The following is a 57,671-nucleotide window of genomic DNA, read 5'->3' on the forward strand; positions in this document are numbered from 1 at the left end:
TCAGGCAAATAGCCATTGCGCACAACCTGCATGTGCCCTTTCTCATTTCTCAGCTCTGCGTAATACTGGAGCAGGTCCTGCAATTCAGCCTCAACCGCATCAGCAATGAGTTGTCGGGCGCCGGTACGTAACAGTTCGGTCAGCGGGTCTTCGACAAACTCTCCTGGCTTTTTCAGTGTGATAACTTTACTGTTGATCATGACGTATCCTTTTTTGTTGGAATTCTGTTTTGGCGAACTGATTCCAACAGGATACGTCATTTCTTTTTAAATTCTCCCTCAAACACCACTTTTGAGCATAACTCTGGCATGACCGAAGGTGTCGTTAATGCTTTTAAAGTGATCGATGTCGAGCATCAGGATGACCATAGGATCACTGTAGCGCCCGCCGCGTATGATCTCTCTTGCGGCCATGTCGTAAAAACGTCTTCTGTTGCTTACTCCGGTAAGCATGTCTTCGCTGGCCTGCCTTACAAGTTCTCCCTCTAAAAGCTTCCTATCTGTAATGTTCTGAATTTGTGAGATAAAATACAATGGCGAATTGGCATTGTCTTTTACAAGCGATACACTGAGTAAGATATGGATGATGCTCCCGTCTTTATGGAAGTAGCGTTTTTCCAGTTGATATGTATCAATTTCACCAGATAACATTTTCTGTACATAGAGCAGGTCTTCATGCAAATCGTCTGGATGGGTTATGTCTTGAAAGGTTAAAGTGAGTAGTTCTTCCTCACTGTAACCAATAAGATTGCAGAGTGCTTTGTTGGCCATGAGCCATTGTCCGTTAGGTGCAACAAGGGCCATCCCGATAGCGGCATACTGAAAGGCATTGAAGAAAAGTCTCTGATCGTGTTGGAAAAGATTATGCTTATCCATGTTGTCTATCGATCCTCATGACTCATCTCATATATTTGGCCTGCCGGGCATTTGAATTGAGCCATTATCACAGTAGTTGCTTGATTGCCTGAGCCACCTCATGGACTGCCATCGCATAATAGGTGCTATGGTTATAGCGGGTAATGGTATAGAAGTTAGGATATCCAATCAGGTATTGATCATGTCCGGCATGGCGTAACAGGAGAAGATGCAATGGGCCGTTGGTGTCGTAAGGATGAGTGGAGTGCAGACCCGCCTGCTCGATTTCGGCTAGCGTATATTGCTTGCTAATGCCAGGTTCCAGTTTGACTTTACCTCTGGCTGTCAGGGGAGATACTACTGGTTGTCCAGGCTTCCAGCCATGCTGGGCGAAATAATTGGCAATGCTGCCTATGGCGTCTTCCGGGTCCCAGAGGTCCCGACGGCCATCGTTGTTGAAATCCACCGCAAACTGGAGAAAGCTGCTGGGCATGAATTGTCCAAGTCCCATTGCCCCGGCAAACGATCCTATCGGTTCTGCCGGGTCTAGACCTTCGTTTCTGGTCATGAGTAAATAATCTTCAAGTTCACTCCGGAAGTATTCACCTCTACGGGTATAATCAAAACTTAAGGTGGTTAAGGCATCGAGCACCCGGTGACTTCCAACGTTGCCGCCAAAGATGGTCTCCACGGCAAGGATGCCGAGGATATACTCCTCGGGAACACCATACTCCTGGGACGCACGCTGGAGAGCGCTGCGATAGTTGTAGGCAAATTCCACTCCGCCCGTGATGTGGTGCTTATCTAGAAATTTACCACGATATCGAGTCCAACCGCCTACTGAGGGACCGCGTTTCATGGCCTGATCTGATTTGGCAAGATAGTTGAGAGTCCAGTTCTTGCGCTGTGCCTCAGAAAAGAGCCCATTTAAGTAATCACGCTCAAAGCCGTGCTTGTCCACCATCTCCCCGATAAATTGTTCCAAACTGGCATAGCCGGCATAATCACCTGAAATCGATTGGGCGCTATAGGCCCCTAACGGTGAATGCTGAGAATCCCCTGTATGATGGGCGACCTTGTTCCCTGTACGCTCCGCATGTCCTCCGCAGGCTGATAAGCTCATGAAAAGAGCCAGAGTGCAACAGGCGAGAAGCCGAGGCAAGAGGAGGAGTCGCTGAAAAGCATATTGACAAATAAACCGAAATGGCCGAAGGAGACAAAATGGTCTGGTCATTGAGAATTGATAGTTATCACGTTGGATGAGGTTGAATGTTGTTAGGGTGGCATTTCATCGCGATTGAATCTCATACGAAAGAAAATAGCCAGCTAATAAGTGAAAACCATGATCCGATCTCATAGATTTCGTGATGTGGATACGACCAGATCGAATATCAAATACACTATCAATCTCGCTTACTATGGCAAAGATCATGATTCGAGAACCACTCGTACCTTTTGTAGGATCGAAAGAGAGTTGAACGGTTTTTGAATAAAATGTATCCCATCCTCGAGCATGCCATAATCCACGATAATATTATCTGTATATCCGGACATGTAGAGAACTCTGATAGAGGGATGTTTTTCTGATATCAGGGAATATAATTCTTTCCCGTTCATGTCCGGCATGACCACATCAGTTAAAAGCATATCCAGGTCAATACCGGTAGCGACCGTTTCGAGTGCTGTCTTTCCATCTTCAACTGCGATAACCTGATATCCATGATCCTTCAGGATATCGTACACCGTGGTTCGTACTGCTTCGTTGTCTTCTACCAGCAGTATGGTTTCCGTGCCATGCGTAGAGGATTGTATTTCCTGTTTTGGTTTGCTGAGTTCCACTGTCTGTGTTGCAACCGGCAGGTATATTTTAAAAGTTGTGCCCACGCCGGGTTCACTGTATACCCAGGTACTACCCTTGTGTTGTTTTACTATTCCGTAAACGGTTGCTAATCCAAGACCGGTTCCCAGATCGCCTTTGGTTGAAAAGAACGGCTCAAAAATTTTAGAGATAGTTTCTTCGTCCATACCTACACCTGTGTCGCTTACCACGAGCATGACATAGTGGCCTGGAATGACATCGGCATGGGTCGCAGTATACACCTCATCAAGCTTCGCCATCTTTGTTTCAATTGAGAGTTTTCCTCCATTTGGCATTGCATCTGACGCATTGACTATCAAGTTCATCAGTACCTGTTCAATTTGCCCTTTATCGGCCAAGGCAGGCTTTATGTTGGCTGATTTGAATATGCTGATTTTAATATTTTCCCGAACAGTGCGTCGTATGAGTTCTTCGAAATCATCAATAATCTTGTTTATATCCAGCGACTGGTATTCCAAAATCTGTTTACGGCTGAAAGCAAGAAGCTGTTTGACCAGATCTTTTGCACCTGTTGCAGCCTTGTTCATATGGGCAAGTTTATCCTTTGCCTCGTCAGGAATGTTTTCATCTAAAGTGAGCAGTTCTCCATATCCAAGGATTGGGGTAAGAAGATTGTTCAGATCATGGGCAATTCCTCCGGCGAGTTTACCGATGGCTTCAAGTTTCTGAACCTGTTTCAATTGGTTTTCCAGCTTTTCTTGTTCAATTCTGGCCTGTTCCCTTTCAGATATGTCCTGGACAAAGGAGACTCTGATTTTTTCGTTGTTGTAGGGTAAGGGACTCATGAATATCTGGACCGGGAATATCTCACCGTTTTTTCTTCGATGATGTGTTTCGATCGTGGTGGATTTTAAATGGCTTGACTCATCCCTCAGCTCAATAAATTGTTTTTTGCTTAATGATGGGTCGATATCAAACACTGACAGGTTGCAAAGTTCCTCTTTTGAGTAACCGAGACTGCGGCAGGCATATTCGTTAACGTCGATGATCTGGCTCTTGCCATCAACGAGGAATATACCAAGGGATGCCTGTTCGAAGATGTATTGGGATATCTGGAGCGATTCCTCAAGCTGTTTGCGTTTGGTGATATCCTGACAGACAACAAGAACCTGGACGGTTTCAGCCGGTCCTTTGACAGACCGCAAAAACTCTTCACTCCACATGAGACTGCCATTCTGTCGCTTTTTTCGGAACTGCTGATGGTACACCTTTCCAGGGGTTTGCAGACAGTTCTTGAAGCCCTCATTTGCCGCAGCCCTGTCATCTTCGTGAAAGAGACTAAGAAACGGCTGTTCTAAAAGTTGCTCTTTGGTATAACCGAGTTGGCTTGCACCAAAATCATTTACTGCGGTAATAATTCCTTCAGTATTGAGAGTGAAAAACATGGACGGATTTTCATTATAAAGGGCGCGGTAGCGTTCCTCGCTGGCCCTCAGGGTCGCCTCGACTTTTTTGGCTTCAGTAATGTCGATCAGGGTGCCGATAACTCCGGGTTTTCCATCAAAGTGAATGCGGCGTCCGTGCACTTCCACATCAATGATTGAACCGTTTCTGTGTTGGCCGCGAAATACGTAGCGGATGGAGTCTTCTTCCCCCTCGACGCGACGACGGATATTTTCGAGTACCAGAGCGCGGTCTTCCAAATAAATCAAGTCGGTCATCTTGAGGTCATGAATCACCTCTTCGACGCTGTAACCAAACATGTGTGCAAATGCCCTGTTGGTATAGTGGAATCGACCGTCCTGAATAAGATAAATCCCGGTCAGGGAGGATTCGGCCAGCAATCTGAAACGTTCCTCGCTTTCACGGAATTGTTTCTCTATTTGACTTTGCTCACCTACAACACGCACCACTCCGAGGAAACAGTCTTCGGCCAGCTTCCTGATCTGGAGTTCAGCTGACAGTGAGCCGCCTCTGTTACAGCGCAGGTTGCACAGGCCGGGTTGATCGTGGTTTTTCTGGAAAGAATCAGACTGCAGGGGAAAATCAGCCAAGTCCTCATTTGAGACGATATCCCTTATGGAGAGACCCAGCATTTCATCTCTGATGTATCCGAGAATATCACACAGTCGCTGATTGACTTCTAATAATGTGTTTTGTGCATTCGCAACGAAAAGTCCTTCCTGAGAATGTTCAAAAAGACTTTTGCATAGTTCTCTGGAGGCAAAAAAAGAATTAGTATCGTTTTGTGCTGAATTTTTTCTCATGAAATTCTCTAAATAATTCCTTCCCGTTGTCGCTGCGGTACATCATTTTTCAATTTCCAATAGGCAAATCGTATCCGGGATGCCATTGGCAATCAGCTAATTTGAAGCCTATCTACTGTTTATCACACTCACCAATACTTTATCAAATGGACCGGATGAGTATTCAACTCTTGTCCCAACGCATGTGTACGTCTGTCTTCCCTACATTCTCGTCTGAAATACTAAGAAGGGCCAATTTTTTTGCAACGAAAATTGGTTAGATGTTGGTGATCTGCATCATTCATGTATAAGATATTATAAGAGTTGCAGAAAAGTCTCGGTTGCTTGAGATAATGTAGTTTCCCTTGTCTGTCATACGGTGTAATGCCAAAGGAGAACTGCTATATGGATAAAATGCAGAAACTGAACCTCGTCTATGGGGTCATAGCCATCATTGGTATCATGATCCTGCAGGATGTTCTGGTACAGCAACAGACGGTCCAGCCTGTTCCGTACAGTGAGCTGGAAATGTTGCTTGAGCAGGGCAAAGTGTCTGAATTGACAATTCGGGAACAGTATATTGTCGGGGAACTGCGGAAACCCGATGAGAACGGTAAAAAGGTGGTGATCGCCAACCGGGTCGATCCGCGGCTTGCCGAGCAACTGTCAAAATATAAAGTCCCGTTCACCCAGGCTCGGGAAAGCAAGTTTCTTATTACTCTTTTTTCCTGGATTGTTCCTGCCCTTGTCTTTTTTGGTCTCTGGCTTTTTGTCATTCGTAAAGTGATTGAAAAGCAGGGCGGTGGAGCCGGAGGATTTATGAATATCGGCAAATCCAAAGCCAAGGTCTATGTCGAGCGGGAGACCGGAGTAAGCTTTGCGGATGTGGCGGGGGTTGATGAGAGTAAGACTGAGCTTGTTGAAATTGTCGAATTTCTGAAGTCGCCTGACAAATATGGTGTATTGGGTGCCCGAATGCCTAAAGGAATCCTGCTCGTCGGCCCTCCGGGCACAGGTAAGACGTTGTTGGCTCGGGCGGTAGCAGGTGAAGCAGGCGTACCATTTTTCTCGATCAGCGGTTCGGAGTTTGTCGAGATGTTTGTTGGAGTCGGTGCTGCCAGGGTTCGGGATCTGTTCGAACAGGCGACGAAGTCGGCACCGGCCATCATCTTTATTGACGAACTCGATGCGCTTGGCCGCGCCCGTAGCCCGATGAGCGGCATGGGGGGTAACGATGAACGTGAACAGACGCTCAATCAGCTGCTGGTGGAACTCGATGGCTTTGATCAGACAAGCGGTCTTATCCTTCTGGCTGCCACCAACCGGCCGGAGATACTTGATCCGGCGCTGCTGCGTGCCGGGCGTTTTGACCGACAGGTGCTGGTTGACCGACCGGACAAGCTTGGACGCGCGCAGATCCTGAAGGTACATAGTAAAAAAGTTGAGATGGCAGATAATGTGGAGCTGAACAAAATCGCAGAGCTGACCACCGGCTTTTCGGGTGCGGATCTGGCAAACCTGGTGAATGAAGCTGCCCTGTTAGCGACTCGCCGCGGAGCAGAAAAGGTTGAAACCGATGATTTTACCAGGGCCATCGAGCGGATTGTGGCCGGATTGGAGAAGAAAAACCGGTTGCTGAATCCTCGCGAACGTGAAATCGTGGCTTATCATGAAATAGGCCATGTTCTCACGGCGCTGGCTTTGCCGGGGTCTGATCCTGTCCATAAAGTTTCAATCATTCCGAGAGGTGTGGGAGCCCTGGGCTATACTATGCAGCGGCCTACAGAGGATCGCTTTCTCATGACCAAGGAGGAGTTGGAGCGAAAAATTGCAGTGCTGCTCGGTGGTCGGGCTGCAGAAAAGCTGGTGTTTGATCACCTCTCAACAGGTGCCTCGGATGACCTGGCGCGTACCTCCGATATCGCACGGTCGATGGTCACCCGCTACGGCATGGATGAGCAGATCGGTCATATCGTCTATGACGATAACCAGCAGACGTTTCTTGGTCAGCAAGGTTATCCTCAACCGCATCGATCATCAATGAGTGATGCCACTGCCCAGTTGATCGACAGTTCGGTAAAGACCATTGTTGATAACGTCTTTTTAGTTACACTCGAACTGCTCGATAAGAATAGGGAGGTGATGGAACGTTGTGCCAAAGCACTGCTCGAAAAGGAGACTCTCGATGAGGCGGAGCTGCGGAAACTGACGGAAAATATGCACCGTATCAGCTCGCCGCAAGAGCCCCTTTCTCCGGATATGCCGACCATAACCGAAGATGTGGAGACAGTGGAAAATGAGGGAAAAAATGCAGGGTGAGTTGGGGGTTACTCTTAATGGGTACCGCGAAATATGGGCACTACGGGCTAAGTATTCATGCAATAATGGTTCATGAATCATCGCCCTGAGGCCACAAGAGCTTCAGGGCGATATTCTACCTATCAGAATAGCAGTACCGGGCATCTGACGTTGTGCAGCACGTGGTTGGCGACAGACCCGAAGATTACGTCACGGATTTCGCCGCCACCCTCATGTCGACCGATGACCAGCAGCTGAAAATCCTGTTTATTGGCGGTGCGGGTAATGACTTGGCGCGGTTCGCCGGTTTCCATTATCAGCTCGCAGGTAAATCCCACATCCTGCAGCTGGGCACCGTAGCGTTCAAGAAGCTGCCGACCAGCCTTCCGGGCGTTATCCTTGACCATATCCATCTGAAAATCAGGAATCATCCGGTAGGCCAGCTGTTCCTGATTAATGACATACAGCAGGGTGAGTTTTCTTGGAAAGCGTTTGCGTTGCTCTATGACTGACTGGACGGTTTTCTGGGCTGTGGGTGAATCGTCAACAGGAATCAGGATCTTGGGGTCCATAGCTGTTCTCCTTGGCTGAAGTCGGACTGCACCTATATCATAGAGTATATCACATTTTTTCCTGATTAATTTCCATATATCAATCGTGGCAACAGTAGCACCAGATCCGGCCAGTAGGTGAGTATCATCAGGATGGCAGTCTGGATGGCGAGAAACGGCATGACCGCCTTCGACACATAGATCAGGTTGCGGTCCACCACTGCACCGGAAATGTAGAGACTGACGCCCAGGGGCGGGGTACAGTATCCTATACCAAGGTTGATTGTCATCAACAAGCCGAAATGCATGGTGTCGATACCGAATTTGCCGAGCAGTGGCAGAAATATCGGAGTCAATATCAGTGTTGCCGAGATGATATCCATGAACATGCCGATGAAGAGCAGCAGGATGTTGACCGTTAGCAAAAATACCCAGGGCGAGCTGATGGAATCGACCACTATTGAAGCAATTTTACCGGGTATCTGTTCAAATGTGAGGTATTCTCCGAAAACCGAGGCGCCAGCGACAATGATCAGGAGGGTGGATGAGGTGACCGCAGAGGATACGATGACCTTTTTCATATCACGCAGCTTCATGTCCTTGTGTATGCAGATTTCCACAAAAAACGCATAAAAGCAGGCGACGACCGCGGCCTCGTTGGCGGTGAACAGTCCTGAATAGATACCTCCGAAGATGAGTACCGGGAGGAAAAGCGCCCAGGCGCTCTCTTTGAATACTGCAACGATTTCATGCATTGACGGTCGCGGCCGCCGGGTCATTCCCATCTTGCGACAGAAATAATAGGCGTAAATGCTCATGGCCGCCATAATTAGCACGCCGGGGATGAAGCCTGTGAGAAAGAGGGCTTCAAGCTGGTCGTTACTGACCATCGCGTAGAGGATCATGGCGATGGAAGGTGGGATAATGACCCCGAGAATGGGGGCGGTGGTCATGATTCCTACTGAAAATTTCTCGTCGTATTTGTTTTCGATCAGGGCCGGGATCATGAAACCGCCAATGGCAACGACTGTGGCCACGGTGGAGCCGGAGATGGCGCCAAAAAAACCACAGGCCAGGATGCCGGCCATGGCCAGGCCCCCCGGAAGAAATCCGACCAGGACGTTGGCAGTTTTGATCAGTTTGTGGACAATGGAGCCGGTGGTCATGATATTGCCGCAAAGGACAAAAAACATGACGACTACGAGGGCGAACTTATCCATGCTGCGGTAGAGAACCTCTATTACAATCTGAGGGTCGATGCCGATCCCATAAACAAGGCCAACCGTGCCTGTAAAGAACAGAGCCATGAACACCGGCATGGTGGAAGCGAGACAACCAAGCAGCAGAGCGAATATCATCAGGTAGGAACTAGCCATGATCAGCAACCTCCCGTGATGTCGTTTAAACCGGTCCAGTCTTCATACATGGTGATAATCGTCCGGAAAAACATCATAACCCCCATCAGCGGCAGGACGGCATAGAGAAGCCATTCCGGTACCTGGAGGGTTGCGGTCAGGGCATATTCGTCCTGGTACATCATGAGTGTCATCTGGCTCCCCAGATAGATCATACATGTGGAAAAGACAAGAACTGCCAGGTGGGAAAAAAGGGTCAGTGGCTTTTTCAGAAATGGCAGCATCTGCGGCAGGGCGTCGATCCGCACGAGAGACCGACTGCGGATGGCGGCGACGCAACCGATATAGGTGGAAAAGTAGATAACCTTGCGAACCACTTCGTCGGACCAGTAGAGGCTGTAGTCACTGGTGGTCTTACGCAGGACGACATTGGCCATGGCCGTGACCAGGGCAATACAGACGGTGGCGAAAAGCGACCACTCTTCCACGAATAGAAATACCCGGTCAATAGACCTGAACAGTTTTTTCAACATATCCCATCTTGTGCTGCTGGAAAAAAGGTGATTAGCGAGGTGCGCTGGTTCCGGGCCTGATTAAAAATCAGTATCAAGCCTTCTGGTGTGGACAATGCCGTGGCATGCCGGGAACGAGGACCTATAAAAAAAGGTTGGTGAGTTTCCTCACCAACCCCGACACGGCACCGGCCGCTGTTCCTGCGGCCGGTAATCGATTCGTTTTCTTTTCAGCTCTTAATTGCCAAGTGTTGTACGTACCTTGGTGAGATAATCCGGACCGATTTTCTCGCTCCATTTAACCAGTACCGGTTCTGACAGTTTTTTGATCTCGGCCATGTCGCTGTCGGGGAGTTTATAGAATGTAACCCCCTCAGCCTGGGCTTTGGCAACCTGATCCGCATGCTGCTGGCGGGTCAGAGCACGCGATTTTTCACTCTCTTCCTTGATAACACTGAGGAAAGTTTCCTGCAAGTCTTTTGGCAGTTTGTCGAGCCAGCGCTTGTTGATGAGGTGAACGAATAGCCCCATGGCGTAATCGAGTTCGGTGAAGTTTTTGGCAATGGTGAACTTCTTGGTGATGTTGCAGACAATGGCGGTGTGATCAAGTCCGGTGATGACACCGGTCTGCAGTGCCTGAGGAACATCAGGCCATGGCATAACGGTAAATTTCAGGCTCCACGCTTTATACGAATCGGTGTTGACCGGGGCTTCGGCGATACGGAAGTTGACAGTCTTGGCATCGGCCAGCGTCTTTACGGGGGTGGTTGTTGCCCAGCCATAAGGGCCGTAACCGGTGATATCGGTGACGATCATTCCCTGATTCAAGGCGCCGTTGGCAAAGGGGTCCCATAGCTCAGGAGTGTTTCTGAATGCGTCCAGCTTGTCGAAGGTATCGACCACATAGGGAAGATTGACGATACCCAGAATGTCCGAGACATTGGCTGCTGCAACTGAAGAAGAGAGCATGCCCTGGATTGCGCCGATTTTCAACTTGCTGATCACATCCTTTTCCCCGCCGAGTACGGATAATGGTCGATAATCAACGTATATCTGTCCATTTGTCTTTTCCCATACCGCGTCCCGGATGCGATAGCCTACACCCACTCCTTCAATAACAGGATGACTGACGTTTGAGAGGATATAGGTGTATTTCGCCCCGCTTGGATCAAATTTCGGTTTCCAGGCAGCTAAAGGATCTTTGTCCTCAGCCATTGTCAAGGTTGCAGACATCAGAAGGGCTGTGGACAGCAGGGCAATAAGTGGTTTCTTCATGCAATATTCTCCTTGCCGCTCTTTTGGCAACAAACCGCAAGCGGCGTAGAATGGTGGAACTGGATAGCCGACTTGGGCATGCGACAAAAGACATGTCGGGTTGTCAGGCGAAGTCAGCATAATCATACATCAACTTGTTTGATTCAATTAACATAAAAGATTAGGCGCAGCAATTATAAAAGCGAAATAGATTAGGCGTTATCGGCGACGGCAGAAATAAAATTCGACATATGGTGGCGGGGGGCTAATTGGTCTTCGCGCCATTGCGGAGAGTGTGTGGCCCACACCTTGATGGGTGGTACTGCAGGAGAAGAACATCACTGCCCCCAAAAGGGAAAAGGAGAATCAATGCCGAAGCGGTCTATGAACAGTAGGAAGAGAAGATTCGGGGAGAGTGAAAAACATATCGATAGACTTGATCATCCAATGATCTTGGCGAGATACCAGAATACGGTTTAATTTGACTTCCCAAACGGGTATGCTGAAAAAGTATGACATGAGGTGGCGTTTCAGGCCTTTTTTGCCTGGAGAGTGCTGCCTGGGGAAATGAATGACGCCAGATTCCGTTTTGATGCGTTTATATTTTGAGTGTATGAGGGAAAAATGAAAAGAAGTGGTAACAGGGGCGCGGACTCTTTACGCCCGGTATCGATTGAGCGGGGAATTCAACTGAACGCCGATGCGTCAGTGTTGATCAAGATGGGCAACACCCATGTGATTTGTGGTTTAACCATTGAGGAAAAGGTGCCGCCGTTTTTGGAAGGACGGGGTCAGGGTTGGATTACCGCTGAATATGGGGTGCTGCCTTGTGCGACCAACGGCAGATATAAGCGGGAGACAAACGGCAGATCGGGCCGGAGTTCGGAGATCCAGAGATTAATTGGCCGGAGCCTGCGGATGATGGTTGACCTGAAGACTATTGGTGAACGAACTCTACGGGTGGATTGCGATGTGTTGAATGCCGATGGTGGAACCCGCACCGCCTCGATTACCGGTGGCGCCTTGGCAATACGAGATGGGCTGAAGAAACTTGTGGCACAGGGAAAGCTGGCTGAGCTGCCGAAAATTCTGCCGGTGGCGGCGATTTCGGCGGGTATTGTTGACGGGGTGCCGGTACTTGATCTCGATTACCCTGAGGATTCTGCGGCCGAAGCTGATGCCAATTTTGTTATGAGTGGTGATGGGCGTTGGATCGAGATCCAGGCGACTGCCGAGGGTGAACCGTTTCAGCAGGATGAGTTTTTACAGGTGATGGCGCTTGCTTCTAAGGGGATCACGGAACTGCTGGGGTTATGGGATTGAGGTGGATGTAGTAAGAGGGGTGAGGCATCAGGTGAGATGATGGTCGCAAAGGGAAAAGTCATTCGGGGGACTCGTGAGTGGGCGGTAGTCAACATCGACTGCTGTACAGGTTGCCCGCACGACTGCCGGTATTGTTATGCCCGCTATGATGCGGTAGAAAAGAGAGGATTGCTGAGCACGGCAGATTGGCGTGAATGCAGGGTTCGGTCAGAGGATGTGGAAAGAATTCAGCCGCTCTATCCGGGGCAGGTGATGTTTCCCACCACCCATGACATTCTGCCGGAAAATCTCGATGCCTGCATCAAGGTGATCGACCATCTGCTTCGGGCGGGCAACAGGGTGCTGGTGGTGTCAAAGCCCCATCTCGACTGTGTGCAAGAGCTGTGTCGTGTCTTTACCTCCAGAAAGGAAAACCTTCTTTTCCGCTTTACCATTACTGCCCGTGACCCCGAACTGCTCTCATTTTGGGAGCCAGGTGCGCCGGTTTATTCCGAAAGAAAGGCAAGCCTGAGCCATGCCTTTAATAAAGGATTTCAGACCTCGGTCAGTGTCGAGCCAATGCTCGATACGGCTGACGTGGTTGAAATGGCTCATGAACTGCTGCCTTATGTCACGCATTCTATCTGGCTTGGTACAATGAACAAGATCGACAAAAGGGTCAGAATCGACAGCGATGAGGTGGTGCGCCAGGTCGAACGTATTCGGGCCGGCCAGGATGATCTTGTAATACAGAGAATTTACCAGCAGCTGTACCGAGAACCGCTGGTGAGATGGAAAGAATCGATCAAAATTATTATGGGACTGCAACTGGCGAAAAAGCCAGGAACAGATACATGATGATGTATTCAATGGGGAGCACATAATGCGAAGAAAGCAATGTCAGGTAACGGACCCGGAGGCAATTACGGAAATTCTACGTCGATGTACGGTGGGACGGCTGGCGACCATTGGTATTGACGGTTATCCCTACATCACTCCGGTGAATTATGCGTTCTGGGGTGGTTCTGTCTATTTCCATTGCGCCAGAAAAGGGGAGAAGACTGACAATATTTTGAGAGATCCAAAGGTTTGTTTTGAAGTGGATATCCCCCTTGCGTATCTGGATACTCATTTTGAGCCAACAAAACCGGCCTGCCAGGTGCATCAGTTTTATCACTCGGTGATTATTCGCGGCAAGGCGGAGATAGTTGAGGATCTGCAGGAAAAAGTCGGCGCCTTAAACGCCCTGATGGCCTCCCACGAGAAGATAGAAGGTTACTCCGCCATCACCAAGGATACGGAAGCGGTGGCCAGTTGTTCGGTGGTAGCGGTACGGGTGGAGTCGCTGTCTGCCAAAAGTGATCTTGCCCAGAAAAAGGACGATGCGACACGTCAGCGAATTGCCGACTATCTGGAGCAACGGAATTTGCCGGGAGATGGGGAGGCCGCAAGGCGAATTCGTCCTGGAATGACAAAATAATAACGATCATAAGAAGATGCAGTATGGGCGATAACCTCTATTGCTGTAGTTCCTTTTCATCATTTTCTCATCTCACAAAGGCATGACCATGCATATCCTGTTTATCATTGTCGCCGGCCTTCTGGGGGCCGCAGCTTTTGACACTGAAGGCGTGCTGTTCGGTGCGGTGATCGGCTACCTCGTTGCCGAGGTACTGACACTTAAAAAACGGGTCACCAGGTTAGAACGTCAAGCCGCTTCCGATCTTTCTGCTATGCAGGAAGAAGTTGTGTTTGCCCCTGTTGATGAGCCTGGCGATTTTGTCATGTCTGAAGCGACCGTTGAGGAAGTTGTCGATCCGCTTACGACTGATATCGGGAAACGTGTCCAGGTACCGCCTGACCCCACAAAACAGGAGGGCAGGCAGGAACATCACGAGGAAACATTAGCCGGCCCCGATCGGCTCTTTGCAATGTTTGGCAAGGTGGGCAGTGATGTTGGAGACTGGGTAAGCCGCTTTATTACCGGTGGCAATCTGGTTTTGAAGATGGGGCTCGTCATTCTTTTTTTTGGCGTGGCCTTTCTCGTGAAATATGCGGCGCAACATAATCTGGTACCCATCGAGCTACGGTTGGCCGGAGCGGCATTAGGTGGCATGGTCCTGCTTGGACTTGGCTGGCGACTGAGATCACGCACCGGTGGTTACGGCTTGGGACTGCAGGGCGGCGGTGTCGGTATTCTCTATCTGGTGGTTTATGGAGCGGCAAAGCTTTATTCACTGGTGCCGGTGCCTTTGTCGTTTGGTCTGATGATCGCTCTGGTGGTGCTTTCCGGTTTCCTTGCGGTCTTGCAGAATGCGCGTATGCTGGCGGTTTTCGGGGCTATCGGCGGCTTTATCGCACCGGTGCTGATGTCCACCGGTACCGGCAGTCATGTGATGCTGTTTTCCTATTTTGGGCTCCTGAATATTGGTATCCTGGGAATTGCCTGGTACAAAGCCTGGCGTGAATTGAATCTTCTTGGCTTTTTCTTCACCTTCGGTATCGGCACCCTCTGGGGGAGTCAGGGATACCAACCGCAACATTTTGCTACCACCGAGCCGTTTCTCATTTTCTTTTTTCTGCTCTATGCGGCGATCTCTGTGCTCTTTGCTCATCGTCAACCGGTGAATCTACGCGGCTTTATCGATGGACCGCTGGTTTTTGGTCTGCCACTTGTTGCCACTGGTCTACAGTATGCTCTGGTGCGAGACTTCCAATATGGCATGGCCATCAGTTCCTGCAGTCTTGGTGTCTTTTACCTGCTGCTTGCCACCATTCTCTGGCGGCGACTGGCGGAAGGGATGCGGATGCTGTGCGAAGCTTTTCTAGCACTCGGAGTGATGTTTGCCACGATGACCATTCCGCTGGCACTTGACTCCACCTGGACAAGCGCTGTCTGGGCCTTGGAGGGTGGTGCCATGGTCTGGGTTGGAGTCCGTCAGAAGAGGCTGCTCGCCCGGCTTTTTGGTGTATTGCTGCAATTTGTTGCGGCGTACCTTTTTCTTGCGGAGACCTTTTATCCTTTTGGCGCCATACCATTTTTGAACCGTTCTTTTTTCGGCTGCCTTTTTATCGCGGGTGCGGCCCTGTTTGCCAGTTTTTCCCTGCAGCGGCATGCGGATGAACTGCGTAAATGGGAAAAATATGTCTCTCTGCCTCTTCTCGTCTGGGGATTATGCTGGTGGTATTTCGGAGGTCTGCGCGAATGTGACCATCACTTTGGCCATATAAGAATCCAGAACGCTGTGCTGCTCTTTAGTTCTGCGTCGACCATACTCATGACCATTGTCGCGGTGAAAGTCAGCTGGCGACAACTGGCCATCGCCCAGGCGGTGCATCTGGTGTTGATGGCTCTGTCGATGGTGTTTGGTCTGTTTGATATGCCCTATAACTCGCACCTGCTTGCAAGTTGGGGACCGCTCGCCTGGGCTGTGGCTTTTTACTGCCAGTACCGCATGCTCTACCAGTTCGATCATGAATGGCCAGAGTGGCTGATGGGCTACTGGCATGCCAAGAGCCTGTGGCTGCTCTTGCTTCTTTCCTGTCTTGAGATATCCTGGTTGGCAGATGAAGCTCTTCAGCTTTCAGAGATCTGGGCGATTATTGGTTGGGGCGTTCTGCCTGCCAGTGTTGTGTTGCTGATCATGGGTTTGGGCGGACGACCGGCCTGGCCGCTGGCTCGCTGGGAACGCTACTATCGAGGCGTGGGAATCGGTCTGCCGGCTTTGCTGCTTATGATCTGGAGCGTCCTGTGTTTGAAAGAGTCAGGAGATCCTGCGCCGCTACCATTTGTCCCGCTCATTAATCCGCTGGAGTTGTCGCTGCTGTTCATTATCATGGTGTTGATGAAGTGGGCTTCGGCTTGCCGGAGAGGAAGCTGTTATGGCTTTCCCTTTCTGTCCGAGCGGATCATCTTCTGGCTGGTGGCGGCACTCATCTTTATCTTTACCAATGGCACAGTGGCGCGGTGTGTCCATTTCTTTGGCAATATTCCATATCGTTACGAATCCCTTTATCATTCCGTGGTCTTTCAAGCGGCAATCGCAGCCTTATGGAGTCTTGGCGCCCTGTCCATGACTGTCTGGGCGGCAAGAGCTGGCAACCGACTGGTCTGGTGTTGTGGCGCTGTATTGCTGGCGCTGGTGGTCGTAAAACTCTTTCTGGTGGACCTGTCCGGAACAGGTACGGTCGCCAGAATCGTCTCGTTTATTGTGGTGGGGATCCTGATGCTGGTGATTGGCTATTTTTCGCCCATCCCGCCGGGGAGAAAGGAGGAAGTTATATGAGACGTGTTGTCACATTTACACTGCTCGCATTGTTCTGTCTTGGGACTGTATCCGCGATTGCCGAGGATTTAAAGAGCCGTGACTTTGGTTATGGCTATATGATCGAGGCCAGGGAGAGGGGTGCAATATATTCTTTACCGGTTCCTGGTGAGGTGTATCGAACCGTGCGACGGTCTGATCTCGGTGATATCAGAATCTTCAACGGAGCGGGTGAGCCAGTGCCCCATGCTCTTCGAGCCTTGGCTTCCCCTGAAGAGTTAGCTGGTGAGAATCGAGAGGTTCCATTTTTCCCGTTGCATGAAGATGAGGCTGTGATTGACAGCAACATGTCGCTATCCGTTCGCAGAAATGCCGATGGCACGATTATCGATATCGATAGCGGCAAACTCGAGCCGCAGGGCGAGCGAAGAGTGTCGGGTTATTTGCTGGATCTTGGCGAGAAGGCAAGTGACATTGGTAACCTTGAGATATTCTGGAAGGTTGACAAGGCCCATACCACGAATTCGGTAATGATCCAACAGTCGCATGATCTGCAACGTTGGTGGACCTTGGTAAATAAAGTCACATTGGTTGATCTTGAATATGGCGGTAATCGGATTGAACAGCGCAAAATCAAACTGCCCCAACGTTCAGGCCGATATCTGAAAATTACCTGGTTGCAGAAGCAACAGCCGTCTGAACTGCAACGTGTTACAGCCCAGCCGCGAGTGGTGCTATCCAGGCAAAATATGCAGTGGGTCACCCTCTATAACGGAGCTAAAAGTGCGGTTGGCGAGAAAACCGTTATCGATTTCACTTCGGGTTACAGGCTCCCGGTGCGTAGCGTGAGGTTGCAGTTTCCCGAAGTGAATTCCATCGTCAGCGCGTCGGTGCAGTCGCGAACGGGTAAAGACGATAGTTGGCGTGAACAGTGTCGCGGCGTCTTCTATTTACTTGAGATGGATGGTGAACGGTTACAGAGCGAGCCATGCAGCTTTATGAGCACCAATGATAGTGAGTGGAGACTGGTGGTGCTGGATGATGGAGCTGGATTGGCTGGTGGTGGTAGTAATCTTAATCTCAATCTGGGCTGGCAGAGTGATGAGTTGCTGTTTATTGCTCGGGGAACCGGTCCCTTTATTTTTGCTTTTGGCAGCGGCAAACTGGAAAACCGTACAGGACCCAATAGCTCAGAAATGGTACTGACCGCCGTTCAGTTGCATAAAGATGGTGACATCCTTCAACCTGCCAAACTTGGTAAACGTATTGAACTCGGCGGTGAAAAGGCACTGGTGCCTCCGCCTCCTCCAACACCATGGAAAATCTGGCTGCTTTGGTCTGTTCTGGTATTGGGGGTGATCGGTATGGGGGCGATGGCTCTCAACCTCATGAAGGATTTGCGAAAGAGAGAGGATGCTTAGGAGAGGAGTGCCTTTACACGGTTGCTGCAAATGTTTCGGTGTGAAGGTGGGTGCCGTGCAGTATTTTCAGATTACCTCTATATCGTATTGAGCTAACAGACCTAAAACGCCTGGGTAATCGAACTTTGCTTTTCTGACTCGGTTATGTTCCGGGTCGATGATGTAATTATATGAAGACGTGAAGTTCGTTTTTTCGAGGTTTGTGTGAGCAAATGTTGCATTGGAGAAGTCACAATCTTTCAAAACGGATTTGGAGAGATCAGATTCGGTAAAATCTGCATCAACCAGCTTCGTTTTATCAAAAACAGTATTTCTTAAATCAACTCGGTAAAATGAGGAATGGTTTAACGTACACTCATAAAACCCGACTGATAACATCAGATTGTTACAGTTCTCAAAATGCAGACCCAGCATTTTCGTATCAATGAATTTGACGTTATTGAAAACCGTCTGGTTCATGGAGACCATACTGAGATTACATCCTTGAAATTCGCATTCGATGAATTTAATCCCGGAAATATCTGAATTTGAAAAGTCACAGTTGATGAATTTACAATTTTCGTATTCGCCAGCCTGTAATCTTTCCTGAGTGAAATCGATATCTTTGTATATTTCGTCTTCGATAATCATCTCTTCATTGATGGTATGATGTTGAATCAACCGGCAGGTCGTATCGAGTGTGCTTGAAGGTTGGCTATACGTGACGGACTCATAAGAAATCATCAGTGTTATGGATCTCTACTTCTCGATGGTGATCGGCGTGTCTTCTTCGACCAGGCTCCAGATCTCATCCATGTCTTTGTCGGTTACAGCGATACAACCGCTCGTCCAGTCGTATTGCTGGGTGATCTTGGCCAGATGGCCATTACCGTTAGGCTGGCCGTGGATCATGATTTTTCCACCTGGCTCAACATTCTTTTTTCGGGCATTTTGAAGATCTTTCTCATTAGGATATGAGATGTGGATCGCTTTATAAAATGCGCTGTCCTCAAGTTTATAATCGAGGAGATAGTGTCCTTCCGGGGTGCGTTTATCGCCTTCCTGCTCCTTGTGGCCTTCCGGGTTTCTTCCAAGGCTTATGTCATAGTGGCGTAGCACTCGACCGTTTTTTATGAGAAACATTCTCCGCTCCGATTTTTTGACCAGTACAAAATCCACGGTTTTTCCGGCTTGAATCAATCCGGGACAGAGTAGCAGGGTAACGGCAAGGAGGAGCTGTTTCATCTTAAAAAAAATCCATCTTTTGGCAAGTTACGGTTTGGCGGGTCGCAAACGAAGGTGTCCTGGGGATGAGTGTTGACTTTGACCATTACAGCTTCCAGTAGTTCCTCGTCTGAATCGTTCATAAATGTATGGACATCATAGGATTTGATGACCAGCGAAGTTCCGGGATAGAGTGGTTGTTCTTCTCCGTTTAATACTACCCGGCCGATGCCCTTGGTGAAATGAAAAAATTCGGTGGTTGTTTTGTGAAAATGGCAGAATTTGCCGTCGCGGAAGCGGATCAGGTGGACTTCCGTTCCCGATGCGTTCAGTTGATCACTTGCTGCCTGCAGGCAGGTGTCATAGCCGCTTTTCCTGGTCCATGTATCCATCATCTGACCTCGTTGCCGTGTTGAATGTACGCTCCTTTAGCTTGAAATAATGTAACATTACAATAGCATGGGAAGATGGACTGTCGAGTAAAAAAAATGATGATACCGTTTACGCTCATGCGGGGTAAACGTGAGAAGAGGCAAGAAAACTAAAAGGGTAGAAGGATTTTTTCGCCAGCAACGAAAATACTTGTTATTCAAGGGCGTGGGCGACTTTGACGACGATCTTGTGCACCTCGCCTATTCCTGCCAGTGGTGCATGGGCGTCGCTGGGATAGAAAATGGCAAAATACCCCGGCAGAACCTGGACCCAGGACTGGGGCCGTTCCATGCACAGTCCGATATCCTGATCACTGGAAAAGCCATCCTGATCCAGGCTGCAGTCGGCATAGGGCGCCCAGCCCATCCATTCGTCTCCTGAGACGACATACTGTACGTCGATATATCGCATATGTACTTCAAGTGGGGACTCTTCTCTTCCTCTACCTTGGCCTTTATCCACAATGGCATAGATATCATCGCCGGCAATGTCGTATCTTCCGGGGGCGAGGTTAGTCACGTGCGGTGAAGCGAGAAAGCCGAGCGCCGTGGCGATGCCTGGATGCAGCGTCGCATAGATGGTGCTGTTAGCCAATTTGTCGATGATCATGCCTTACTCCTTGTTGTCCGACTGTTGGTTTTTTGCTTAACGTTTCAGGCGGACGGTGATCAGGTCGAGGTCTTCAGGGCGGTCCACGCCAAATCCGTCATAATCGGTAAGGACAACGTGAATGGATATTCCCGCTTCCAGGAGTCGTAGCTGTTCCAGCTTTTCAATCTGTTCGAGGGGGCTGGGTGGCAGACTGGTGAAGGTCTTGAGAGCGGACAGTCGATAGGCATAGAGACCGATATGCAGGAGATAATGGATGTCTGAGTGCTCTTCGTCACGGATGTGCGGTATTTTTGATCGAGAGAAATAGAGGGCGCGGCCATCCTGGCCTCGCACCACCTTTACCCGGTCAGGATTCTCGGCTTCGACCGCATTGATGATGCGAGCAAGGGTGGTTACCTGGATAGCGGGGTCGGCAAACGGCTCGACGAGCAGCCTTGGCATATTTTCATCAAGCGCAGGCTCGTCCCCCTGGATGTTGACGATAACCGAGTCTTCGCAAAGACCAAGGTGTTCTACCGCCTCCATTATTCTATCTGAGCCGCTGGGGTGGTTCGGGTCGGTCATCACCACCGGCACACCCAGCTTTTCGGCGGCCGCATAGATTCGCTCATCATCGGTTGCCAACCAGACCTTTTTTAAGAGACTGCACCGGCAGGCCCGTTCATAGACCCAGTAGAACATCGGTTTGCCAAGGATGTCGGCAAGAGGTTTTCCAGGAAACCGGTGGGACTGGTAGCGGGCAGGGATGATGCCGTAGCAGGGAGGTAAGGATGTCATGTTAATTATTCACTATCTGGATGCAAAATTTTCATGATCTCACGGCTGGCAAGTCGGGTGCCACCCTTTCTGGGGCCAAGAAACTGTACAACCTGTTCGATGACCTGCTCGCGCGGTTCATCGCGGTCGAGCCGGTTGAGCAGTTCAACATACAGCTGTTTTTCGTCTGTAACCTCACGGACCAGACCCGTGTCAATAATTTCCCGGGTGACCCAGGAAAAATTTGACCAGTAGGGGCCGATCAGGGGTCTGAGACCGAATACTAACGGCTCCAGGAAATTCTGACCACCCAAATCCATCAGTGATCCCCCGATAAAGGTTACTCTAGCCAGCCCATAAGCTCCAGCAAGTTCGCCGAATACATCCCAGACGATTACTGATCCCGGCTGGCATGTGGCGGTTGTCAATGATCGCTTTACGGCGGTGATATTGTGTTCTCGAAGCTTCGCCAGCCAATCATCGGCTCGTTCAATATGTTTTGGGAACACCCCGATAATACAATCCTGCCGGTCCTGCAGCAGCATGGCAATGGTCGAGACGATTTTATCCTCTTCCTCTTTTCTGATAGAGCCAAGCAACACAAACGGTGTGTTGTGGGGAAAGAGGTGGCTGAAGGGCGGTTGGGTTGCCAGAGTATTTTGGGGCTCGATACGGTCGAATTTGATGTTGTTCATCACTTTGACTTTTTCGGATCCCAGAACATCTCCAAAACGGCTGGCGTCCTCGTTGGAGATGGCCCAGATATGTTTGGGGGCCAATGGCTTAAACAACCAGCGGCAACGTTGGTACCAGCGAAAGCTTTTTTGGGACATTCGGCCATTTATGAGTAGAACAGGTATGTCCCGCTTTTTGGCCTGGTTTAATAGACCAGGCCATAATTCCGTTTCGAGAACGACAATGAGACGTGGTCGAAAGCGGGTAAAGGCCTTTGCCATAATAGCCGGAGAATCGAAAGGGAAAAAGCTCACGGCACTGTTGAGTGCAGAGTTGTCCCCTCGTTGCTGCATACCTTTTTGCAGAGTATCGATGCCCTGTTGGGTGCCCGAGGTCAAGAGTACCCGGAGTGAAGCATCGGCAGGAAGTCGGGAGGTGAGGTCGGCAACAATGGCGTTGCTTAAAAGAGATTCTCCGCCTGAGGCGGACTGGATCCAGAGATCAAAAGGACCGTCAGGTGCCTGTCGCAGGGTACGTTGGTCCCAGCCAAGTGAGATCCGGGGGAAACGTCGCAGAAGTGGTAATGCGGCAAGCCAGGCGAGATGGTAGAAGATGAACAGTATGCGTATCAAGCTGTTGATATGGTATAAAATTAAGTAGTTTCGACATGAGGTCGTAAAAAGATATCCAGAGTGCTGCAAAGCTTCCAGTATCGGCCACTACAAGCCACGGCATCATATCGTTATCGCTGGCAACTTGCAAACCATTTCCCTCAGTAGGGGGAGCCGTTATTGAGCAGCTGAAAGCTCAGGGAAAATCTCTATGAGCGTACGACAGATAAGCAGGATACTGAATCTGTCGCGTTGTGAGTAGCAGAAAGAAAACCCGACCGAAATTGACAATGATGGAGCATGTGGAGAGGGGTGTAGTCTGTTATGAAATTTGAACGTAGAAACCATGTTTTGTCTTGTAAACAGTGGCGTCATTTCTGTAAACATGAATAAAAACATGAAGTAATTAGATGTAAAAGGTTTGATTGTGTGGCATTTTGCAGGTGAAATGTGTAAAAGATCAGAAAGGATTATTCACAGGCTGGCACGTTGTGGCACTTTCGGTTGTCAGTTAGGGTTGCCCGCTTGACATGATATGTATTTTTTCCAATTTCTCTGAGGTTGCTATGCGAAATTCGTTGGTTGTGACGGTTAGCGGAGCTGACACGCCCGCTGCAAAAGAATCTCTTCTAAATGCGATCCGCCTGATGGGTGGAGAACTGCTCGTGCATCGAGGCATACGTCTTGGTGGCCAGATGTCGTTGATTATCAAGTTTCAGCTTGCAGGGAAAGACCCGTTGGCAATAGAAGCCTCTTTGGCAGAAAACTTTCCAGAAAAAACATTTCGCTGCACAGAAGTTGAAAACGATACGGTTGAGACCTCTCTGAGCAAGATAATACAACTTGATGTAAAATGTCGTAACAGGACCGACCCGGAAGGTGATTTGCAGACGATTCTGCAAGATCTCGATTGTGAAACCAAGGACCTGGAGTGTACCCGTTATCCGGTTATTGGACTTGGCGAGACGGTTTTCTCGGCACGTTGCACGGTTGAGGTGCCGAGCCATTGCAGTAGTCAGGCGGTGGCAAATGAAGTGGAAATGATGATGGAAGGCGCCAGGGTGCTGGTTGTATAAGTGTTATATATCAGTGTGGCAATCAAGTAGCAGATCAGGATGTGGATGTAAAACCTTGAAACATTGCTATTCTGAAAAATTATATAAAAAGCGATAAAATATATCATCAGGGGTAAGCGAAAACACAGATATATGGTATACACCTGTGGTAAATATTCTTGCCAAGTGTGAGGGGTACACTTGCCTGACCTTGATTGAAGAATTTAAGGTCTCCTCAGGATATCTTGATGGGGCGGTGCGATATGATACGCACCACCCCATTTGTTTTTTCGCTGATTGGTACCTGTTTGCACTATGCACTTGATTACCAGCGTTGAAAACGGTAGTGATGTGCAAAATGGAAAAACATGAAACACTTGGAAGGCTATCGCACAACGATAGAAAATTGATTAACCATTACATGATTGTCGACACTGGTAAAAGCTTACAATAGATTGACACTCTGATATCATTATGAAAAAAATCAGGCATTTTATAGAGTTTCAATTCCTCCTCGGTCTCGGGCTGACGACACGATGGCTCTCAAGGCAGGCATTACTGCGTTTCGGAGCCCGGCTCGGGGATATCATCTACTATTGTTTTCCGGTGCGGAAAAACGTTACCGTAACCCATTTGACCAGTGCGTTTCCCGAGAAATCTCCATCGGAAATTTCCTATATAGCTCGAGGGGCATATCGAAATCTGGGAATGAACACTCTGGAACATCTTGCCCTGCCGAACCTTACCCGAGATGCGTTGCTGGATCTGGTGGTGTTCGAGAACCTGGATGTTCTGAAGGAGGCTCAGGCTCGCGGCAAGGGTACAGTCCTCGTTGGTGGGCATTTCGGCAACTGGGAATACCCCAGCTGTGCATTAGGAGCCGCCGGTTACCGGCTAGGCGCTGTTGTTGCCGAGATTTCCAATAAATATCTCGATAAGGAAATTAACGATCATCGGCGTATGACAGGGCTTGAGGTTATTCCAAAGGGAACAGCGACCAGAGGGATCGTCCGGTTGCTGCGCAACAACGGGATAGTCGGTATGCTCATGGATCAGAATGCTGGCAGTAGAGGGGTTTTTGTCAATTATTTTGGACGCCTTTGCTCCGCACCCAAGGGTCCGGCGAGTATTGCCCTGAAGATGGGCGCGGCGATGGTTTTTGGTGCGTCAATCCGTCAGCCGGACGGCACTATCAGGGTTGTATTTGAACCGGTAATCATTGACTACGAAGCTGGAGCAACCGAGGATAATATTCGCGATATTACCCAGCGGTGTACCAACCGTTTAGAGCATTATGCTCGGCTGCAACCAGATCAATGGTTTTGGATGCACAGGCGTTGGAAAAGCCGTCCGCCTGGTGAAAATGAAGTCGCTCGGCAGATGAGTTCATGAGTATGGTCGACTTCGGTTTTTATCTGTTGCGAAAATGTCATTCTTCTTCAGGCTCCTGCTCATCAGCCGCCGCCGAGCGCCCGGCCAGCCAGCCGGTTGAAAACGCCGCCTGCAGGTTGTAGCCGCCTGTGTCACCATCAATATCGAGCACTTCCCCGGAAAAATACAGGCCTCGCACCAGACGTGACTCCATGGTTCGTGGATCGACCTCTTTGACATTCACCCCGCCGGCGGTGACGATGGCCTCTTTTAATGGGCGGTGGCCACTGATCTCCATCCGGAAATCTTTTAGCCAACTCCTGAGCCGGGCGCGTTCTTTGGCTGACACCACTCCCGCTTCCTTTTGACCATTGAGTTCAAGCAGCTGCAGGCATACCTGAATAAGCTGCTGCGGTAAGAGTCCGCGCAGAACACTCTGCAGTTCCTCTTTGCTGCGGCTTTGGAAATCTCGTTGCAGTCGTGCGTCGAGCTTGCGATCATCAAGTGCCGGTTTGAGATCGAGACTGATGCTGACCTGTTTACCAGATTGCAGCCAATCAACGATAGCCCGGCTGTGAGTGAGAATGACCGGCCCGCCAATTCCGAAACGGGTAAAGCCCACTTCACCAAAATCCGACTTTTTCCTTTTTCCATCGACATAGATACGGATACCGGTATTTCGCAGGTCAAGTCCGCCCAACTGGTGCAGGCAGGGTTCCCTGGTGATAAGCGGAATCAGGGCCGGCTTGAGAGGCATGATGGTATGGCCGGCTTTTTTAGCAAAATGAAAACCATCTCCGCTTGAGCCGGTGGTGGGATATGAGGAGCCGCCAGTCGCAAGGACGACCGCATCGCAGGCGAGCTTTTTACCATTTCTCATGACACCAGCTATGCGCCCTTCGGTTATCACCAGGTCCTCCACTGGTTGAGAACATTGCAGCCTGGCGCCGGTCTTCGTAAGCCAGTGGAGGAGTGTATCAAGAACATCGCGGGCTCGGCCACTTTTAGGAAAGACCCGTCCACCCCGCTCAGTGATCAGTTGAAGTCCCAACTCTTCAAAAAAAGCCATGAGCTGTGGAACGAAAAACCGGGAAAAGGGTTGATGGAGAAAACGGCCGTTCGGATTGAAGTGTGATAGAAAGTCGTGAAGTTCTGAGTTGTTTGTAATATTGCACCGGCCCTGGCCGGATATAAGAATCTTCTTGCCGGGTTCCTTCATCTTTTCGAGCAAGAGAACATTGGCGCCGGCAAGCGCGGCCTGGCCGGCAGCCATTATGCCTGAAGCACCTCCGCCAATGACAATGATGGTTTTCATGAGATGTATCCGTATAGCTTTGGTTGGCGAGGAGCCTGCGTGTAATGTGTCTGCGATGGCGTGCGTGCTTATATCGCGTGTTCGCGGACGTTATCTGCCAGAGGTGGTAGCGCTTACCGGGTGAGAATTGGAAAAATCAAGGATGTTCTACGAAGTAGGTTTATCGATTGCACATGAAAAAAGCACTATTTTTCTTTTTGCTTGCTGATAAATCTGTCAAAAGGTCATAAAAAGTGGCCACTCATCATCTAATAGATTAGGACAAAAATACTTTCTGCTATAATAGAAATATATGTCAATGCACCCCAAATGCTCAGTTGAAACCGCACACTCTAGGAGGATTTACCGATGGCCTGATTGTGATCCTGTAAGTAAAGGGCAAGCTGTATTGGTGCCTGTTGTACCATTGTCCCAGTGGGATATGAGACAGCGTCGTGCCAGATGTTTTTGTAATAAGGAGCTAGATATGAAAGAGATGTTTGTGATGAGCGTAATGGGGGCTGATAGCCCGGGAACAATAAAATCCATTGCAGAAGTTACCCGGGAGTTCGGTGGTGAATGGGCAAGAAGCAAGGTGATGCGGCTTGATGGCTTGCTGACGGCCTTAATGAAGGTCGTTGTAGATCAAGAAAACGAAGTCCGACTGAAAGAAGAACTTGAAAAACGTTTTGCCAACCTGCAGTTCAGCTATTCAGCTGTTTTGAATCCACAAGAAGGGCCGACCAAAAGTCTCAACTTGGTGGTGGACTGTCAGGACCGTCCGGGTTTGACCAAAGAGTTGAGCAGGGTACTGGCAAGTCTTGATCTGGTGGTCGAAAATATGGAATGTAATAGAGTCCATGTTTCCTCCATCGGCCAGACGGCATTTACTGCTAAGGTCGCATTGACTGTGCCGGAAGCGTTGAGCGGAGAGGCTGTTGCTGATGAGATTGAGGCATTGGCTGAAGATGTGCGGGTAACCGTGGCGTAGGGTATGGATCCTTTCTGAGATTGTTTAATGACAAAGGGGTGAAGAAGATTTGAAATCTTCTTCACCCCTTTTTTGTATCCAGGATCGTGCTGTGCGAAAATCAGTGACCGATCATCGCAGGAATACCTGGCAACATGCCGACGATGGCCATGGCGATGGTGCTGACCAGCAGGGCCATACCCGGGATTATCAATTTGTCAGCAATGTTCAGCTTTTTCGGACGATCTTTGTCGCCGATCATACCGTTATTGTCGAGGAACATGGTGAGTGCCCAACCGAAGACCGGATTGACGATGGCAGAGGCAAAGATACAGATACCGGCAGACTGGGTGTCTTTGGTGTCCTGTACCATCTCCATTCCGGCTTCAAGAAGCGGAAGGTAAACGCCAACCAGAAGGGCGATAGAGAGTACTGGTCGCCAGACTGCGATATCCATTGGGAAACCGGCGATGGCAACCGTGATGGAGAGAATGCCGGTAGCGATCGCTCCGCCGGGGATCGGGCGTTTGGCGATTGCCGCCGGAATCATATAGGTGCCCCAGGATGAGGTGATGCAGCCGCTGCCGAAGAAGGCTGAAACAACTTGGCGAAGAGAGCAGCCGATCATGGTGTCATCGACATCCATCAACACATTGGTCGCTTTTTTGGGGTAATTCATCTCCTGGAAGATGCGGTGACCAAGAAAGTCTGGAGACCACATGGCCACAGCGAGAATGGCGAACGGCAAAGACGAAATGATGTGGGAGATCCCTGGCATACCAAGTTTCCAGCCGGTGTCATCGCCCCACCAGTAGAAAGGGTTGAAAGAGGGAAGGCCGGGTGTGGTGGTGAACTCGAAAGGCGCACCAAGAATGAGGGCTGTCACCGCTGCCAGGCCGGAGCAGATAGGGATGGCCAGCCAGCGCTTTTTCATCCTCGCCAGCATGGCATAGAGCGCCAGGTTAACGATCAATACTACCAAGGCCACATAGCCCATTTCAATAGATTCCGCCCATTTTCGCATGGCACCGACTTGGCCAATTGTGCCGATGGCGCCAAGATAAACAAGGAGCCCGCCAGCCACGCCCTGACTGGTAACGTTGACGAGACGAGAACCGCCTTTGGTTATGCTGAGAATAAGACCGAATATGGCGATAAGAGCCCCTAGAGCAAGAGGATGGGTGCCGGAGACAGCCATCAGCGGGATGAGCGGCATCATCGGTCCATGAATGCCGGCCAGGTTGGCCCGGGGATTAAACAGACCAGAGAACAGGATAACAAAGAAAACACACACTACCAGCATGTCGACGCGGACGTTTTCGACGATAAAAGCCGTATCGAGGCCGTACGCCGTGGCGAAGGCGTTGGTGATAGCTGTACACATGACCGTAAGGCCAATGGTGCCGGCAATAGCCGGAATCAGGTCTTCAAGTTCAAAATTGAAGTCGCGGCCGGGAAGGTTCAGTCCCCAGCGCTTTGGCTTCATGATCGTGAGTTCATGATCCAGATACTCGGAACGGGTTGAGAACTCGCCGGATTTTTTTCGCAATGTTCTGTAACTTTGCGAATCTGCATTCTGCATGACTACACTCTCCAAAAAAATATACGTAATAATCTTGAGGTCGCCGCACCCCTTTTGCTGACAGACGTCAGCAAATTACAGGAATGGGGTAACCGGTAAACTTTGCATGAAGTTCGACCAAAAAACTGTGGTGGCGTAGCTTGCCATTGAGGTGGTCCAAAATCGCGCAGATGTATTTTGGTACGACCAAAACCACAGAAGTGAAGCCATTATCTCAGGATGTGGTCTGAGTAAATGGTCCAATGTTTCAAATAAACAAGAGAAATTGCTGGTATTGTGACCAGCAACATTCCCGGCTATAGCGGATGACAGCAGGACAACGTTGATGTATGACTCGTATTCTCAGTAGAGATATCGCTAGTTAATCTAACAACATAAGAAATGCTGACAATTGAGAAAAACAATAAGATCAGCAGGAAATATGATTGTTATGTCCGATTAATGGTGGGGCAATTCACTGGCATGAATAGCAAAACGGACGTCCTAGCAGACACAAGAGTGTCACGATGTGGTCCTATTTATGATCGAAAATAGTAAAACTGTCAATATAAAAAAGCCGAATTAAATGATACCAATTTGGTTTTTAACTCATATTGTTAAGCATAAAATGCTAGGAAATACTGCATTATATGTGATGAGTGCTCTGGTGATCGCCGTATGTATTACCATGGTACCAATAATGGTTTTGGCAGCATGCGCCAGGTTTTGTGCATGGAGTAGAGTAGATGATCTACTACGAGTAATCAAAAGGGGATGGGCTTGAATTTTAACCCGTTGGGGCATTGTCAGGTAAAACCGGGTTTCCGGATTTCGATCAGGGGGTGTAAGTGGTTAGGCTGCCAGTGATGTCAGAAGAGTCGAAATGAAAGGAAGCGCTCCGAAGGAGGGAGTAATTTTGTCTGGTGCAAAGGGTAACGAAAAAAAAAAGCTGCGCCACGGAGTCCCCGTGGTGAGGAGCAGTGCTAAAGCGATGGTTGAGCGGAAGCGACAGGCTCGAGAGGCGGATATTGCAGTGTTCCTGCCGACTCTTCTGCGAGAAGGTTGGGGATATCGGCGGGCGAGAAGTCGAGGCGGGCAAAGAGATGCTTTTCCAAAGTTCTGCAGGCCGCGAAGTTCTTTATGATAAGTGCTTCATTGCGCTGGCTGTTGTTGGCATATTTTTCAAGGATATAGTCAAGCCGTTCGTCAAGACTGACCACCTGATCGTGTTTGACCCTTTTGTCAGCATAGAACACCAGCTCAACGGCATTGAACTCGCCCCGTTGATAGCGATTTGGCTCGAAGTCTGAGAGAATCACATGGTTGGCGACAATCTCGGCAATGTCCATATACCCCAACTCCTCGCAGAGAACCGCGCCCACGTCGGCATGTCGGCAGCCCTCATCAAGGCATTTACTCTTGGCGATATCGTGGAGCAGGGCACCGGCTATCACCAGCTCTCGCTGTGGAACAGCCCCAGCTCGCCCGGCGTTGTCCAGCTGCCTATGTAGGAACTCAGCAACCCGGGCCACCATAAACGAGTGGCAGCGGATGTTTTCCCACATGGAAAACGTTTCCATTAATTCAAGGCAACGAGCAACGTCAGGGATAATCTTGTTCATAAATACAATGCAGATGGGCGGGGGAGGACCCCGCCCAAGGTGAAAGATTTATCGGGCGCTCAGTTCATGAACCAGCTCTACAGCCAGTTTGGCCTGTGCCGGAGGTGTAAACTGGTGAATGCCGTGACCAAGGTTGAAGATGTGGCCATGGGCGCCCCGGGCATCATTGAGAAGATTTTGGATACGTGATTTCAGTTTGTCCTTGGGCAGCAGGAGAGCAAAGGGATCAATGTTGCCCTGAACCGCTTTTTTGCCGACTTTGGCAATAGCGTCCTTGATATTGATTCGCCAGTCGAGCCCGATAACGTCAGCACCTGAACGAACCGAGTAGTCTAGAAGGGTTGCCCCGTTATTAGCAAAATAGATAAGTGGAATATCATACGACTTGAGACTGGCAAGAATCCTGGTTATATACGGAAATGCAAACTCCTCGAAATCACATGGCGCGAGGACTCCTGCCCATGAATCGAAAAGTTGGAGTGCCTGGGCACCAGCCCTGGCCTGGGCCTGCAGGTAAAGAATCGTGGCCTCTGTAATCTTCTCCATCAGTGCATGGAAGAGTTCCGGCTGGGTGTACATCAGCTTCTTGGTTTCCCAGAAGGTTTTCGAGCTGCCGCCCTCGATCAGATACGTGGCGCAGGTGAAGGGTGCGCCGGCAAAGCCGATCAGCGGCACTTTCAGCTCTTTTCTCAAAAGACGGATAGTCTCCATAACAAAGCCGGTAGCCTCATCCGGGTCCGGGATGACGAGCATATCCAAGGCCTTGGCATCGCGAATGGTGGTGGCGAAAATGGGACCTTTGCCTTCGTGGAAATCCAAAGGAGCTCCCATCGCCTCCATCAGAATCAGGATATCGGAAAAGAGAATAGCAGCATCCATGCCCAGAATGTCGATTGGCTGCAGGGTGACCTCAACGCAGAGTTCAGGAGATTTGCAGAGTTCAAGGAAAGTGACGTTGCCACGTACCTTCTGATACTCTGGGAGGTAACGGCCGGCCTGTCGCATCATCCAGATGGGTGTGTAATCGGTTTTCTCGCCCCTGCAGGCCTTTAGAAATGTGTCGTTCATGCTCCCCCTTTTCCGGGTTGTTGTTTTTCGTGTTGTGAATTTAAGCTTCTTATCGGCTGGTTATAAACTGTCGCCAGTATTCTGTGCTTTTCTTGGAGTATAGCTGCAGAACGGTTCCTGGGCAAGAAAATCACCGGTCATGGCGTAGGATCTGGCTCGGCATCCGCCGCAGACGCCCACATACTCGCACTGGCCGCAGTTACCCTTATAGCTTTTGAAATCACGAAGCTGCAGAAAGAGCTCAGACTGTTCCCAGATATCCTTGAACGGGGTGGTTTTGACGTTACCGGCGGATTTCGGAAAATAGCTGCAGGGTAGCACCTGGCCATCAACGTCGATCAGGCAGATAAGTTGGCCGGCCAGGCATCCTTTCGAGCCACCGGTGGAAAATTTCAGGTTACGGCGTTTAAAGGTTTCACCCTCTTCCTTGGCTTTTTGACGGACGATCCGGTAATAGTGTGGGGCGCAAGTGGGGCGCATCAGCAGCTCATTTTCCTCTTTTTCCACATTATAATGCCACTCAAGAATCTCGTCATAGAGCTTTTCCGGTATGAGTTCACTCATGATATCCTCGCCACGACCGGTGGGTACAATCATGAACATATACCAGGCGGTTGCGCCAAGGCCCTTGACCAGTTTATAGATTTCAGGGATCTCTTTCTGGTTGCGGACGGTAAACGAGGAGTTAACCAGAAAGGGAATGGAATGTTTGTTGAAAAGTTCGATGGCCTTCATGGTTCCATCAAAGGCGCCTTTCTGGTTGCGGAAGTTGTCGTGAGTTTCGGCACATGCCCCGTCGAGGCTGAGTGACACCATGCGAATTTCCGATTCCTTGATTTTCTCACATACCTCTTCGGTTACCAAAGTCCCGTTGGTGGCAAGACACATCCGGAAACCAAGATCGGTGCCGTAACGGGCTATGTCGAACACATCTTTTCTCAGCAGCGGTTCACCACCCGAGAGGACCATCACCGGGCTGGCGTAGGAGGCAATATCGTCCAGGATTTTTTTTGCCTCGTCCAGAGTGAAATCCGGGTGTTCTATGGCCTCAAGTTCTGAGGATGAGCGGCAATGCACGCATTTCAGGTTGCAGCGTCGGGTGATCTCCCAGGCTATCCATTTGGGTTCAAAATCCATTCGATGACTCCTCGTAAAAAAACGATACCGTTCGGGCCGTAAAGTCCCCACGTGCTGCGCGGAACATGGCAATAAGAGTTTACTTCAGCTTTGCAATGTTAAGCACTTTGGGGCAAAAATAAAGCGGGCTTTGGATCTTAGTAATTCTCTTTTTTGGCTTTTTATGCTCTGTAATGTGAGAAAATATAATGGAGACTCTCATCAAGAAACAGAAAAACACAGTGTTACCCGAGAATGTGAAGTAGTTCGTAATGTATAGAATATTGATCCAATTTGGTCATTTTGCCCCAATTTTGTTGGTAAATTGGCAGTGGTCGGCTATATTCTCGGTTTTCCAGAGCCCTTTATTAATTGAGACTAATGTCATATAGTAGGCTCGATCATCAGGACGCTAAGACGCCTCCAGTGCGTCTATCATACCAGAGTAATGCGGGGCTGGAACCAGCTCTGCCACACCAGTTGGAAAGAATCATGATTATTACACCTGTCACCACAGACAGCCCCAAGGGGCAGGAAATCGTTGCCAGTTTACTGCAGCGGTTTCAGACCACAGACAGTTCTTGCCAGGATGCTGTGGCGGATATATTGCAAGCGGTTCGCATGCGAAAAAATGCGGCGGTGGTTGAGTATGGGCGCCGTTTTGATGCACCGAATCTCACCGCTGAAGAACTGGAAGTGAGCGCTGCCGAGTTGCAGGCTGCCTATGATATAGTTGGCGATGATTTTCTCGAGACCCTGACCCTTGCGATTGAAAGGATCCAGTCCTTTCACGAGCGGGAAATGGAGGACTCCTGGCTGCAGACCAGAGACGACGGCACCATTGTTGGTCGCCTGGTGCGGCCTGTCGATTCTGCCGGGCTTTACGTTCCGGGTGGACAGGGGGGCTCAACGCCTTTGGTCTCCTCTGTTTTGATGAATGGTATTCCCGCCGGCATCGCTGGCGTCACAGAGCGGGTGATGGTGACTCCACCTGATACAGATGGCAAGGTGAATCCATATCTCCTTGTTGCCGCTCAGGAGATCGGTATAACGCGGATCTTCAAGGCTGGATCCGCCTGGGCCATTGCGGCTCTGGCCTATGGCACCGAGACTATTCCCAAGGTGGATGTGATCGTCGGGCCGGGTAACCAATACGTGACTGAGGCAAAGCGTCTTGTTTCCGGCATGGTGCGGATAGATATGATCGCCGGTCCTTCCGAGGTTCTGATTGTAACCGATGAGACGGCCAAGGTGGAAAATGTGGCAGCGGATATGCTGGCCCAGGCTGAGCACGATACCCTGGCGCTCGCCGTGGTGGTGACCACCGATGCGAATTTAGCCGCAGCGATTCCGGCAGAGCTGGAGCGACAGCTGGCAACCCTTTCTCGGGAGGGTATTGCCAGGACATCGCTTGCTGACAAGGGTGTGATTCTGGTGGCGGCGGATATGGAAGAGGCGATTGCTCTAGCCAATGATATCGCCATTGAACACCTGGAGTTGATGATCACCGATCCCTGGAGCTGGGTCCCACACGTGCGGCATGCCGGTGCTATTTTCCTCGGCAGCCACACTCCGGAAGCGGCAGGCGATTATCTAGCAGGACCTAATCATGTCTTGCCCACCATGGGCACCGCCCGGTTTGCCTCAGCGCTCGGGGTTGAGACCTTTTTGAAAAAGAGTTCGATAATCAGTTATTCTGAAAAAGCGCTGGCTGCGGATAGTCGACATATTCAGCTACTGGCCAACCTTGAAGGGCTTACCGCCCACGCTAACTCTGTTGCGGTGCGGACAAGGTAGTTTTTGTGGCTGATAAAAAACAGGACCTATTTATTGTCAAGTTGCGGCAGGGATTAGCCGCGCTGGCAATCGATGTGAATGACACAGGGATTGATCGGCTCTACCGTTATTTTCTTGAACTGAAAAAGTGGAGCACCAGAGTCAATCTCATTGCCAAAGGGAGTACGGATGATCAGATCATCGAGAACCATTTTCTCGATTCCCTGACCCTTTTGCCTCTGCTTTTGGAAAAGAATGTCCATTTGCTCGATATCGGAACCGGCGCTGGTTTTCCTGGCTTGGTGCTGAAAGCGGCTTTTCCAAAAATGACTATCACCCTGGTCGAGCCCAGGCTGAAGCGCGTATCTTTTCTCAGACATGTGGCACGAACTCTGGAACTAACGAATGTCACGGTGCAGGCCTGCCGGGTTGAAGATGAGAATGTATTGCCGGGAGATGCGCCCTATACTCACATCACCAGTAGGGCGGTTACCGATATCGCCGGATTTCTTGATATGACCGCCCGTTTTAACAATCCTGGTCTGGAAGTTATCTGCATGAAAGGTCCAAAATGGTCTGAAGAGCTGGATGGTGCCAGGGCTGTGCTGGAAAAGCTTCATTATGTGAGGACTGCTACCTTTTCCCATGAGTTGCCGGTGTCCCGGGCAGAACGTACTTTGCTTGTTTTTTCCAGGGAGAAATACTCGGAGGGCGCCGGGTAAATACCTGGCGAATCAGGTGGGTTTCTGATATAAATACACCCCGGTTCACGGTAATTCTGTGGACTAAAAGATTATAATACATGTCCGAATTGAACGGATCTGCACATAGCAAGGAGAAAAAATGAAAAAGATAGCGGTTCTGCCGGGTGATGGTATAGGCCCGGAAGTAATGGCCGAGGCCATCAAGGTACTTGATGCGGCCCAGAAGAAGTTTGCCTTTGAACTTTCCTATGAATTTGCTGATGTCGGTGGTATTGCCATCGACAACCACGGCGAGGCGCTGCCGCCAGCGACTCTGGCACTTTGCGAGAACAGCGATGCCATTCTCTTTGGTTCTGTCGGCGGTCCGAAATGGGAAAGCCTGCCGCCGCAGCAGCAGCCGGAACGCGCTGCCCTTTTGCCGCTGAGAAAGCATTTCGACCTTTTCTGCAATCTTCGTCCGGCCCGGGTCTTCAAATCACTGACCGCTGCCTGTCCGTTGCGTCCAGATATCGTTGGAGAAGGCTTTGACATCCTTTGCATGCGCGAGTTGACATCGGACATCTACTTCGGTCAACCCAAGGGCAGGGAAGGTGCCGGTCCCGATGAGCGGGCCTGGGACACCATGACCTACACCCGGGCGGAAATTGAACGTATTACCAGAATCGCCTTTGAAACCGCGCGTATTCGCCGTAATAAAGTGACTTCTGTCGATAAGGCAAATGTCCTGACCACCATGGTGCTGTGGCGTGAAGTGGTGATGGAAGTGCATAAGGAATACCAGGACGTGGAGCTGACCCACATCTATGTGGATAACGCTACCATGCAGTTGGTCCGTGATCCGCACCAGTTCGATGTACTGCTCTGTGGCAACATGTTCGGTGACATTATCTCCGATGAGGCGGCTATGCTCACCGGGTCCATGGGACTATTGGCCTCCGCCTCACTGAATGCCAACAAATTTGGCCTTTACGAGCCCGCAGGCGGTTCTGCCCCAGACATTGCCGGTCAAGGCATTGCCAACCCGATCGCCCAGATTCTCTCTGCTGCAATGATGTTGCGTTACAGCTTTGGTCTTGACGAGGCCGCTGCCGCCATCGACAGTGCGGTAGAATCGGTACTCGACAAAGGCATTTACACCAAGGATATCGCGATCGACAAGAGCAAGGCCGTTGGAACCGCCGCCATGGGTGATGCCATAGTTGCTGCCCTTTAGTCGTATCGTTCGATCTGACAGGGGTGGTTGTGTCGCCTCGGGAGTTGTAAAAAGACAAGATGGCCCAGACTAACGATCTCATTCTCGTTGCCAATCAAGCTTCTCTGGAGCTAGGCAGAAAGGTCGCCGGATACCTCGGCGTGCCGTTTTCGGAAATGATCCGCAAGACTTTTGCCGACGGTGAATGTTATCACGCCTTTCCTCAGTCGATAGCCGGCAGTGATCTGATCATTGTCGGCGCAACACCTGGCGAGGCGGACTACCAGGAACTGCTCGACCTCATCCAGGGGGGCAGGTATTGGAACGCTGCCTCTGTGAATGTGGTTATCCCCTACCTTGGCTACTCCACCATGGAGCGTGCTAAGCCCTCTTCCTATGAAATCCCCAAAGGCATCACCCGTACCCGTCAGATGTTCCGGACCCGGCCCGATTTTGTTGCCTTTGTCGATCTCCATTCAGAGGCAGTTTTGCACGCCCATGCTGGCGAGATCCGAACCCATCATGTTTGGACCGATAAGCTGGTGGTAGAGAAAATCCGTACCAGTGACCTAAACAACTATGTGCTGGTCTCTCCCGATTACGGTTTTTCAAAGCGGGTTGCCCGATTGGCCAGGTTGCTCGATTGCCCCCACACCGCCGCCGACAAAGACCGCTATGATACAGATAAGACTATAGTTGGTCAGATATCGAGCGTTGTGCGGGGGAAAACTGCCATCATCTGCGATGATATGATCAGGACCGGTGGCTCGATCTTGCAGACTGCTTCCAGATGTCTTGAGGCAGGCGCAAAGGATGTGGCGGTGATGGCTACCCATCTGGTATTGGCGGGTGACGCCATGGAAAAATTTGCAGCCAGTCCCGTGAGCCGGATTATCGGGTCTGACACCTATCCTGGACGCCAGACGGGCGGATTCCTTGATGTGTATTCCGTCGCACCTTTGCTTGCCGAAGTGTTGCAGAGCCATCTGCAATTGAGCGAGAGGTTTGCCTGACCACGAGGATCTCATGAGAGAACCCTGGTTGCCGTGCCGCAATAAGCAGGCAGGTTTGAAAGAGTCATGAAAAAACAGCAAATCGCCGAGCATCTTCGCTATTCCATCCTTTTTTCTGATATCAGTCTGACTGATCTCGAAAAATTTGCCGACTCCTGCAGGGTCAAAATTGTGGAGGAGGGCGACTACATTTACCACCAGGGTGAAGCCAGCGATCTTTTTTATATTGTCGCACACGGTGAGGCTGAACTTGTTGTCGAACGTGAAGATGGCGTCTCGATGGTCGTTGGGCGGATCGGTCAGGGCGGTCATTTCGGTGAGGCCGGAATTCTTACCGGTAAGCCGCGTTCTGTCAGTACCCGTGCACTTTTCGATATGGTGCTGATCTGTTTTGAGCCTCGCATTTTCCGTTCCGTCCTGCTCGCCAACCATCTCATCCAGAAAAAATTCGATGCAGTCCTGGCCGAAAGGTTACGGGTTGCCTATCTCGACCAGGCCAATACCGCCAGAGGCAGCGATCTGAGTGATAGATCGAGTGCCGACGATGTTATTCTATTTCGCCAGCGCAATCTCTCCCAGATCCAGTTGCGGCGCTTGGAAAAACGCAACAGCGGCACAGTGCATGAATCGAAAACCGCTCGGCAGGCTCAGGCGGTGATCAATAGCTTTTCCGCCAGCAATGATCCCTATCTGCTCACCGGCGAACCGGGAACCGGCAAAAAAATCATGGCCCGCCAGATCCACCTGGAGAGCAGACGGGCCCAGGGGCCATATGTCGAGTTCGACTTCCGTGAGCACGACGCTATGCTGCTGGAGAAGAAGCTGTTTGGTTCCAAGCATTCGACCTCGCCTTTTTGTCAGGCACACCAGGCTTCGGTGTTTGAGGAGGGATATGGCGGTACTATCGTACTTAATCATATTCGTTTGATGCCACCGGCAATCCAGCGAAAGGTGGTACGGGCTATCGAGAGCAGCACATTCAGCCATGTGGACAGCGATACTCCCATCGCCATGCAGTCGAGAGTTGTTTTTATCTCGATTTACGATATTGAAAGTTTGGAGAGCTCGGGAAAGATTATTCCGGAACTGCTGGAGATATTTAAAAGGCAGAAGTACCATGTGCCGCCGTTAAGAGAGCACAAACGAGATCTGCCTCGGTTGATCGAGCATTATCTGGCGCGATTCAGTCGGGAGTATGGTCGCAGCATCCTCAAGGTTTCACCGCAGACGCTCGGAAATCTCATGAATTATGACTGGCCCGGCAACCTGACCGAGCTTTCCAGCGTGATTCGGCGAGCGGTGATGCTGGCGAAGAAAGATGAGATTATCTCCGATCATATCCTGCTTGGTTTGCCCAAAACTGAAGGAAAGTGGGAATTCAATATTTTGCGCATTCCGTTTTTTAAACGTTTTCTTAACTCGAACAAATTTCCCACTGTGCCCCAGTATTTTGTGGGGTTTGTCATTGCCGTTACCGTGCTTGCGCTTTTTATCGGGCCCCATGAGCCGGAAAAAAATATCGGTCTCATAATGAGCTGGTCCATCGGCTGGCCACTTTTATTTTTCTCTTTCTTCTTCTTTGCGCGGACCTGGTGCAGTGTCTGTACTCTGGCCATGCCCGGCAAGCATCTGCAGAATCTATTCAAACCCCAGCGGTCTACTCCCCAGTTCATTAAAGACTATTCCGGCTGGATCATGGCGGTGCTCTGTATTGGTGTGCTCTGGGTGGAGATTGTCTGGAACGCCTACAGTGATCCGCTCCTCACAGGGTGGATCATTCTGGCGGTGACCATCGGTTCGAGTATCAGTAGCGTTTTTTATTCACGGAGGATGTGGTGCCGCTATCTGTGCCCGCTGGGAGCGATCAACGCCATTTTTGCCATGCCGGCGATTATCGAATTGCGATCCAACCGTCATGTCTGTTTGAATCGCTGTACCGAGCATAACTGTTTTGGAGGTGGTGAGGTAAAGGGGGGATGCCCGATGTTTCGCCATCCGTATCTGGTTGACAATAACCGGGATTGCATCATCTGCGGCGACTGTATCAAAAACTGCAACAACAGCTCAGTCCACCTCAATTTGCGCTTGGCCCCTCAGGAACTCTGGTCGCTGGAGACCCCTCGAAAAGCTGATTCGTTCCTGATCGTTGCCCTGGGGGCCATCTTCTTTCCTTTTGCCCTGCATGGTGAGTTTTCCTGGCTGGTGGAGTGGATTACCAACCAGGTTGCGGCTATCGGCATTACCCTGCCGGAAGCTCTGGCCCGATCAATTTTCTTTTTCATGTTAATTCTTGTTTTTCAGCTTGGCTATTACCTGATGGTGCAGGTGCAATCCTGGTATGCTGCCATGGACAGAACCTTCCTGCTGCCGATGCTCGGCTACGGTTTTATTCCGCTCATTCTTGGTGGCTATATGGCGGTCTATTTCGAATATTTTGTGCGGGAGGCGGCACGTATCGTTCCGGCGGTACAGGAGATGCTTGGCTGGCCGGTGACAGCTGAAGCTGGTCGACTACTCAGTCCGGACAGTACCTATGTGCTGCAGCTCTTTACCATCATCGGCGGTCTTTTCGCCGCCATGTATGCCACCTATAGAATTATCGATCGGGTGTTGGTTGGTGAAGAGGTGCGGCCACGCTCGCTGATGATTCCTTTTAGTTTTCTTATCGCCATGGCCGGCTTGTTTATGTTTATGGTCTAATGTGCTGCCGCCCACTCGGCAGGCAGCACAGTATAATGAGAGTTAGAATGCAGCCCTGTTCTAAAACTCCTTAGGTGACCTGTATCGCATTATTACGGGGCCATGGCCAGATATTCTTTGATCTCTGCAGTTGCCCGCATCTGAGCCAACCAGTCATGTTCAATGTCTTCAACACCTTGGTACGCACCAAGGATCATGCCGACGGCCAGACCTCTTGCGGCGGAGTCTCCTCCTGCCATGACATTGGCGATTAGTGCTTCGCGCAGGTTGTCCTGATGGGCAAGAACCAGGTGGACTGCTCCCGGCAGGGCTGCAGCAATACTGCACATCTGGCCGAATTCATCAATAACTTTACGGCTGTCTTCATCGGCCGTGTCGAGGCTGCGGCGGAGTCGCAAATCGAGATCGAGATCCTCTACACCGCGATCGATCGCGTCTTCGATGGCCTCCCGCGGCGTTGCGCCGTCTAACACGTTCAGGGTCGTGTGGACCAGAAATTCTGTTCCGGCGTCAACGCCGGAACCAGTGTGCGTCAGACGAGTCTGTTCATGGGCTGTCTCCATGAGACGCTCCGGGTCGTTATGGTACCAGTAGACCAGCGGCGCTATCCTGGCTGGTCCCCCAAGGTCGGAAGAACCAGACCCGCATGCGGAAGGGGATTTACCTTCTTTCATTGCTGAAAGGGTTTTCTGGGTAGCCTTATCGACATACCCATCATAGCTGGCGGCAAACTCGCGCCATTCATCGGCAAAGTGTTGAAGGCTAAAATGTTTGTTGCGAGCGAGGTGTTTCAGTAAGAGCAGGGTTTGATCACCATAATGGGTAAAGTCGCCTTTATGCCTGTTGCCATGATATGCGTCAATGGCCGGAGGGAGGAGTTGGTCGATTAGACCAAATTCATGATCAATCTTTTCGGTGTCATATATCCAATGTGCTGCCAGGGCAAGTGAATCGGCAGCAAATGAGGCCAGAACCATTGCACAAGCTTTTGTCGTCATAGATTGTCTCCAGAGAATTAGGACCACGTTTAAACAACTAACTTCAAAAGAGTTCTAGTAGAAAGAATAGGATGAGATGGCGGTGCTGTCAAAAAAAGATGACGAAGATTGAAAAAGTCTTGTTTATGCACGCTCGCTTAAAATAACGATACGAGAATCATCTGGGATGTTATTGATAGTTCTTTGGGCTGTTTTGATTTGCCATTTAGAGAAGTTACACTTATATCTTTAACCATGTGATGAGGATGTAGACGGATGTGGAAGAGTATGCAGGCGATGGGGCAGCATAGCGTAGCGTCCATGATCGCAGCTAAATTGCAATGTGGAGTGCAATAATGGGTAAACTCATAAAATTCTTTTTTGTTACGATTGGTGGATTGGCGATCATTGTGCTGGCGGCGGTGCTGGTTGTCCCAAAAATAGTTGATGTTCAGAAATACAAACCGCTGCTTATGGAGAAAGTCTCCGAAGCTACCGGCAGGAAGGTGTCGCTTGATGGTGATCTCAACCTGTCAATTTTTCCCTGGGTGGGGGTGTCTTTTTCCGATTTCCGACTCGGTAATCCTGAAGGGTATGGTGAAAAGGATTTGGTGATAGTCAAATCTTTTGAGGCCCATGTGAAACTGATGCCGCTGCTTTCTCGAGAGGTGCAGGTGGACAGTTTTATTCTGGACGGTCCAGAAATTTATCTGGAAAAGAGAAAGGATGGCCGGACTAACTGGGATAACCTTGGAAGCTCTTCAGCACCGAAGGAAAACAATACGGATCAAACTACCAAAGCCGAACCGGCTGGACTGGGGTTGAAATCGATCGAAGTAGCTAACTTCACCATTCGTGATGCCCGTTTGAAATATGTTGATCAACAACAGGGGGTAACCAAAGAGGTAACCGGGCTCACTCTCCAGCTAACCGACGTGAATTTGGAACGACCCATTTCTCTTATTTTCAACGCTGTTGTTGATGGTAAGGCGGTTGGATTGAAAGGTTCCATTGGGCCGCTAGGCCCTAAACCGGGTGAAGGGTCGTTACCCCTTGACCTGACAATCTCTGCCCTCGATCAGCTCAATGCCAAGGTGAAAGGTCAGCTTGAAAATCCCACTGGAAATCTCGCTTACAAGCTGGCTATTGATGTGGCCAACTTCTCTCCGAGAAAATTATTGTCTGCCTTACAAATGGAATTTCCTGTTGTTACCAGTGATCCAGCGGCCCTTGATGCGCTGGCCATCTCCATGAACATGGCTGGAACCGCAAAAAATGTGGCGATCAGCGATGGAAAAATGAGCCTTGATGGCTCAACGCTCGACTTTACAACCAATATCAAAAATATTTCTCCGCTCAATCTGTTTTTTGACGGTAAGCTGAACACCATTGATCTCGATCGCTATCTGCCACCGAAAGCTGCGTCACAAGCTGGGCAGGGTGCAGCAGCCGGTTCTTCTGGCTCTGGAAAAACGGCAAAAACAGATTATGAACCGCTGAGAAAAATCACACTTGATACCAAGATGAGTATCGGTGAGATAAAGGTGCAGGGCGGTAAATTACAGAATATTCAGATACATCTGGTGGCAAATAAAGGGGTATTGAAGTTTAACCCGGTTGCCATGGAACTGTATGGCGGCAACGTCGCTTCCACTGCCACAGTGAATGTACAGGGCAAGAGTCCTTCAACCTCGCTTGAAGCCCGAACCACCAATGTTCAGGTGGGGCCGCTGCTGAAAGACTTTGCCAAAAAGGATGTCCTTGAAGGGACCCTGGTTTCAAATCTGGCACTTTCCATGGTTGGTGATAGTCCCGAGGCGATCAAGAAAAGTCTTAACGGCAAAGGTGAACTGCTCTTTACCGATGGAGCTATTGTCGGGATTGATCTTGCCGGAATGGTGCGAAATGTCCAGGCGAGTTTTGGTCTGGCGGAAAAACCGACCGAAAAACCGCGAACTGATTTTGCGGAACTCCGGGCGCCGTTCACTGTAAAGAATGGTCTGGTCAACACCCCTGAAACTGCCCTGCAGTCGCCGCTGATGCGGATTACCGTTAAGGGTGATGCCAATCTCGTCACCGAAGCACTTGATATGAGAGTGGAGCCGAAGTTTGTGGCAACACTGAAAGGCCAGGGGGACACCACTGAGAGAAAAGGACTGATGGTGCCGGTACTGGTTCGAGGTACCTTTTCCAAGCCGCAATTCAGTCCGGACCTGACCGCAATTCTGCAGGGGCAGCTGCCCGATGCCGAATCGGTGAAGAAGACGCTGGAAGAAGGGCTGTCTCCAGATAAAGTGTTGCCGAAAGACCAGGGTAAAACTCTTGAGCAGGGGATCAAAGGGTTGATTCCCCAATTGAAGATAAAGTAAAGAATCGGGACTGAGACAAGGTCTCAATAAAAATGGCGGCATCCGGTGTTGAACCGGTGCCGCCATTTTTGTTTAAAGTCACTTTGAAAAAATCAGTTTATGAGAAAAGCCTGCCGTCTTTTAAGGTGTATGTAGCGTCCATTCGTCCGGCGAGGGCCATGTTGTGGGTTACCATGATCACTGCGAGGGAACGATCCCGGCAGAGCTGCTCGAGCAGGTCGAAGACGAGATCACCGGCTCGGCTGTCGAGGTTGCCTGTAGGCTCATCGGCCAGTAGCAGGGCCGGTTCCATAATAAGCGCACGGGCAAGGGCCGTTCGCTGCTGTTCGCCGCCGGAGAGTTCACCCACCCGATGGTCGAGGCGATGATTGAGTTCCACCTTGGCAAGCAGGTCACGGGCCGGTTTAACCACTTCTGATTTCCTCTTGCCGGCAATGAGTGCGGGCATCATCACATTTTCCAGCGCGCTGAATTCGGGTAAAAGATGGTGGAACTGGAAGATAAATCCAAGAGAATGGTTGCGAAATTCAGCCATTGCCCGGTCGTTTTTACCAAGCAGCGGTTTACCCTGAAAAAACAATTCACCCGCCGAAGGGGCTGCCAGGGTGCCGAGAATCTGCAGCAGGGTTGTTTTACCTGAGCCCGATGCTCCAACAATAGCCGCCATTTCACCAGGCTGCATACTGATGTTGACGTTATCCAAAACCGTGAGTTTATCCAGGCCGGAGAGATAGCTTTTGCTGATCCCACGGGCCTCAAACAGCGTGCTCATGATAACACCTCTGCTGGCTGGACTTGTGAAGCCTTCCAGGAAGGGTAGAGCGTTGCCAGTAAGGTGATAACAATTGAGGCGACGGCGATGATTGTTACGTCCATCGGCAATACCTTGATGGGCAGGGTTGTCATGGGATAGACATTAGAGGGCAATTCAATGAATTTGTAACGGGAGAGCAGCTCGCAGAGTCCGAGTCCCCCCAATACACCAAGGGTTGTGCCAGTGCCCGCAATTACCGCACCCTGCAGGAAGAAGATACGCATGATAGAAGCAGAGGTGGCGCCCATCGATTTCAAAATTGCGATATCCCGTGATTTTTCCATGACCACCATGATAAGGGCACTGATGATATTGAGTGCAGCCACCAATATGATGAGAGTCAGGCAGATGAACATGCCGATCTTCTCAAGTTTGAAGGCGGCAAAGAGATTACGGTTCATCGACATCCAGTCCTTGGCGAGATAGTTGGCGCCCAATCTCTTGATGACATCGGCGCCAACTTTGTCAGCGTTGTCAAGGGCACTTTCCTTTACTGTGACTTCAATGCCGTGGGCGATATCTCCTTCACCCAGGAAATTCTGGACATTTACAAGCGACATATAGGCAAGGGTGGCGTCATATTCGTACATGCCGGTTTCAAACAGACCGCTGATAAGGCAGGTCTTGATTTTGGGAATCACCCCCATGGGTGTGAGCGGCCCTGAAGGCGAGATAAGGCGTACCTTGTCCCCCACTCCAACCCGCAGATCGGAGGCGAGTACCTTGCCGAGGATGATGGTTGGAATCCTCGCATCACTCTCCTGGTCTAGCTGGTTGATGGTGCCGGAGATCATCTGGCGGGAGAGACCGACGACATTTTCGGCAGTCATCGGGTCGATGCCGCGCAGCACCACGCCATTGCCGCCGTGGGCACTGCTGACCAGGGTCTGTGCGTAAAGATAGGGGGTGGCGCCGGTAACATCCTTGACTGTCAGGATTTGCTCACGAACATTATTGTATTCCGGGATCGAGCCACCGAAACGCTGGATAATGAGATGGGAGTTGACCCCAAGAATCTGGTCTCTCAGACCGTCGGTGAAGCCTGAATAAACAGCCAGCACCACGATAAGGGCGATGACACCCACGGTGATGCCGGCGACGGAAATGAGCGAGATAAGTGAGATAAAGCCGTGCTTATGTTTAGCCCGTAAATATCTCAGGCTGATAAACCATTCATACATATCAGTTGTTGGACTCTTCTGCGTTGTCGTTTTTTTCCATTCTCCCCTGGTCCGGAGTGGTCTCAGGTTTCAAGTGTGGGAAGAGAATGACGTCGCGGATGGATGGGGCATCAGCAAGCAGCATGACCAGGCGATCGATGCCGATACCCTCGCCGGCGGCAGAAGGCATACCGTATTCAAGGGCGCGGATGTAGTCATAGTCGACTTCCGGATGAATTTCTTCATCGTTGCCGCGATCAGCGACCTGTTTTTCAAAGCGTTCTTTCTGGTCGACCGGATCGTTCAATTCGCTGAAACCGTTGGCGAGTTCGCGACCGGTGATGAACAACTCAAAACGATCGGTCACTGTCGGGTCGTCTTCATTTCTCCGGGCCAGCGGTGAGACCTCGGTGGGGTAGGAGGTGATGAACGTTGGATCGATCAATTTCTCTTCAACCAACAGCTCAAAAAGCTCTGTTTTAGCCTTGCCAGGGCCGGACTGGGGCTCGAGCTTGATCCCTTTTTCTTTGGCCAGGGCTAATACCGCCTGGTCATCTTTCAACAACTCTGGGTCGATACCAGCAATCTCCACCAAAGACTCATCCATGGTCAGTCGTTTCCAGGGCGGTGCCAGGTTAACGTTTGTACCCTGATACTGAATCTCCATGGAGCCGTTCACCGCCTGGCAGATGGAGGAAACCATATCTTCGGTGAGATCCATCAACTCCTCATAGGTCGCATAGGCTTGGTAGAACTCCAACATGGTGAATTCAGGATTATGCCGGGTAGAGAGCCCTTCATTTCTGAAATTCCGGTTGATTTCGAATACCCTCTCAAAGCCACCGACAAGCAACCGTTTCAGATAGAGTTCAGGGGCGATGCGCAGGAATAGGTCCATGCTCAGTGCATTGTGGTGGGTTTTGAAAGGCTTGGCTGTGGCACCACCGGGTACTGCCTGCATCATTGGGGTTTCGACTTCCATAAACCCGAGATTGTTGAGGTACTCGCGGACCAACCGGATGATCTCGACGCGCTTGCGAAATGTCGCCCGTGATTCAGGGGTGACGATCAGGTCAACATAACGCTGGCGGTACCTGGTCTCCACGTCGGTTAAACCGTGCCATTTTTCTGGTAAAGGTCGCATCGATTTAGAGATCATGGTCATGGCTTTGGCCTGCACCGATAGCTCACCAACCTTGGTCTTGAAGATTGTGCCCTCTATACCGACGATGTCGCCGATATCCCATTTCTTGAATTTCTCAAATTCCTCATCTCCCAGCAGTTCCTTTTTCAGGTAGATCTGGATCTGGCCGCTACGATCGGCAAGGTTGCAGAATGCCGCCTTGCCGAATTTGCGCATGGACATAATGCGGCCGGCTATGGAGAAACTCTCCGCGCTCTGATCATGTTCTTCTGCCTGGAGATTTTCACCTTTCGGCACTATGTCACGGACGATATTGGCTGGTTTGAAACGGTTGGAGTAGAGTTTTACACCGAGCTCTTCGAGCGATTCGGCTTTTTCTCGTCGTTGCTGTAAGGTCTGATTGTCCTGGCTCATGATGATTGTCAACTTGTATGAGATAGATGGTGAGAGTGATCAGGTGCCGATGACGTCGACTGCATCGCAATCACGAGTGACTGGAGCAGAGTAAGCACCGCAGCTCGAAAGCATGTTCGCAAATGGGGAAGTGTTCGTGAAGCGCGATAATTCGTTCGGCGGCTGATCTATAAAAAAAGCGGCAGAATTCTGCCGCTTCTTGAAACTATGCTGAAACGACTCTACGAATTACCGGGAAACGCCCTTTCTGTCAATGTTTTTCAAGGAGAACGACCGTCTCGATATGGTGAGTTTCGGGAAACATATCAACCGGCTGAATTCTGGTTATTCGAAAACCATGTGCTACCAGATCACCGAGATCTCTACTGAGTGTTGCGGGATCGCAGGAAATATAGACCATGCGACTTCGGCAGAGCTTAGATAGCTGCCGGGCGAGTCCCGGAATGCCTTGTCGTGGTGGGTCGATGACCAAACAGTCGAAGGAGGCACTTTTACCTGTCAGCTCCTCGCAGGCCGTGTGAATAGGTTTTTTGTAGAATGTGGTGTTGGTGAGACCCGCATTGCTGCTGTTGGTCTTGGCGCTTCGGATAGCAGAACCCTGGCCTTCAATCCCCATGAGGGAACGGGCTGTGGCCGCCAGCGGAATGGAAAAATTGCCGGAACCACAGAACAGGTCCAGTACAGTTTCCTCAGCGGATATTGCAGCATATTCAGAAGCAAGCTTAACCAGCTGTATGTTCTGCTCGAGATTTACCTGGCAGAAGCCACCGACTTCCCATTGCATGGTGAAGGGTTGTGATATTGTCCCAACCGGTTCGCAGCTGAGGCCAAAGAGATTGTCGCAACCAACAGGAGCGGCCGCGGTTATGGGGAACTGCTGACCGGTGAAAAAAATGCGCTCAATGGTATCGATAGTCTCAACCAGGTTTTTGGCAACAGCTGTATCAGCTGGTCGCGGTTTTCTGGAGAGGTGGAACAGGGCCGTTACTTTTGTAGATACAGGATTGTACAGCAGTTCAAGCTCGCTGGTATTGGTAAAGAGCTTTGTTGCAGGTGGATGGTCGAGGAGGGCTGCGAGACTTTGGTTCAACTCTTCTCTGGCAATGAGGCAACGTCGGACGGCGACAATGTTATGACTGCGGCGCTGGCGAAAGCCGGGGACTGCGCCGTCTTTAATCCACAGCCGGATGCGTTGCCGGTACCCTGACTGTTGCGGCGCTGGCAGGGGGGGAGCGATCGGGCAGGTCAAATCTTTATCGGTGAGGTTCTTTTGCCGGGTCAGGAGATCCATCAGGATGTCCCGTTTTATCTTTAACTGCTCCTCATAGCTCGCATGCTGGAGATCGCAACCACCGCAGGCAGCGTAATAAGGGCATGGCGGATCGACCCTGAATGGGCTCGGGGTCGTGATCGAAACAACATTGCCGACCAGATAATTCTTTTTCTCTTCTTCTGTGGAGATAACCACCTCTTCGCCGGGCAACGCTTGTCGTATCATAGCCAGTCGACCGTCGGTAAGCTGACCGAGACCAAAACCGCCATTGATGATTTTCGAAATAGAAAGGGAATGCTTATTCATCTGTAATTTGACTGCAAGTGGTGTATATTGCGGAGTGGAGTAAAGGGAACCAGCCGGTAACCGGGATGTCAGGGGAGACCCGACACTCACCAAATTGACCTCTCTATCATAACATATCAACCTTGCTTTCATAATATATCAACCTTGTATTGTCGAATTGTATTCCTCCTGTCTCTGCTGGTCTTTTGGATACCATGCTGGGTCTTTGCCACTGAAATCAACGTCTCAGTCAAAGGACTTGAAGGCGAGCTGCTGAAAAATGTTTTGGCTCTGCTTGAAATCAACCTGCACCGAGACAATCCCCGGATTTCCACCTACGATATTCATCGGCTCTATAAAAAAGGGGACGCGGATATCAGAATGGCGCTTGCTCCATACGGATATTACGATCCCACCATTGATTCCAGTCTTGTTGAAAAAGAAGAGACGTTTACTGCGAAATATACGGTAAAAGCCGGTGAACCAGTTCGGATATCGATGATTGACCTGGAGGTGGTCGGTCCAGGTCGCGAGGCGTTTGACAATCTCTTTGAGCAGTTTCCCCTTCAGGTCGGGGATATCCTCAATCAGGAAACGTATGAGCAGGGTAAGAGGCGCATCACTATTGCCGCCATGCGCAAGGGGTATTTGAAGGCAAGTTTCGCACGACGCGAGCTCCTTATTAACCGGAGCGAAAAGCGGGCCGAAATCCATCTGTATCTCGATACCGGTCCTCAGTTTGTTTTTGGTGAAACCTCGTTTGAGGATGATTCGGTGCAAAATGAGCTTTTGCAGCGTTACCTGCCATATCAACCAGGCGACCCATATCGACCGGGTAAGCTTATCGAGCTGCAGAAACTGCTGTATGGGACAGAATTTTTCAGTCGTGTCTCGGTAGATGGTCAGCCGGACAAGGAAGAGAATTTTGCCATTCCTGTGAATGTTCGATTGACCCCGCCGGAACATCTGAACCGTTACAGCGTAGGTCTGGGGTATGCCACCGATACCGGGGCTCGTGTGCGTTTTGAGTGGTGGAATCGGTTGCTCAATTCGTGGGGCCACCAGGTCCGTGCTTCAGCCCAGGTCAGTCAGTATGACAGCAACCTGCGCATTGACTATACCCTTCCCTGGCTTGATCCGAAGAGGGACACTCTTGGATACAGCCTTGGTTATCAGGATCTCACCTGGGATGACACTGACACTCGTCTTGCCACCGCTGGAGTCCGGGTGGAGCGAAAAGGGAAACTGATACGGCACGGCGGCTCTTTTGAGTTTCGTAACGAAGATTACACGGTAGGTGTAACTTCCGGATCAAGCGTGCTTTTTGTGCCAACCTATACTGGCACGGTAATATGGGCTGACGATCTATTGAAGACCAAATACGGGCTTGACCTTTCGCTTTCCGTGAGTGGGGCGAGCGAAGCCCTTGGTTCGGATGCAAGCTATCTGAAGGGGTTGGTGAACGGTAAAACCATTATCACTCTTCTGCCTGGGCTTCGTTTCATTGGCCGAGGCAGCCTGGGCACCATTCTTGTTGATTCCATTGATAATATTCCCCCTTCATTACGATTCTACGCTGGCGGTGACCAGTCGGTACGCGGATACGCTTACCGTGAACTGGGTACCAAGGACGCCTCCGGTGCTGTTGTAGGTGGGCGCTATCTTGTTGTTGGTAGTGGCGAAATTGAAAAGAGCATAGCGGACAATTGGAGTCTTGCTGCTTTCTGGGATGTGGGAAACGCCATGGATGACCTTAGTATAGATCTCAAGAATGGCGTAGGAGGTGGGTTCAGGTACCGACTGCCTTTTGGCCAGGTGCGTGTTGATATCGCCAGTGCTATTTCCGAGGAAGGGAGCCCATTCAGACTCCATTTGACAGTTGGAGCCGATCTATGAAACGTCTCTTTCGGCTGACATGTTTTCTGCTGGCGATGATCCTTGCCGCCTTGATGGTACTGGGGTGGACTGAGTCGGGCTTGAGAGTGCTGGTATTTGGTGGCCAATTATTGTCTGGCGGCATGGTCCACTGTGGTTCGGTCAATGGGACGATATTTCAATCATTTGAGCTCAATGATGTGACTGTGTCGACACCTGCAGTTGAGCTCAAGCTGGGACAATTCAATTCCTCCTGGCAGCTTGTCGAACTTTTTGAAAAGCGGTTGCATATTGATGAACTTGCTCTTCGTGATGTTGAAATACGACTGAAGACAGTCGAGGAGGCAGCGGAGACGACTGAGGATATCGAATTGCCGGCCGTGCTTCTCCCAATTGTGATGCTGCTGGATCACGTTAGTATTGATACACTTAGCCTTTTAGATGACAATTTTGCCGAGCTGACCCGCATTACTCACCTTTCTTTTGGCTTATCAGGTATCGGCAGCAGGTTCACATTGCATAAACTTGTTCTTCGGGCTCCGGGATACGATGGTGATCTTGAGGGACTGCTTGACACCGAAAAGGATTGGCACCTCGAACTTGCCGGCAGGGTGGAATACCGAGATTTCGGAGTGGGACCCTTTAATGGTGATGTGCGGTTAAAAGGACCTTTGGCGCGACTTGACGCTGTTGTGGATCTGCAAAAGCCTGCCGAGGGCCATGTCGAAGGGCAGATTCTGGAACTGCCGAATAATTTCAAATGGTTTGCTAAACTTAAACTCGATGATGCGCAGTTGGCCGATGGTCATGAGACACTGCCGGAGATGTTATTTTCCGTTGCCGGCACTGCCGAGGGCGAGATGCTGGAGTATCGTGGCACTCTTGAAGGGACGATAGATTATCTTTTTTTCCATGATGTGGCCTGCACCATTGAGGTGAACGGCAACGAGGATCAGATCGAATTCCCAAAAGTAACTGTGGCCAATTCCCAAGGAAAGGCAGAGCTTACAGATGGACTGCTTTCCTGGAAAGACGATCTTGTCTGGCACGGTCGTCTGGTGGCCAAAGGGCTCGACCCTGCTATGATGCTTGCCGATTATCCCGGTGCAATCGATGCTGATCTCTACAGTGCCGGACAGTATGGCGACAAGATGGGGCTGACGTTCACGGCAGACTTTAGGTCATTTTCAGGAATGTTACGTGGCTATGAACTCGCCGGCCACGGTCAGGTGAAGGTTGATCGGGAATCTGTTGAAGTTGAAGATTTGCTGCTGCAAAGTGGCACGGCAATGCTGCAGATGAATGGCCGAGCTGAAAGCAGCACTGGACTTGTCAACTGGCAAGATTCACTCAGCTGGAAAGCAGGTATGCAGCTCAAGGATTTTGATCCGGCGCTGTTTTTTCCAGACTATCCAGGGACACTGAATACCATCATACATAGCGAGGGCGCACTGGTCGGTAAGGAGCTCAGCGGGTCAGCGGATATCGAGACTTTAAACGGTACGGTGCGGGGCTATCCGGTGAAAGGCAGGGGAAAAGTGCGGATGGTGGATCAATTCCTCCATATTGACGATCTGCTGCTGCAAAGTGGTCGATCATCCCTGCAGGTTACTGGTCAGGCTGGGGAGACAATTGATATCTCTGCCAAGCTTGGATCTGAAGACCTTGGCGAGTTTTTTCCCGGTGCGAGTGGAGCAATACACCTTGCCACCACATTAACAGGTGAAAGAAGCGTGCCGATTATTCAGGCAACAGGGACTGCACGGAAGCTTCACGTGAACGATATACAAATAGATAATCTGCAGGCCGACCTCAAGGGGGGGCTTGCAGACAACACTGTATTGGCCGCAAAATTGAGGGGGAGTGGCTTGCAGTTTGGTACGATTATAGCCCAACGTGTTGAATTTGATATTAACGGATTCTTGGATCACCATAATTTCTCGGCAAAAGTGGTGCAGAAGGAAGGGGAGATCAGCTTTCTGGGAGACGGGTCCCTGGCAGAGGATTACAGTTGGCAGGGGATGATTCATGACCTGCATCTAAATCATGATATAACCGGACTCTGGCAGCAGGCAGGACGTGCGAATCTTTCTGTTAATGCTGATCGTGCGAAAATAGCAGAATTTTGCCTCAAGGCCGGTTCGGAAAAGCTGTGCCTGGATGGCGACTGGTCTGGTGACAAATCGGTCTGGCAGGCAAACCTTGAGTGGCAGGAACTGAATTTAGCTCGCCTGAACAAATTACTTACCATGCCGGAGCCTCTGCACGGGAAAAGCACCGCCACACTTTCCGCTTCGGGTGATCTTACTTCGATTGCCGTCGCACAAGGTTCAATAACCATCCGTGATGGTGGATTTGGGGATGATGGTAGCGAATCGGAACTGAAGTCCCTGGATCTTCATCAGGCAAGCGTCCAGCTGAATCTGCAGAACGACAAGCTGACAACAGACCTTTCAGCCGATTTTGTCAATGGCTCAGCACTGAGTGGTACAACTGAAGTTGTGGGCTTTGGCGTGTTTGCAACATCGCCTATGAGCTTGCCGCTCAAAGGTAAGATACGAGCCGATATACAAGATCTGGCTTTCGTTGCTCCGCTGACAGAATACTTTATTCGTCCGACAGGCATGCTGCAGGGTGATCTGGTAGTTAACGGCACAGTTGGCAGTCCCGTAGTTGAGGGCAAAATTATGCTGGTCGATGGCCTGCTTGAGATGCCGACCCTGGGAATAACGGTGCGCGATGTTTCGTTCAACCTTACGGGTGCGGAAAACGGGATAGCGATTCTGGCCTCAATGTCTTCCGGGCCAGGCAGCCTTAAGGCAGACGGCAAGCTGCAGTTTGAGGAAGGCGGGATGACGGGGGATTTTCATTTTCTCGGTGAAGATTTCGACACCACCAGCCTGCCGGAATATGAGGTGCGCACCAGCCCTGATATTCGTTTTGTTTTCGATGCTAATGGGGGTAGGCTGACCGGCCGGGTGAGTGTGCCACACGCGATGATCGCCCCTGAGCGACTGACCGGATCTGTGAGTGTTTCTGAAGATGTGGTCTACCTTGATGGCGATGAGAAAGTCAATGGATCAGGCTGGCCGTTTTCCATGTCTTTGAAGATCGATTTGGGTGATGATGTCCGATTGGAAGGATATGGAATTACCGGGTACCTGCGTGGTGATCTACAGGTCGATAAGGTTCCTGGTTCACAAATGCTGGGAAAAGGGCAACTATCACTGTTCGATGGCATCTTTGCTATTTATGGACGAACGCTGAAAATCGAGCGCAGCAGACTGATGTTTGCCGGTGGCCCGATTGATAACCCCGGGGTTGATGTGCGGGCAAAAAAGATTATTGCCGATAATAAACGACCAAATGAAACCATTGAGGTTGGTGTTGATGTGAGTGGTACAGCCGATAATCTAGAATTTGCGTTGTTTTCTGATCCTGCGATGGAGGAAAGCGATATTCTGGCATATATGGTGGTGGGCCGCGCCATGTCTGACGTCGGTCAGCAGGATGAAAGCTTGATTAATTCGGCGGCAATGGCTCTCGGAATGAATAAACAAATGGGCGCCTTGGGTCAATTGACTGAACTGATACCGGTGGACGAAGTGTATATAGAAGGTGATACTGCCGACGAAATGTCTTTTGTCGTGGGGAAACATCTGACCAAGGAACTGTTCATTGGTTACGGACATAATTTTTTTCTGCAGGAGGGTGAGGTGCGGCTTCGATACAACCTGGGGGCTGGTTTTTCCATTGAGACAAGATCATCAGGGGAACGAACTGGTGCGGATCTGCTCTATTCCTTCGAAAAATGAGATTGGTTAGGACATCACCCGGACAGATGGTTATGCCGGGGCTGTCATGAGAAACCCGGGCTAGGACAACAGAAAATATGAAGACTGGCAACCGCCAATAGTAAAAGGAACAATGAAAAACCAGCAGCCAACCGTATTGATCGTTGATGATGAGCAGGTCCACCGATATATGTTGAGTTCCATGTTAAAAGAGTGGGGCTGGCGTTGTGTCGAAGCCGATGATGGCCTCACCGCCGTTGCAGCGGTTGAGAATAACCGGTACGACGCGGTGTTGATGGATATCCGTATGGTGAAGATGGACGGCAAAGAGGCTTTTCGCCGGATCCATGCCGGCTGTCCTGCCTTGCCGGTGATATTCATGACAGCCTACTCTTCAGTGGACGATGCGGTACTGATGATACGGGAGGGTGCCCACGACTACCTTACCAAACCGCTTGATTTTGATAGGTTGCGTCTTGCATTGGAGCGGGCCGTCGATCATCGCCAAGTAGCCGAGAAGCGACAGCTGCCTAAAAACGAGCAGTCGTCGGTTACCACCTCCATTATCGGTGAATCGCCGAAGATGCGCGAGTTGCTTGAGATGATCACCTATGTTGCTCCTACGGAAGCAACTGTATTGATCTCAGGTGAATCCGGGACCGGGAAAGAGCTGGTGGCCGAGGCGCTTCATCGCAACAGCGAACGAAGTGCAGGGCCATTTATCAAGGTGAACTGTGCGGCCTTGGCAGAAAGTCTACTGGAATCCGAGCTGTTTGGCCATGAGAAGGGCGCTTTCACCGGGGCCGATCGCCAGCGGGACGGAAAATTTGTTCAGGCGGACGGCGGCACGTTGTTTCTCGATGAGATCGGGGAGACATCACAGGCCATGCAGGTCAAACTGCTGAGGGTGTTGCAGGAGCATGAGCTGCAGCGGGTTGGTGGAGAGAAGACTATCCAGGTCGATGTCCGCATCCTGGCTGCCACCAACCGAAATCTCGAAGAAGAGGTGAAGGCTGGGAACTTCCGTGAAGATCTTTATTATCGGTTGAATGTGGTTATGCTGCCAGTGCCGCCACTTCGTGAGCGGCAGGGAGATATTCCGCTTCTCGTGCACCATTTCGTCGAAAAATTCGCTGCAAAAAACCGGCGAGTTGTGACTTCCATTATCCCTGAATGTATGGAGCTGCTGACGAGATATCCCTGGCCAGGCAATGTCAGGGAGCTGGAGAACGCCATCGAACGCGGTATTATTCTGATGCGGGGTGATGAACTTACAGATAAAAGCCTGCCGCTTTCGGTGCAGCGATATAAAAAACAAGAGGCGGAAAGTGAGGTTGAGCAACCAGCATCCCTGTTTGACCTGGAAAAAAAGCTGATTCTCGAAACGATGGAACAGACCGAGGGGAATAAAAGTGAGGCGGCCCGTCGACTAGGGATAACCAGGAAAACACTACAGAACAAATTGAACAAATATTTGGAGGCTGACTGAGATGGTTTGGGTAGAACGCATACCTGATCTGTAATTCATAGCTGTGCAACTCTGATATACCCACCTCTTCTACCGTTCTGGTATTCCTTAACTCCGGTGGTCCCGGTTCTCTTCTTCTGTCATCGTGTAATACTTGGTGGTTTCAGGAAAAATTTATTTGCCATAATCTCGCGGCATCAATCTTGACATTGAAAATTGGCTACTTATTGTTCGGACCAGGTTTTTAGGGTGTTCCGGAGTCTGTAGTAGTTTGTCATTTCTATGGCTTCGGTAAAGAAAAGTTACTGGCAAGAAATTGGAGGAATCGGTGAGCAAGGAAATGAAAGACAATGATCTTCAAGACGAGAAAGAACAGCTTGAACCAGAAGTAGAGTCGCCTTCGGAGACAGTTGCAACAGAGCCGGAAGAGCCAGCCCGGGATCTGGAAAAAGAGCTTGCCGCTGCTCAGGATGAGAGTGCCGAACTGCGTGACAAAATGCTGCGTATCGCTGCAGAGTCAGAAAACTTCAAAAAACGGATGGAGCGTGAACGGGCCACGGCAATGAAGTATGCAGGCGAGCAGATATTACGAGAGGTGTTGCCGGTGGTTGACAACCTCGAGCGGGCCATAGCCCACTGTGACGAAGTTCAGAACGGTGATGCGGAGGCCAATTTTCAAGGGCTCCTTGAAGGCGTGCAGCTAACGCTGAAAAGTCTGGTCAATACCCTGGATAAATTTGAGGTAAAGGCCATTGAGTCAGTTGGGCAGCCATTTGACCCCAACCACCAGGAAGCACTCACCATGGAGGCAAGCGATACCATTCCGGCTAACCATGTAACCGGCGAGTTCGAGAAAGGATATTATTATAAGGACCGTTTGCTTCGTGCTGCCAAGGTCATTGTTTCCTCTGGCCCGGCCAAGGAATAAGGGGCTTTAGACAGGCGCAAAAGCTACCTTAACCTCTTGACAAGTCGTGGAACATGACCACCTTAGAAGAGGTTGATGGAAAAGGATTATTTCAGATTAAATATGTCGGTTACTGACCATATTGAGGATTCTCGGAAGGTATTACCAGTCCGATTCAGATTGAGATAAGGAGATAGAAGAAATGGGTAAAATTATTGGTATTGATTTAGGAACCACCAACTCATGTGTGGCAATTATGGAAGGTGGCGAACCGAAGGTGATTGCCAACGCTGAGGGTAACAGAACAACCCCTTCCGTTGTGGCTTTCACTGACAGCGGCGAACGTCTTGTCGGCCAGGTTGCCAAGCGTCAGGCGGTGACCAATCCGGAGCGGACACTTTATGCGATCAAACGCCTTATTGGCCGTAAATTTGTCGATGTCGAGGTAAAACGTTCTTCGGAGATCAGTCCGTTTAAAATTGTTGAAGGTACCAACGGTTCTGTATCTGTGGAAGTACAGAGCAAGGTTTATCGCCCGGCCGAGATTTCAGCAATGGTGTTGGCGAAGATGAAGCAGACCGCTGAAGAGTATCTTGGTGAAGAGGTAACTGATGCGGTTATCACCGTACCGGCATATTTCAATGATTCCCAGCGTCAGGCCACCAAGGATGCCGGTAAAATTGCCGGTCTCAACGTCCAGCGTATCATCAACGAGCCGACCGCTGCATCGCTTGCCTACGGTCTTGATAAGAAAGGCGAAGAAAAAATCGCTGTATTCGATCTCGGCGGCGGAACATTCGACGTGTCCATCCTCGAGATCGGTGACGGTGTTTTCGAGGTTAAATCCACCAATGGTGATACCTTCCTCGGTGGTGAAGACTTCGATATGCGGGTGGTCAACTGGTTGGCTGATGAGTTCAAACGTGAGCAGGGTATCGATCTGCGCACCGACAAGATGGCACTTCAGCGCCTGAAAGAAGAAGCTGAAAAGGCCAAAATGGAGCTCTCCACCACCAAAGAGACCGACATTAACCTGCCGTTTATCACCGCTGACGCTTCAGGTCCCAAGCACCTGAACATGAAACTGAGCCGTGCCAAGTTCGAAAGCCTGGTGGATGATCTGATCGAGCGCACCGTGAAACCATGCATCACCGCGTTAAAAGATGCCGGTCTTTCAGCTTCAGAGGTCGATGAGGTTATTCTGGTCGGTGGTATGACCCGTATGCCCAAAGTTCAGCAGAAGGTTAAAGAGATCTTTGGCAAAGAGCCCAACAGAAGTGTAAACCCGGATGAGGTTGTCGCTATCGGCGCAGCTATCCAGGGTGGCGTTCTCCAAGGTGATGTTAAAGACGTTTTGCTACTTGACGTTACTCCACTTTCTCTTGGTATCGAGACGCTGGGCGGCATTACCACCAAACTGATCGAGAAGAACACCACTGTTCCGACTAAGAAGAGCCAGGTCTTTTCCACCGCTGCTGACAACCAGCCTGCGGTATCCATCCACGTAATCCAGGGTGAGCGCGAGATGGCTCAGGACAACAAGACCATCGGACGCTTTGAACTGAGTGATATTCCACCGGCTC

43 protein-coding genes and 1 pseudogene (1 of these 44 running past the window's edge) are annotated in these 57,671 nt (G+C 50.3%); 20 read left to right on the top strand and 24 right to left on the bottom strand.

The annotated features are described in order from the left end of the window. The 4 genes and pseudogenes from BUF15_RS11995 to BUF15_RS12010 all read right to left on the bottom strand — a co-directional run. Positions 1-200 (bottom strand): annotated as a pseudogene (locus BUF15_RS11995) (IS256 family transposase); the annotation flags it as partial. Positions 201-278: 78 nt separating this feature from the next. After that, positions 279-875 (bottom strand): PAS domain S-box protein, encoded by a 597-nt coding sequence (locus BUF15_RS12000; RefSeq protein WP_073613733.1) that lies wholly within the window; start codon positions 873-875, stop codon positions 279-281. 67 nt (positions 876-942) lie between these two features. Then, positions 943-1,977 carry a lytic murein transglycosylase B gene (gene mltB, locus BUF15_RS12005; protein ID WP_073613734.1) on the bottom strand — a complete coding sequence of 345 codons (1,035 nt, stop codon included), beginning with the start codon at positions 1,975-1,977 and terminating at the stop codon, positions 943-945. A gap of 305 nt (positions 1,978-2,282) precedes the next feature. Next, positions 2,283-4,940 (bottom strand): PAS domain S-box protein, encoded by a 2,658-nt coding sequence (locus tag BUF15_RS12010; RefSeq protein WP_073613735.1) that lies wholly within the window; start codon positions 4,938-4,940, stop codon positions 2,283-2,285. Between the two features lie 384 nt (positions 4,941-5,324). Here BUF15_RS12010 and ftsH point away from each other — a divergent pair, with 384 nt between their 5' ends. Beyond that, on the top strand, positions 5,325-7,238 hold the full coding sequence (gene ftsH, locus BUF15_RS12015) for an ATP-dependent zinc metalloprotease FtsH (RefSeq protein ID WP_084553932.1): 1,914 nt from the start codon (positions 5,325-5,327) through the stop codon (positions 7,236-7,238). Between the two features lie 122 nt (positions 7,239-7,360). Here the strand turns inward: ftsH and BUF15_RS12020 are convergent, their stop codons facing one another. The 4 genes from BUF15_RS12020 to BUF15_RS12035 form a co-directional block, all read right to left on the bottom strand. Next, positions 7,361-7,789 (bottom strand): universal stress protein, encoded by a 429-nt coding sequence (locus BUF15_RS12020; protein WP_073613736.1) that lies wholly within the window; start codon positions 7,787-7,789, stop codon positions 7,361-7,363. Positions 7,790-7,854: 65 nt separating this feature from the next. Further along, on the bottom strand, positions 7,855-9,144 hold the full coding sequence (locus tag BUF15_RS12025) for a TRAP transporter large permease (protein WP_073613737.1): 1,290 nt from the start codon (positions 9,142-9,144) through the stop codon (positions 7,855-7,857). 2 nt (positions 9,145-9,146) lie between these two features. After that, complete coding sequence (locus BUF15_RS12030; protein ID WP_073613738.1) at positions 9,147-9,656, bottom strand: TRAP transporter small permease; 510 nt, start codon at positions 9,654-9,656, stop codon at positions 9,147-9,149. A 216-nt stretch (positions 9,657-9,872) separates the two neighbouring features. Continuing rightward, a complete protein-coding gene (locus BUF15_RS12035) occupies positions 9,873-10,910 on the bottom strand; it encodes a TRAP transporter substrate-binding protein (RefSeq protein WP_073613739.1) in 1,038 nt (345 codons plus the stop codon). Positions 10,911-11,513: 603 nt separating this feature from the next. On the opposite strand from BUF15_RS12035, the gene rph reads away from it, so the two are divergent. The 5 genes from rph (at position 11,514) to BUF15_RS12060 (ending at position 17,877) form a co-directional block, all read left to right on the top strand. After that, complete coding sequence (gene rph / locus BUF15_RS12040; protein ID WP_073613740.1) at positions 11,514-12,212, top strand: ribonuclease PH; 699 nt, start codon at positions 11,514-11,516, stop codon at positions 12,210-12,212. Between the two features lie 36 nt (positions 12,213-12,248). Continuing rightward, positions 12,249-13,049: a radical SAM family protein gene (locus BUF15_RS12045; protein WP_143170707.1), complete on the top strand. Its 801-nt coding sequence runs from the start codon at positions 12,249-12,251 to the stop codon at positions 13,047-13,049. A 25-nt stretch (positions 13,050-13,074) separates the two neighbouring features. Further along, on the top strand, positions 13,075-13,671 hold the full coding sequence (locus tag BUF15_RS12050) for a pyridoxamine 5'-phosphate oxidase family protein (protein ID WP_073613742.1): 597 nt from the start codon (positions 13,075-13,077) through the stop codon (positions 13,669-13,671). Positions 13,672-13,753: 82 nt separating this feature from the next. After that, the gene (locus BUF15_RS12055) at positions 13,754-16,477 is read left to right on the top strand and encodes a DUF2339 domain-containing protein (protein WP_084553934.1); all 2,724 of its coding nucleotides are present in this window, start codon (positions 13,754-13,756) and stop codon (positions 16,475-16,477) included. After that, positions 16,474-17,877 carry a DUF3999 domain-containing protein gene (locus BUF15_RS12060; RefSeq protein WP_073613744.1) on the top strand — a complete coding sequence of 468 codons (1,404 nt, stop codon included), beginning with the start codon at positions 16,474-16,476 and terminating at the stop codon, positions 17,875-17,877. Before BUF15_RS12055 ends, BUF15_RS12060 begins: the two co-directional genes overlap by 4 nt. 66 nt (positions 17,878-17,943) lie before the next feature. Here the strand turns inward: BUF15_RS12060 and BUF15_RS12065 are convergent, their stop codons facing one another. The 6 genes from BUF15_RS12065 to BUF15_RS12090 form a co-directional block, all read right to left on the bottom strand. Further along, on the bottom strand, positions 17,944-18,600 hold the full coding sequence (locus BUF15_RS12065) for a pentapeptide repeat-containing protein (protein WP_143170708.1): 657 nt from the start codon (positions 18,598-18,600) through the stop codon (positions 17,944-17,946). 15 nt (positions 18,601-18,615) lie between these two features. Beyond that, positions 18,616-19,101, bottom strand: coding sequence for a L,D-transpeptidase family protein (locus BUF15_RS12070; RefSeq protein ID WP_073613746.1), 486 nt, complete (start codon positions 19,099-19,101; stop codon positions 18,616-18,618). Beyond that, positions 19,098-19,475 carry a cupin domain-containing protein gene (locus BUF15_RS12075; protein WP_084553935.1) on the bottom strand — a complete coding sequence of 126 codons (378 nt, stop codon included), beginning with the start codon at positions 19,473-19,475 and terminating at the stop codon, positions 19,098-19,100. Before BUF15_RS12075 ends, BUF15_RS12070 begins: the two co-directional genes overlap by 4 nt. A 190-nt stretch (positions 19,476-19,665) precedes the next feature. After that, positions 19,666-20,121, bottom strand: a complete 456-nt coding sequence (locus BUF15_RS12080; protein WP_073613748.1) for a NanQ anomerase/TabA/YiaL family protein — start codon at positions 20,119-20,121, stop codon at positions 19,666-19,668. Positions 20,122-20,157: 36 nt separating this feature from the next. Continuing rightward, complete coding sequence (kdsB, locus tag BUF15_RS12085) at positions 20,158-20,901, bottom strand: 3-deoxy-manno-octulosonate cytidylyltransferase (protein WP_073613749.1); 744 nt, start codon at positions 20,899-20,901, stop codon at positions 20,158-20,160. 5 nt (positions 20,902-20,906) lie between these two features. Continuing rightward, positions 20,907-22,187, bottom strand: a complete 1,281-nt coding sequence (locus BUF15_RS12090; RefSeq protein WP_159441289.1) for a 3-deoxy-D-manno-octulosonic acid transferase — start codon at positions 22,185-22,187, stop codon at positions 20,907-20,909. Positions 22,188-22,732: 545 nt separating this feature from the next. Between BUF15_RS12090 and BUF15_RS12095 the strand changes: the two genes are divergently transcribed. Both BUF15_RS12095 and BUF15_RS12100 read left to right on the top strand, forming a co-directional pair. Then, positions 22,733-23,242, top strand: a complete 510-nt coding sequence (locus BUF15_RS12095) for a hypothetical protein (RefSeq protein WP_143170709.1) — start codon at positions 22,733-22,735, stop codon at positions 23,240-23,242. Positions 23,243-23,695: 453 nt separating this feature from the next. Then, complete coding sequence (locus BUF15_RS12100; protein WP_073613751.1) at positions 23,696-24,613, top strand: lysophospholipid acyltransferase family protein; 918 nt, start codon at positions 23,696-23,698, stop codon at positions 24,611-24,613. 37 nt (positions 24,614-24,650) lie between these two features. On the opposite strand, the gene BUF15_RS12105 is transcribed toward BUF15_RS12100, so the two are convergent. Continuing rightward, on the bottom strand, positions 24,651-25,907 hold the full coding sequence (locus BUF15_RS12105) for a BaiN/RdsA family NAD(P)/FAD-dependent oxidoreductase (RefSeq protein WP_073613752.1): 1,257 nt from the start codon (positions 25,905-25,907) through the stop codon (positions 24,651-24,653). A gap of 466 nt (positions 25,908-26,373) precedes the next feature. On the opposite strand from BUF15_RS12105, the gene BUF15_RS12110 reads away from it, so the two are divergent. Then, positions 26,374-26,877 (top strand): glycine cleavage system transcriptional repressor, encoded by a 504-nt coding sequence (locus BUF15_RS12110; RefSeq protein WP_073613753.1) that lies wholly within the window; start codon positions 26,374-26,376, stop codon positions 26,875-26,877. A 100-nt stretch (positions 26,878-26,977) separates the two neighbouring features. Here the strand turns inward: BUF15_RS12110 and BUF15_RS12115 are convergent, their stop codons facing one another. The 4 genes from BUF15_RS12115 to BUF15_RS12130 form a co-directional block, all read right to left on the bottom strand. After that, positions 26,978-28,438, bottom strand: coding sequence for a DUF3360 family protein (locus tag BUF15_RS12115; protein ID WP_073613754.1), 1,461 nt, complete (start codon positions 28,436-28,438; stop codon positions 26,978-26,980). Between the two features lie 962 nt (positions 28,439-29,400). Beyond that, entirely contained in the window at positions 29,401-30,039 is a 639-nt protein-coding gene (locus BUF15_RS12120) for an HD domain-containing protein (RefSeq protein ID WP_234981164.1), read from the bottom strand. Between the two features lie 48 nt (positions 30,040-30,087). Continuing rightward, positions 30,088-31,107 (bottom strand): uroporphyrinogen decarboxylase, encoded by a 1,020-nt coding sequence (hemE, locus tag BUF15_RS12125; RefSeq protein ID WP_073613756.1) that lies wholly within the window; start codon positions 31,105-31,107, stop codon positions 30,088-30,090. Between the two features lie 60 nt (positions 31,108-31,167). Beyond that, positions 31,168-32,244, bottom strand: a complete 1,077-nt coding sequence (locus BUF15_RS12130) for a radical SAM/SPASM domain-containing protein (RefSeq protein WP_073613757.1) — start codon at positions 32,242-32,244, stop codon at positions 31,168-31,170. A gap of 471 nt (positions 32,245-32,715) precedes the next feature. On the opposite strand from BUF15_RS12130, the gene hisD reads away from it, so the two are divergent. The 5 genes from hisD to BUF15_RS12155 all read left to right on the top strand — a co-directional run bounded on the left by hisD (position 32,716) and on the right by BUF15_RS12155 (position 39,608). Continuing rightward, positions 32,716-34,020 (top strand): histidinol dehydrogenase, encoded by a 1,305-nt coding sequence (hisD, locus tag BUF15_RS12135; protein ID WP_073613758.1) that lies wholly within the window; start codon positions 32,716-32,718, stop codon positions 34,018-34,020. Positions 34,021-34,025: 5 nt separating this feature from the next. Then, complete coding sequence (rsmG, locus tag BUF15_RS12140; RefSeq protein ID WP_073613759.1) at positions 34,026-34,721, top strand: 16S rRNA (guanine(527)-N(7))-methyltransferase RsmG; 696 nt, start codon at positions 34,026-34,028, stop codon at positions 34,719-34,721. Positions 34,722-34,842: 121 nt separating this feature from the next. Then, a complete protein-coding gene (gene leuB, locus BUF15_RS12145) occupies positions 34,843-35,916 on the top strand; it encodes a 3-isopropylmalate dehydrogenase (RefSeq protein ID WP_073613760.1) in 1,074 nt (357 codons plus the stop codon). Positions 35,917-35,975: 59 nt separating this feature from the next. Then, a complete protein-coding gene (locus BUF15_RS12150) occupies positions 35,976-36,908 on the top strand; it encodes a ribose-phosphate diphosphokinase (protein ID WP_073613761.1) in 933 nt (310 codons plus the stop codon). Between the two features lie 66 nt (positions 36,909-36,974). Continuing rightward, positions 36,975-39,608, top strand: a complete 2,634-nt coding sequence (locus BUF15_RS12155; protein WP_073613762.1) for a sigma 54-interacting transcriptional regulator — start codon at positions 36,975-36,977, stop codon at positions 39,606-39,608. Between the two features lie 92 nt (positions 39,609-39,700). On the opposite strand, the gene BUF15_RS12160 is transcribed toward BUF15_RS12155, so the two are convergent. Then, the gene (locus tag BUF15_RS12160; RefSeq protein WP_073613763.1) at positions 39,701-40,606 is read right to left on the bottom strand and encodes an ADP-ribosylglycohydrolase family protein; all 906 of its coding nucleotides are present in this window, start codon (positions 40,604-40,606) and stop codon (positions 39,701-39,703) included. A 335-nt stretch (positions 40,607-40,941) separates the two neighbouring features. On the opposite strand from BUF15_RS12160, the gene BUF15_RS12165 reads away from it, so the two are divergent. Then, complete coding sequence (locus BUF15_RS12165; protein ID WP_073613764.1) at positions 40,942-42,954, top strand: AsmA family protein; 2,013 nt, start codon at positions 40,942-40,944, stop codon at positions 42,952-42,954. A 97-nt stretch (positions 42,955-43,051) separates the two neighbouring features. Here the strand turns inward: BUF15_RS12165 and BUF15_RS12170 are convergent, their stop codons facing one another. The 4 genes from BUF15_RS12170 to BUF15_RS12185 form a co-directional block, all read right to left on the bottom strand. Next, on the bottom strand, positions 43,052-43,726 hold the full coding sequence (locus BUF15_RS12170) for an ABC transporter ATP-binding protein (RefSeq protein ID WP_073613765.1): 675 nt from the start codon (positions 43,724-43,726) through the stop codon (positions 43,052-43,054). After that, on the bottom strand, positions 43,723-44,949 hold the full coding sequence (locus BUF15_RS12175) for a lipoprotein-releasing ABC transporter permease subunit (RefSeq protein WP_073613766.1): 1,227 nt from the start codon (positions 44,947-44,949) through the stop codon (positions 43,723-43,725). The genes BUF15_RS12170 and BUF15_RS12175 overlap by 4 nt, the downstream gene beginning before the upstream one ends. Before the next feature lies 1 nt (position 44,950). Beyond that, the gene (gene lysS, locus BUF15_RS12180; RefSeq protein WP_073613767.1) at positions 44,951-46,486 is read right to left on the bottom strand and encodes a lysine--tRNA ligase; all 1,536 of its coding nucleotides are present in this window, start codon (positions 46,484-46,486) and stop codon (positions 44,951-44,953) included. 250 nt (positions 46,487-46,736) lie between these two features. Further along, the gene (locus BUF15_RS12185; protein WP_159441290.1) at positions 46,737-48,065 is read right to left on the bottom strand and encodes a class I SAM-dependent RNA methyltransferase; all 1,329 of its coding nucleotides are present in this window, start codon (positions 48,063-48,065) and stop codon (positions 46,737-46,739) included. A 144-nt stretch (positions 48,066-48,209) separates the two neighbouring features. Here BUF15_RS12185 and BUF15_RS12190 point away from each other — a divergent pair, with 144 nt between their 5' ends. The 5 genes from BUF15_RS12190 to dnaK form a co-directional block, all read left to right on the top strand. Next, on the top strand, positions 48,210-49,940 hold the full coding sequence (locus tag BUF15_RS12190) for an autotransporter assembly complex protein TamA (RefSeq protein ID WP_073613769.1): 1,731 nt from the start codon (positions 48,210-48,212) through the stop codon (positions 49,938-49,940). Beyond that, entirely contained in the window at positions 49,937-53,734 is a 3,798-nt protein-coding gene (locus BUF15_RS12195; RefSeq protein ID WP_073613770.1) for a translocation/assembly module TamB domain-containing protein, read from the top strand. Before BUF15_RS12190 ends, BUF15_RS12195 begins: the two co-directional genes overlap by 4 nt. Before the next feature lie 112 nt (positions 53,735-53,846). After that, positions 53,847-55,202, top strand: a complete 1,356-nt coding sequence (locus BUF15_RS12200; RefSeq protein ID WP_073613771.1) for a sigma-54-dependent transcriptional regulator — start codon at positions 53,847-53,849, stop codon at positions 55,200-55,202. A 307-nt stretch (positions 55,203-55,509) separates the two neighbouring features. After that, complete coding sequence (locus BUF15_RS12205) at positions 55,510-56,109, top strand: nucleotide exchange factor GrpE (protein WP_084553943.1); 600 nt, start codon at positions 55,510-55,512, stop codon at positions 56,107-56,109. Between the two features lie 181 nt (positions 56,110-56,290). Next, positions 56,291-57,671, top strand: partial view of a molecular chaperone DnaK gene (dnaK, locus tag BUF15_RS12210; protein WP_073613773.1) — the 5' portion only. 524 nt of this gene lie beyond the right edge of the window; 1,381 of the gene's 1,905 nt are visible here — the first part of the coding sequence; its start codon is at positions 56,291-56,293; its stop codon lies beyond the right edge, outside the window.

The sequence above is a fragment of the Desulfopila aestuarii DSM 18488 genome (assembly GCF_900143695.1).
GTDB lineage: Bacteria > Desulfobacterota > Desulfobulbia > Desulfobulbales > Desulfocapsaceae > Desulfopila > Desulfopila aestuarii.

What these genes read in the sequence shown, in the direction of transcription:
- BUF15_RS12195 (WP_073613770.1), top strand. Translation starts at nt 49,937, where the DNA reads ATGAAACGTCTCTTTCGGCTGACATGTTTTCTGCTGGCGATGATCCTT.
- BUF15_RS12120 (WP_234981164.1), bottom strand. Translation starts at nt 30,039, where the DNA reads ATGAACAAGATTATCCCTGACGTTGCTCGTTGCCTTGAATTAATGGAA.
- BUF15_RS12065 (WP_143170708.1), bottom strand. Translation starts at nt 18,600, where the DNA reads ATGATTTCTTATGAGTCCGTCACGTATAGCCAACCTTCAAGCACACTC.
- BUF15_RS12175 (WP_073613766.1), bottom strand. Translation starts at nt 44,949, where the DNA reads ATGTATGAATGGTTTATCAGCCTGAGATATTTACGGGCTAAACATAAG.
- BUF15_RS12010 (WP_073613735.1), bottom strand. Translation starts at nt 4,940, where the DNA reads ATGAGAAAAAATTCAGCACAAAACGATACTAATTCTTTTTTTGCCTCC.
- kdsB (WP_073613749.1), bottom strand. Translation starts at nt 20,901, where the DNA reads ATGACATCCTTACCTCCCTGCTACGGCATCATCCCTGCCCGCTACCAG.
- BUF15_RS12055 (WP_084553934.1), top strand. Translation starts at nt 13,754, where the DNA reads ATGACCATGCATATCCTGTTTATCATTGTCGCCGGCCTTCTGGGGGCC.
- BUF15_RS12155 (WP_073613762.1), top strand. Translation starts at nt 36,975, where the DNA reads ATGAAAAAACAGCAAATCGCCGAGCATCTTCGCTATTCCATCCTTTTT.
- BUF15_RS12070 (WP_073613746.1), bottom strand. Translation starts at nt 19,101, where the DNA reads ATGAAACAGCTCCTCCTTGCCGTTACCCTGCTACTCTGTCCCGGATTG.
- BUF15_RS12020 (WP_073613736.1), bottom strand. Translation starts at nt 7,789, where the DNA reads ATGGACCCCAAGATCCTGATTCCTGTTGACGATTCACCCACAGCCCAG.
- BUF15_RS12130 (WP_073613757.1), bottom strand. Translation starts at nt 32,244, where the DNA reads ATGGATTTTGAACCCAAATGGATAGCCTGGGAGATCACCCGACGCTGC.
- BUF15_RS12030 (WP_073613738.1), bottom strand. Translation starts at nt 9,656, where the DNA reads ATGTTGAAAAAACTGTTCAGGTCTATTGACCGGGTATTTCTATTCGTG.
- BUF15_RS12025 (WP_073613737.1), bottom strand. Translation starts at nt 9,144, where the DNA reads ATGGCTAGTTCCTACCTGATGATATTCGCTCTGCTGCTTGGTTGTCTC.
- BUF15_RS12050 (WP_073613742.1), top strand. Translation starts at nt 13,075, where the DNA reads ATGCGAAGAAAGCAATGTCAGGTAACGGACCCGGAGGCAATTACGGAA.
- mltB (WP_073613734.1), bottom strand. Translation starts at nt 1,977, where the DNA reads ATGAGCTTATCAGCCTGCGGAGGACATGCGGAGCGTACAGGGAACAAG.
- leuB (WP_073613760.1), top strand. Translation starts at nt 34,843, where the DNA reads ATGAAAAAGATAGCGGTTCTGCCGGGTGATGGTATAGGCCCGGAAGTA.
- BUF15_RS12035 (WP_073613739.1), bottom strand. Translation starts at nt 10,910, where the DNA reads ATGAAGAAACCACTTATTGCCCTGCTGTCCACAGCCCTTCTGATGTCT.
- BUF15_RS12185 (WP_159441290.1), bottom strand. Translation starts at nt 48,065, where the DNA reads ATGAATAAGCATTCCCTTTCTATTTCGAAAATCATCAATGGCGGTTTT.
- rph (WP_073613740.1), top strand. Translation starts at nt 11,514, where the DNA reads ATGAAAAGAAGTGGTAACAGGGGCGCGGACTCTTTACGCCCGGTATCG.
- BUF15_RS12110 (WP_073613753.1), top strand. Translation starts at nt 26,374, where the DNA reads ATGAAAGAGATGTTTGTGATGAGCGTAATGGGGGCTGATAGCCCGGGA.
- BUF15_RS12115 (WP_073613754.1), bottom strand. Translation starts at nt 28,438, where the DNA reads ATGCAGAATGCAGATTCGCAAAGTTACAGAACATTGCGAAAAAAATCC.
- BUF15_RS12060 (WP_073613744.1), top strand. Translation starts at nt 16,474, where the DNA reads ATGAGACGTGTTGTCACATTTACACTGCTCGCATTGTTCTGTCTTGGG.
- BUF15_RS12105 (WP_073613752.1), bottom strand. Translation starts at nt 25,907, where the DNA reads ATGAAAACCATCATTGTCATTGGCGGAGGTGCTTCAGGCATAATGGCT.
- BUF15_RS12150 (WP_073613761.1), top strand. Translation starts at nt 35,976, where the DNA reads ATGGCCCAGACTAACGATCTCATTCTCGTTGCCAATCAAGCTTCTCTG.
- hisD (WP_073613758.1), top strand. Translation starts at nt 32,716, where the DNA reads ATGATTATTACACCTGTCACCACAGACAGCCCCAAGGGGCAGGAAATC.
- ftsH (WP_084553932.1), top strand. Translation starts at nt 5,325, where the DNA reads ATGGATAAAATGCAGAAACTGAACCTCGTCTATGGGGTCATAGCCATC.
- BUF15_RS12170 (WP_073613765.1), bottom strand. Translation starts at nt 43,726, where the DNA reads ATGAGCACGCTGTTTGAGGCCCGTGGGATCAGCAAAAGCTATCTCTCC.
- BUF15_RS12095 (WP_143170709.1), top strand. Translation starts at nt 22,733, where the DNA reads ATGCGAAATTCGTTGGTTGTGACGGTTAGCGGAGCTGACACGCCCGCT.
- BUF15_RS12045 (WP_143170707.1), top strand. Translation starts at nt 12,249, where the DNA reads ATGATGGTCGCAAAGGGAAAAGTCATTCGGGGGACTCGTGAGTGGGCG.
- lysS (WP_073613767.1), bottom strand. Translation starts at nt 46,486, where the DNA reads ATGAGCCAGGACAATCAGACCTTACAGCAACGACGAGAAAAAGCCGAA.
- BUF15_RS12000 (WP_073613733.1), bottom strand. Translation starts at nt 875, where the DNA reads ATGGATAAGCATAATCTTTTCCAACACGATCAGAGACTTTTCTTCAAT.
- BUF15_RS12080 (WP_073613748.1), bottom strand. Translation starts at nt 20,121, where the DNA reads ATGATCATCGACAAATTGGCTAACAGCACCATCTATGCGACGCTGCAT.
- BUF15_RS12200 (WP_073613771.1), top strand. Translation starts at nt 53,847, where the DNA reads ATGAAAAACCAGCAGCCAACCGTATTGATCGTTGATGATGAGCAGGTC.
- BUF15_RS12160 (WP_073613763.1), bottom strand. Translation starts at nt 40,606, where the DNA reads ATGACGACAAAAGCTTGTGCAATGGTTCTGGCCTCATTTGCTGCCGAT.
- BUF15_RS12075 (WP_084553935.1), bottom strand. Translation starts at nt 19,475, where the DNA reads ATGATGGATACATGGACCAGGAAAAGCGGCTATGACACCTGCCTGCAG.
- BUF15_RS12165 (WP_073613764.1), top strand. Translation starts at nt 40,942, where the DNA reads ATGGGTAAACTCATAAAATTCTTTTTTGTTACGATTGGTGGATTGGCG.
- hemE (WP_073613756.1), bottom strand. Translation starts at nt 31,107, where the DNA reads ATGAACGACACATTTCTAAAGGCCTGCAGGGGCGAGAAAACCGATTAC.
- BUF15_RS12100 (WP_073613751.1), top strand. Translation starts at nt 23,696, where the DNA reads ATGAAAAAAATCAGGCATTTTATAGAGTTTCAATTCCTCCTCGGTCTC.